This is a genomic window from Arthrobacter sp. TMS2-4 (assembly GCF_054511075.1).
Genome location: NZ_JBTNDI010000002.1, coordinates 1 through 57,671, shown reverse-complemented (window position 1 = coordinate 57,671; position 57,671 = coordinate 1). Strand labels below are relative to the sequence as shown.

The following is a 57,671-nucleotide window of genomic DNA, read 5'->3' as shown; positions in this document are numbered from 1 at the left end:
GAGATCACCATCCTGTTCCGGCGGCTGCGCACATGGGCGATGATCGGGGCGCTGGCCCTGATCCCCATCCTCATCGCCGTCGTCGTCCGCGTGTCCTCCGACGGTTCGGGCAGCGGACGCGGCCCGGCGTTCCTCGACAGCATCACCCAGAACGGGCTGTTCGTCTCCCTCACGGCGCTGACCGTGGCCATCCCCCTGTTCCTCCCGCTGACCATCGGCGTCGTCGCCGGTGACACGATCGCGGGCGAAGCGAATCTCGGCACGCTCCGGTACCTGCTCGTCGCCCCGGCCGGACGCCTCCGGCTGCTGCTCGTGAAGTACGCGGGGGCTGCGCTGTTCTGCCTCGTCGCGACCCTGACGGTCGTGGTCACCGGCGCGATCATCGGCGCGCTGCTGTTCCCCGTGGGCCCGGTGACGCTCCTGTCGGGGGACACCGTGGGCATCGTCGGCTACTTCGGCCGACTGCTGCTGCTCGCGCTGTACGTGACGGTGTCGCTCATGGGACTCAGCGCCATCGGCCTGTTCATCTCCACGCTGACCACCATCCCGGTCGGCGCGATGGCCGCCACGGCCGCACTGGCCGCCGTCGCGCAGATCCTCGGCGCCCTTCCCCAGCTCGAGTGGCTCCACCCCTGGCTGTTCACCAACTACTGGCTCGGCTTCGCCGACTTCCTGCGGCAACCGCTCGTCTGGAACAGCTTCCTGGACAACGCCCTGCTCCAGGCCGGCTACATCGCGGTGTTCGGGAGCCTCGCCTACGGCCGGTTCAGCACGAAGGACATCCTCAGCTGACGGCCGTCACGCCGAATGGCCCGGACGAGTTAGATTAGGCTACCCTTTCCCATGGAGGCAGTGCCCTCCGGACACCTCCCCCACCGCCTGAGACGAGACCCTGATGCACCCGCGCCCCCTGACGAAGACCCTCGTCGGCCTGACCGCCCTGACCTCGATCCTCACGGGGTGCAGCGCCATCGGCGGCGACTCGGCCGATCTGCAGATCTACTCGGCGCGGCACTACGACCTCGAGGGTGCGTTCGGGCAGTTCACCGACGAGACGGGCATCACCGTCGAGTTCATCACCGGTGACGACGCCGAGCTGCTCGAGCGCCTCAAGGCCGAAGGCGACGATACGCCCGCGGACGTCTTCATGACGGTCGACGCCGGCAACCTCTGGAACGGCGCGCGCCAGGGCGAACTCGCCGCGACCGATTCCGCGGTGCTCGACGAGGCCGTCCCCGACGATCTGCGCGACGCCGAGGGCCGCTGGTACGGGCTCGCCCTGCGTGCACGGACCGTCACGTTCAACCCCGACGCCGTGGACCCGGCCGCCTTCGACGCGACCGACACCTACGCGGGCCTCGCCGACCCGCAGTGGAAGGGCCGTCTGTGCATGCGGGACGCCACCTCCGCCTACACGCAGTCCCTCGTGGCCAGCCTGATCAACCTCCACGGCCGGGAGCGGGCCCTCGAGATCGTCCAGGGCTGGGTGGCCAACGACGTCGCGATCATGAGCAACGACATCCTGCTGCTCGAGGCCATCGACGCCGGCACGTGCGACGTCGGCATCAACAACCACTACTACCTCGCCCGGACCCTCGCGGAGAACCCCGACCTCAACGTGGACCTGCACTGGGCCAGCCAGGAGGGCGCGGGAACCCACGTGAACATCTCCGGCGCGGGCGTGGTCGAAGGCTCCGACAACGCGGAGGACGCCCAGCAGCTCATCGAGTGGCTCGCCACCGACGGGCAGAACGCCTTCGTCGACGCCAACCACGAGTTCCCCGTCAATCCGGACGTCGCGCCCGAGCCGATCATCGCCGGCTTCGGCGAGTTCACGCGGATGCCGCTGAACGCCGAGGCCTACGGGACGCTCAACGCCGACGCCGTCGACCTGCTCGCCGAGGCCGGATACAAGTGACCGACACGGCGGCGCTCGCCGAGCCGCGGCCGCCCCGCCGTCGTTACCGGACGTACGGCGTCGGCCGGCCGGTCTGGTCGACGCTGGTCGTCACCGTCGCCGTCGTCGTCGCCACCCCCGTCCTGGCGGTCGTTCTCGACGGTCTGGGCAGCCTCGGCAGCACCGCCCCGCCCCGGGACCTCGTCCCGATGATCCTCACCACCCTCGCCCTGATGCTGGGCGTCGGCGCGGGAGCACTGCTGGTGGGCGGGGGCCTCGCCTGGCTCGTGACCGCCTACCGGTTCCCGTTGCGCGACCTGCTGGTGTGGCTGCTCGTCCTGCCCCTGGCCGTGCCGGCCTACGTCCTCGGCTTCATCTTCCTGTCCGTGTTCGACGTCGCCGGCCCCGTGCAGTCCCTCCTGCGGGCCGTCTTCGGCACGGACGTGTGGGTGCCCGAGGTCCGCTCGCTGCCCGCCGCGATCCTCGTGATGACGCTCTCCCTCTACCCGTACGTCTACCTGATGGCACGCTCGGCACTGATTGAGCAGTCCTCCGGCACGTACGACGCCGCCCGCACCCTCGGATCCACGCGCGGTCAGGCCCTGCGGCGCGTGGTGCTGCCGCTCGCCCGGCCGTCCCTGGCCGCAGGACTGGCCCTGGTGATGATGGAGACGCTCACCGACTTCGCCACGGTGCAGTACTTCAACGTGCAGACCGTCTCGGTTGGCGTCTATCTCGTCTGGAAGGGCACGTTCAACTTCCACGCCGCGACGCAGCTCGCCGTCCTGGTCCTGCTGTTCGCCGTGGCCGTGCTGGCTGCCGAGCGTGCGCTGCGGGGCCGCGCCCGCTACCACCAGCAGGGCGGACGCCGGCAGGGCTTCCAGCCCGAGCGCCTGCACGGCGCGCGCGCCTGGGCCGCGACGGCCGCCTGCGCGGGCGCCCTCTCCGCCGGGTTCCTCATCCCGGTGGGTCAACTGCTGATCTGGGCGTTCGGGCAGATCGTCGCCGATGCCGGGTTCCTCGCCGACCCGCGCTTCGTCGAATACCTGACCAACAGCCTCATCGTGGCGGCGATCGCCGCCATCGCCTGCGTCGCCATCTCCCTCGGTGTCGGCCATGCGATCCGGATGGGCGGCGGACGCGTCGTCTCCTTCGCCGCGCAGCTGACCACCTTCGGGTACGCGGTGCCCGGCGCCGTGATCGGCACCGGGGTCCTGCTCTCCTTCTCGGCCGTCGACACCGCCCTGGAGCGTGCCGGCGTCCCCGGGGGCACCGGGCTGATCGTCACCGGCTCGGTGGCCGGCATCCTCTACGCCTACGTGATCCGGTTCCTCGCTCCCGCCTACCAGTCGGTCAGCGCGAGCCTCGAGAAGATCAGCCCCACCGTCACGGCCTCCGCGCTGAGCCTCGGGGCCGGCCCGCGGCGCATCCTCGGGCGGGTCCATCTGCCCCTCGCCCGCCCGGGAGTCGCCGTCGCCCTGATGCTGGTGGTGATCGACGCCGTGAAGGAACTGCCCATCGTCCTGCTCCTGCGTCCCTTCGGCTTCACCACGGCGTCGGTATGGGTCTACGAGCTGGCGCGCGAGAACTTCTGGGAGAAGGCGTCGCTACCGGCCCTCGTCATCGTGGCGGCGGCCATCATCCCCGTGTTCGTCCTCGTCCGCCAGACCCGGCGGCGCGACGTCCACGGCAGCACGTCCGGAAAGGAAGGACAGTGACCGCACAGATGCAGAGCGCACCACCCGCCGGTCCCGGCACGGCGGGCGCCCCGCCGGCACTCACCCTCGAATCCGTGACCAAGCGCTACGGATCCGCCCGCGGCGTGGAGGCACTCGACCTCGCCATCCCCGCGGGGGAACTCGTGACCCTCATCGGCCCCTCCGGGTGCGGCAAGTCGACGACGCTGCGGCTCGTCGCAGGCCTGGAGCGGCCCGACGCCGGACGGATCACCGTCGCCGGCGAGACCGTCGCGGACCGCACCCGGTTCGTGAATCCAGAGAACCGCCGCGTCGGACTCGTGTTCCAGGACCACGCCCTCTTCCCGCACCTGAGCGTCGCCCGGAACGTGGCGTTCGGCCTCGACCGGCTGCCGCGCGGCGAGCGCCGGAAGCGCGTCGGCGACCTCCTGGACCTCGTCCAGCTGGCGCACCTCGCGGAACGGTATCCGCACGAGCTCTCCGGCGGCGAGCAGCAGCGCGTGGCCCTCGCCCGCGCGCTGGCGCCGCGTCCCGCTGTCGTCCTCCTGGACGAGCCGTTCTCCAGCCTCGATGAGTCGCTGCGCGCCCAGGTGCGCCGCGACACCGTGGCGGCCCTGCGGGAGACCGGCACCACGGGAGTGCTCGTCACCCACGACCAGACGGAGGCCCTGTCCGTCGGGACCCGCGTGGTCGTTCTGCACGACGGCGTGATCGAACAGGCCGATGCGCCAGAGAAGGTCTTCGAGCAGCCCGCCACGCGCTTCGTCGCCTCCTTCATGGGCGACGCCGATTTCCTGCCTGCCCACGTGCACCGCGCCCTGCTGACCTGCGAGATCGGCGTCGTGTCGACCGTCCCGGGCTGGGCGGACAGCGACGTGGACGTCGATGTCGTCCTCCGGCCCCACGAGGTGGCCCTGCGCGCGGACCCGGAGGCCACCGCCCACGTCACCGCCGTGGAGTACCACGGCGCGTTCGTGCTCCACCACGTGACGCTCGCCTCCGGGCGCACGCTGCGGTCCTGGCAGCGCCACGACGTGCGCCACCCCGTCGGCACGCCGGTCACCGTGACCGTCGCCCCCGGCACATCCCCCACGCTCCTCGTCGGCGACCGCGCGGTCACGACGCCGCCCCGCAACGCCCCCCGACCCCCGGTGGTCCCATGAGCATCGACCCGCATCTCTCCGAAGCCACCTTCACGGACCTCGCCCGCCACGGCGGCCGGCCCGCGATCCTCACCGCCGACGGCGTGCTCTCGTACCGCGAGCTCGCGGCGCGCGTCGACGACGTCGTGGTGCGCCTCGGCACGGAGCGTCGGCTCGTACTGCTCGCCGCCCGCAACGACCTCGGGACCCTCGTGGGGTACCTCGCGGCGGTCACGGCCGGCCACCCGCTGCTGCTGGTGCCGGCGGACAAACCCGCCGCATTCCAGTCGCTCGTCGCCGCCTACGATCCCGACGTGGTGCTCCGGACCGCCGACGGCTCCCTCGCCGTCGACGAGCGCCGGCCCGGCACCCGGCACGAACTCCACCCCGAGCTCGCGCTGCTGGTCAGCACCTCCGGGTCCACCGGGTCCCCGAAGCTGGTCCGGTTGTCCCGGACGAATCTCGAGGAGAACGCTCGGTCCATCGCCGAGTACCTGGGCATCGGCCCGGACGATCGCGCCGCCACCACCCTGCCGTTCTCCTACTGCTACGGGCTGTCCGTGGTCAACAGCCACCTCGCCCGCGGGGCTGGCCTCGTGCTCACGGACCTGTCCGTCGTCGACCCCTGCTTCTGGGACCTCTTCCGGGCGCGCAGCGCCACCTCGTTCGCGGCCGTCCCCTACAGCTTCGACCTGCTGGAGCGTGTGGGCTTCGCGGACATGGACCTGCCGAGCCTGCGCTACGTGACCCAGGCGGGCGGTCGGCTCGCGCCGGAGAAGGTCCGGCGCTGGGCGGAGACCGGCCAGCGCCGGGGCTGGGACCTGTTCGTCATGTACGGCGCCACGGAGGCCACCGCCCGGATGGCCTACCTCCCGCCGGACCTCGCGGCGGAGCACCCGGAGACCATCGGCGTGCCGATCCCCGGTGGCTCCTTCCGGATCGACCCCGTCGACGGCCTGCCGCACGGCGAACTGGTCTACTCGGGCCCGAATGTCATGCTCGGCTACGCCGAGAGCCCCGAGGACTTCGCGCTCGGGCGCGAGGTGCACGAACTGCGGACCGGCGACCTCGCCCGACGGGACCCGAACGGCCTCTACGAGGTGGTTGGCCGCCGCAGCCGCTTCGTGAAGATCGCCGGGCTGCGGGTGGACCTCGGGCAGGTGGAGCGGATCCTCGCCGACCTGGGGACGGTCGCGGCCGTCGCCGGCTCCGACGACGATGGCTTGGTGATCGCCGTCGAGGGCGAGCACGACGCCGGCATGCTGGCGAAGGTCCTCGCCGCCGATCTCGGGCTGCCCCGCGCCGCCGTCGGACTGCACCTGGTGGAGCACCTGCCCCGGCTGGGCACCGGCAAGATCGACTACCCCGCCGTCCTCCGCCTCGCGGCCCCTGCTCCGGCCCCATCCCAGGATGAACCGTCCGGCCGGGAAGGCCCCGACGACGTCGCGCGCATCTTCGCGGAGTGCCTGGACCGCCGGGACGTACGGGCCACGGACACGTTCGTCACGCTCGACGGCGACTCGCTCTCCTACGTGGCGCTGTCGGTCCGGCTGGAAGCGGCTCTCGGTCCACTGCCCGCGAACTGGCACCTCCTGCCCGTCGGCGAGCTGGCCGACCGCGGCAAGCCCCGCCGGCGCCGTCGGCTCGTGTCCTTCCTCGAGCCGTCGATCGTGCTGCGGGCGGTCGCGACCGTGTGCATCGTCGCGGCCCACGTGGAGCTGTTCACGTTCCACACCGCGCACCTGCTCTTCGTCATCGCCGGCTTCAACTTCGCGCGGTTCCAGCTCACCGGGACGCGGACCGGACGCTTGCGGCGCCACGCCCGGAGCCTGGCGAGGATCGTCGTCCCGTCCGTGGCGTTCATCGCGGTCGCGTACGTCCTCACGGACGACTACAGCCTGGCCAACATCTTCCTGCTCAACGGCATGGTGGGGCCGCAGGAGGTCACGAGCGAGTGGCACTTCTGGTTCGTCGAGATGCTCGTCTACGTGCTCATCGCCGTCATGGCCCTGCTCGCAATCCCCTGGCTCCACCGCCTCGAGCGCCGCCTGCCGTTCGCGTTCGCGCTCGGGCTCCTGGCGGTCACCCTGCTCAGCCGGTACGACATCGTGGATCCCGGACTGCCCAAGCCCCTGCCCGTGTTCTGGCTCTTCATGCTCGGATGGGCGGTCGCTCGGGCGGACGACACCCGCCGTCGCCTGCTGGTGTCCGTCCTCGCCGTGCTCACCGTGCCGGGCTTCTTCGACCATCCGCTGCGCGAGGCGACCATCGTGGTGGGGCTGCTGCTCATCACGTGGGTGCCGGCCCTGCCCGTGCCCTCGATCCTCCGCCGCGTGACCGGCTGGCTGGCCGCGGCGTCGCTGTACATCTACCTAACGCACTGGCTCGTCTACCCGGTGCTGATGCCCTTCGGCCCGGTCGTCGCGGTGGTCGGCTCCCTTCCCGTCGGGGTGGGCTACTGGGCCCTCTGCCGGTGGCTGCCGATCGCCGTCGCGCGGTCGCGCGCACGCACCGGGCGGCAGCGGCAGCTCAACGCGTAGGGCCGGGCGGGGCCCTTCTGGCTGTATGTGCAGTTCAGGCGGTTCGGGAAGCCTCCGACCGGATTGCCCAGGCGAGGTCGCGGGGACGGCTCCACATGGGCCAGTGCCCCGTCGGGAGGTCGACGACGTCGAGGTGTTCGAGGTTCGCGACGTCGGCGAACATGGAATGGCCTGCGCGGGCCATCTCCAGCACCTGGGCGCTCGGGATCGAGCAGCACAGCAGGGTGGTGGGAACCTCGTGGCGGGAGTCGTTGCTGAGCTCGACGGTCTGGCGAAGCACGGGGCCGGGCTCAGGGACGGCCCGGGCCCGGAAACGTTCGAGGACCTCCGCGGTCAGGCCCTCGAGGCTCGCTTGCTGCCCGAGGACGTCGAAGGACGGCAGCGGAAGCTCCTCCACGTCCTCCGGGAGGTCCGGGGCGAAGGCGCTGCCCGTCGCCATGGGGCCGGAGTCAACCCAGACCACCCGTCGGACGAGCTCGGGGTGACGGTCGAGGACCAGGCTGACGGGGGCGTTCGCCCCGCTGTGGGCGACGAGAGTTGCGGGCTGCTCCTCGGACACCCCGAGTCGGGCGAAGAGATCGAGGACCGCTGCGGTCTGATCGTCGAGAGTCCTGGCCGCACGGTCGGGGTCGTTCCCGTCGAGACCGGGCAGTGTCATCGCAACTGCGCTGGAGTGGTCGGCTCTGAGATGTTCGAGGACGTCGTCCCACGCCCACGCGCCCAGCCAGTGGCCGGCGATGAGAATGATGGTCGGACTGCTCGTGGTCGTTGTCATGACACCACCCTTGCAGGCACCACGGACAAGGGCATGTCACTATTTGTGTCATGAAATTGACGAAGTCTGAACGGTGAAGCGGACGGAACGGCTCCATGCCCTCTCTGAGACGCTGCGTCGCAGCGGTGCGCGAGGGGTTTCCGCCGAGCGGTTGGCGAGAGAGTTCGGCGTGTCGGTGCGGACGGTCAAGAGAGACCTCGCGGCGCTTGAGAGCAGCGGCGTGCCGGTTTGGTCGCGCCCCGGTCCGGGCGGTGGCTACGGACTGGCGGTGGGCGCGTCCCTGCCGCCCGTCAGTCTGTCCCCGGCGCAGGCCGTGGCGCTCATGGCGGCGGTGTCCGCTGCACCCGATGCCCCCTACGCCGATCTGGCAACAGCAGGGATCCGGAAGATCCTGGACGTCCTCGATCCCAGGACCCGAGCACGAGCTGACGAGCTGGCCCACCGCGTCTGGGTCGACACGCCTCCCGCTTCTTCGCGCGCCATCAGGTCGGCTCTGGAGGAGGCGATGGCCGAGCAGCGAGTGATCCGCATCCGCTACACATCGGGAGACGGGACCACGACCACGCGCGATGTCGAACCCGTGCTGTTCGCCTCGACGAACGGCCAGTGGTACCTCGTCGGGTGGTGTCGACTGCGCAACGCCATGCGATGGTTCACCGTGTCGCGGGTCGAGCGGGCCGGCATCACCAGGACCGCGTGCGGCGGCCATGGCATCCACGAGGTCGGAGCACCGCCGGCAAACGCCAGGCCGGTACACGGCCTGGGCAGGTGAGGCACCCGGGCGATCTCTCAGGTTCGTCGGGCACCGTTCGACGACGTCCGCCCCGCCGTGGGCCACAGCACGTCGAGGGAGTGCAGCGCGTGCCGGCGGGCGATCGCGACGACGGCGGCCGCGCAGATCTCGGCGTCGCTGCCTGCGTCGTGATGCCGGAAGGTGCCGAGGCCCAGGGCCTTCGCGACGTGGGGGAGCTTGTTCACCTCGAGGCCGAGGAGCCGGCGGGCGAGGACGACCGAGCAGTGGAACGGGTTCTCCGGCGCTGCAAGCCCTGACTCCGCACACGCGCCGCGCAGCACGGAGCGGTCGAAGGGCGCATTGTGGGCCACGAACGGGTTATCCCCGGAGAAATCCATGATGCGCCGCAGGCTCTCCGCCCAGCCCGGGGCCGTGCGGACGTCGGCGGGGCGGATGCCGTGGACGCCGACGTTGATCGGGGAGAACTGACTGACGGCGCGCGGCGGCTTGATCAGCCAGGACACGGACTCGACGACGACGCCGTCCATCACCCTCGCCAGCCCGACAGCACACACCGAGCCGCGCTTGCTGTTCGCCGTCTCGAAGTCGATCGCCGTGAAGTTGAGACCGTGCACTGTTGCTCCCTGAAGCTATCACCACCCGTTCGGACGGCCCTGGACAGCCTAGCCGTCCTCGGACTCGCCACTCACGAAGGAGCGCCCTATGGCCTGCGGAAACGCTGACGCAATCCTGCCGACAAACGGCGCCTCGCCGTGACCGGCCCTTGAACCGCGACCGATAGGTTCGAGGTGATCGGGGCGGGGCTCAGCCTGCCCCGATCGCCACGATGCATGAGCGAAACGGTAGGCGAACGGGGACCCGGATGTGCACGAGGACGATGCCATGAGTGCTGCCGTCGAACCGCTGGACAGCGATGCCGACTACACCGAGCCCGAAGGCCTCGGCCTGCTGCGCGGGCGCGCCCCGGGTCAGTCCGTGATGGAGGAACTGCTCGAGGTCCGCGGCAGCCGCGACACGCGGGGCGTCGTCGCCCGGGCCTTCGGCGTCCACCTGCTCGACGCCGCGAGCCGCCCCTGGTACTGGGGTGCACTGGGCGAGCGCGCGGTGGGGCGCACCCTCGCCGCCCTGGGGCCGGAGTGGACGGTCCTGCATGCCGTACCGGTCGGCGAGAAGTCCGCCGACATCGACCATGTGGTGATCGGTCCCACGGGCGTCTTCACCCTCAACACGAAGCGGCATCCGGGCCAGAAGATCTGGACGGCGAAGGGCACCTTCCTGGTCGCCGGGACGCGCCACCCCTACATCCGGAACTCCGAGCACGAGGCGGCCCGGGCCGGGAAGCTGCTCTCGGCAGCGGTCCGCCACGCCGTCACCGCGGAGGCCGCGATCGTCGTCGTCGGTGCGCAGCAGGTCACGGTGAAGGAGAAGCACAGGTCCGTCGCGGTGCTCACCGAGAGCCAACTCCTGCGCTGGATCACGCGGCGCCCAGTCGTCCACACGCCACAGCAGGTCGCCCTGCTGGCGGCGGCCGCAGCGCAGCCGTCGACCTGGCGGCGTACACCGTCGGAGCTCCGCGATCCCGTGGAGGTCGCCGGATCCTTCGAGGCGCTGCACCGGCTGGTGGAACAGGCACGACGACGGCGGATCGGCTGGCTGCTCGCCGTGCCGACGGCTTTCCTCGCCTCGGCCGTGGGCGCGCTGCCGCTCTGACCCTTCTCATCTGAAAGTCCTTCATGCTGCATTTCCCCTCGAAGAACACCGCCGCGCACCGGCCGGATCCCCTGGACGTGAATCGCCTGCACCAACTGATGGGCCACCACGTCTGGGCGTTCAGTAACTTCCGGGTCGATGCTCCCGGGCTGCCGGTCGCCGAGGTGGACTGGCTGTTCTACAACTCGCTCCGCGGGACGTTCGTGCTCAGCGAGTGGAAGCGCTTCCCAGCCAGGGTGCTGCAGGTGATGGACGAGGGGAAGCCCTGGACCTTGACCAGTGGAATGACGGTCCCGAATCCCGTGGAACAGGTCGGCAGGCAGCTCCAGGCCGTCCGTCGGGTACTGCGACAGGACATCTGCAGGCAGTTCTTCCCGTCCGTCGACCAGCATTCACTCAACCTGTATCCGAGCGTCTATTCGCCGCAGATCGACGAGTCGACCCGGCGGGAGCGGCTACGCTACGGAGCGGTCCACGGCTCGCTCGAGGAGGTGGCCCATCTGGTCGAGCGCAGGGCGGTCACTGCTCCCCTGCTGGTGTCCGGCGCGAGTGCCAGACTCGAGCTGGCGGAGACGCTGACCGACCTTTTCCGCTGCTCGATCGGCACGGCGGTGCGCCGGAAGCTCGACCCTCCTGCACCCGTGCCGCCCGATCCTGCTGTGCGGATGGCGGCAATCCACCGCGAACTGGCGGCGCTGCACGTCGAAATGGCGTCACTGCTCGAAACTCCAGTTCCAGTAGCACTTCCGACTCCGATTATGACTCCCGCGCCGGTACCAGTTCCGGCTCCTATCGCGGCATCCACGCAAGTATCAGCGCCTTTGCCGTCACGCAATTCCGAGACGCCGCCACAGTCCCCCGCGAAGGCGACGAGGCCCTCACCGCCAGTGGCAGTCACGAAGGCCGCCAAAGCTTCAGCTGCGGGTCACCTCAAGGGGCACGTGACACGCATCGTACCGGCATCAAGGCCGACGTCGGAGCATCTCCGGAATGCTTTCCTGGCCGCGCTTCAGGACAGCCAGCTCAAGCGCAGCGGCGTCCACATCGGCCTGTTCGGTTCCTTCGTGGGCCAGCACCTCACGGGCGAGGTGAAGTTGGCCGATCTAGCGCCCGGTGGGCTGGGCAAGTGGTGCCAGGCCCAGGCGCAGGCGGCGGGAGTGCCCATCATCCGGGATCCTCACGATCCCTCCATCATCAAGTTGACCCGTGCAACCGACCCGCAGAAGGAAGCCGTATGAACCAGATCATCCACGACCGGCCAGAGCAGCTGAACATGATCCTGTCCGGGCTCCTGCAAGGTGAGCAAGCCGTTGCTGTCTACGACTGCATCGGAGTCGGAACGGGCTTCATCGGCCTCACGAACCAGCGTGTCATTCTTCAGGACAAGAGCTTCGTGGGAAACAAGGTCGCGCTGACTTCCCTGCCCTATCGGAACATCCAAGCGGTATCGATGCTGACCAACAAGTCGATGCTCGGGAAGTTTGCGTCCAGCTCCTCGATTGCCGTATCGGCGGGATCGAAAGCCTTCGAAGCGGACTTCCGCGGTGATGAGAAGGCCAAGCACGCTCACGACGTCATCCTGTGGCACCTCATCAACCGATAAGCCGAAGCCTTCGAAAGGGAAGCAACTGTGTCTGAGACTCTCCACGTCGGTGGCAGATCAATCACCATGGACGCCGCACGAAAGGTCGCCCGTCAGTACCTGATCGAGAATCGCGGAAAGTCTGCTTATCCCGCGTACGACGGTTACCCGGGGCACTCTGGCCCCGAAGTCGGCCTGCAGGATCTACTGGCCGTGGTGCTCCTCAACGTGTCAAATAGGCCGATACCGGTGTACTACGGACTCGCGTCAATGATCGGAGAGCTGAACCGGTGTCTTGATGTTCTACCGGCATCGGAGAATCTGCAGGGCGCCGATTCAGCTGTGCTTCAGAGAATCATCGACCTGCTCGGAGTGATTGACCGAGTCCCTGCAGCACATGTCCGTCTGACGACAATCTCGAAGGTCCTGCATCGGAAGCGCCCGAATCTGATACCACTCTTCGACGCCAATATCGCATACTGCTACAGCGAGTGTGCGGAGGCTCCAGTCCCCTTCACCAGCAGTGGAACCAGATCATTGAACGAGTACAGGTTGCTCTGGCTCAAGGCAGTGAAGAACGACCTCTCCTCACAACTCGATCATTGGCAAGAGCTCGCGGACTTTGCACCAGGACCACCGATCACCCCGCTGCGAGCCTTGGACATCATTGGATGGGAACTGGGCCGGAAAAAGAATCGAGGTGAGCGGTAGCGACCTACAACTCCGGGGCCCGCTTCGCCCAGCCCGTCGCCTGCTCGAACGCGTACGCCACCTGCAGCAACTCCACGTCGCTGCCGTGCGACATCACGATCTGCAGGCCCACCGGCAGGCCGTCCGCGCTGAACCCGGCCGGCACCGACACGGCGGGCAGACCCGTCGCGGAGATCAGGCAGGCCGAGCGCATCCAGTCGAGGTACGTCTCGAACGCGACGCCGTTCAGCGACGTCGGGTACCGCTCGGCGGCGTCGAACGGGAGGACCTGCGCCGCCGGACTCACGAATACGTCGTACTTCCCGAAGTAGCGGCGCACGCTGGTGTCGAGGCGGGTCCGGGCGAGGGCTGCATCGACGAAGTCCTGCGCCGTCAGCCGCTGCCCCTGCTCCACGTTCCACCGGATCTCGGGCTTGATGGCGTCGCTGTGCTTCGTGACGAGGTCGCCCAGGCCGAGCACGAAGTCGAAGGCCCGCGTGGTCCCGAACACCTGGTCGGCGTCGCGCATGTCGGGTGCTGCCTCCTCGACGATCGCGCCGAGGCCTGCGAAGACCTGCAGTTGTCCCTCGAGGACCCGCAACACCTCGCGGTCCACGGGCACGCCCAGCCCGAAGTCCGGCGACCAGCCGATCCGCAGGCCGGTCAGGTTCCGCTGCAGCCCGGCGCCGAAGGAGCCCTGCACGGGGTACGGGTACGGGATCGCTGGATCGGCGCCTGCGATCGCCGTCATGCCCAGCGCGATGTCCTCGACGTCGCGGGCCATCAGTCCGGTGCGGCTCAGCCACGCCCAGGCGTTGCGCGTGGGCAGGGACGGGACGACGCCGATCGACGGCCGGTATCCCACCACGTTGCAGAACGACGCCGGGACGCGCAGCGAGCCGCCCATGTCGCTGCCGTCGCCCAGCGGCTGGATGCGGGCCGCGATCGACGCCGCCACTCCCCCGCTGCTGCCGCCGGCGCTGCGGCTCGTGTCGTACGGGTTGACGGTGGTCCCGAACACCTCGTTGAAGGTGTGTGAGCCGGCGGCGAACTCGGGCACGTTCGTCTTGCCCGTCGTGACCACGCCGGCGGTCTTCAGGCGTCCGATGATGAGGTCGTCGAACGTCGGCACGAAGTCCCGAAAGATTGTCGATCCCTGCGTGGTGCGCAGGCCGCGCGTGTTGTGCGTGTCCTTGTGCGTCATCGGCAGCCCGTGCAGCGGCGGCAGGTCCGCGCCCGACGCCGTCAGCTCGTCGGCCGCGGCGGCGAGCGCGACGGCGCCCTCCCGGTCCTCGGTGATCACCGCGTTGATGCGCCCGTTGACGGCGTCGATCCGGTCGAAGTGCGCGTCCAGAGCCTCCCGCGCGGACACCTCGCGACGGCGGATGGCAGCCGTCAGGTCGACGGCGGACAGCTCGTGCAGCGCACCGCTCACGCGGCCGTCCCCACCTTCGAGAGCAGCGCCGTCATGGCGGCCCGGACCCCGGTGGTCAGGGTCGGCTCGATCGCGGGCGCGAAATACGGCGAGTGGTTGCCCGGCACGGGATCGTCGCCGTCGAGCAGTCCCTGCGGGTGCCCGCCAAAGAACCAGTAGACGCTCGGCACGCCGATGGCCTCGGCAAGGAGGCCGAAGTCCTCGCTGCCCATCACGGGCGGGGACTCGACGACGGCGTCTCCGCCCAGCACCTCGCCCAGCACGGTCATGAGGTCCTCCGTGGCGGAGGGGTCGTTGTAGCACTGGGGGAAGCTGGAGATTTCGTCGATCACGGGTTCCGGCGCACCCGACGCAGCGGCTTCGGCGCTGATGATGCGCCGCAGCGAGCCGAGCACGCGCTCCCGCACGTCGACGTCGAACGTGCGCACGTTGACCGTGAACTCCGCCGACGCCGGGATGATGTTCTCCTTCAGGCCGCCGTGGAACGTGCCGATGGTGACGACCGCGGACTTCATGGGGTGCACCTCGCGGGCGACGATCGTCTGGATCCGCACGATCATGTGCGCGCCGAGCACGATCGGGTCGATCGACTCCTCCGGCTGGGATGCGTGTGCCTGCTGGCCGTGGACGGTGACCTTCCAGGAATCCGCCATCGCCATGGCCGTGCCCTTGCTGATGTTCACCGTGCCGGCGAGCCCGGGCCACACGTGCTGCCCGTAGACGATGGACGGCACGGGCGCCTTGTCCCACAGCCCGTCCTCCACCATCGCCTCCGCGCCTTCGCCGGTCTCCTCGCCGGGCTGGAAGATGAACACGACCGTGCCGGACCACGCGTCGAGGTTCTCCGTCAGTAGCTGCGCGGTGGTGAGGCCCACGGTCACGTGGGTGTCGTGGCCGCAGCCGTGCATCACGGGAACCTCGGTGCCGTCGGCGAGGTGGCCCGTCGTCGTGCTCGCGTAGTCCAGCCCGGTGTCCTCGGCGATGGGCAGGCCGTCGGTGTCGGCGCGGTAGCCGACCACCGGTCCGTCGCCGTTCCGGAGGATCCCGACGACGCCGGTCCCACCGCACATGAAGGTCTCGAACCCGAGGTGGTTCAGCTTCTCGAGGATGAACGCGGCCGTGTGGGTCTCCTGCATGGAGAGTTCGGGGTGGGCGTGGAGGTGCCGGTAGAGCTCGTGCATGGCGGTGGTGTGCGCGTCGGAGAGCTCGAAGACGGTGGTGTCGATGGTCATGGTGTCCTTCCGGGGGCGGGTAGGGCTTGTCCCGAGTACATCAGGTGTAGAGGACCGGACGCGAGAACGACCCTCCGTGTGCTGTTCCCTCCGTGTCTGCCCCTCGACGGCTACTGGGCCTCGGTCCAAGGTAACGGCAAGGTCCTCACGATTCAGTACCCAGGGAGGGGGCGTCGCGTCCCCGAGAGGGAGACATCGTGAGTGCAGAAGTGCCCGCTGCCGCCGTCGCGCCGGCCCCATCGTCATCAGAGGAGCCAACCGAGTCGCCGGCCGGTCTGTCGCGCAGGGGTGCGATGTTCTCGGCCGCATCAGCAGGCATGCTGTCCGTGCTTCCGATGGGGGCGCGGAGTGCTTCCGCCGCTCCTGCTCCGGCCCCGGTTCCGGCGGCCACGGCGCAGAGCCCCGCCCTGCTCGGCCCGGCGACCGGCCATGCAGTCGGGAACCCGCGGGGTGCGGAGATCGCGGTGAAGGCGCGGCGCGGCCAGCAGGGTCGTTTCGGCCTGATGTTCCCGTCCCTGCTGCCCTTCGCCCCATCGGAGGCGCTTCTGAGCATCATGGCCCAGCGGATGATCGACCCGCGACTACCGATCACTGACGTCTCCGCGAGCGAGGACGGCTTCGACAACGGGGAGATGCCGGCCGGATACACCTACCTCGGCCAGTTCATGGACCACGACATCACCCTCGACATCACGCCTCTGTCCCTGCAGAAGGGTGATCCCCTGGCCCTCGTCAACTTCAATACACCGTTCTTCGACCTCGCCTCCGTCTACGGTCGCGGGCCGCTGCAGGACCCACAGCTCTACGACCCGAAGAACCCCGCCCGGCTCCTGGTCGCGACCACACCTGAAGGGATATCGGACCTGCCGCGCACAACCGCCGGGACGGCCACCATCGGCGATGCGCGGAACGACGAGAACCTCATCGTGTCCCAGCTGCACCTGGTCTTCCTGAAGCTGCACAACCACTTCGTCGGTCTCGGCAACTCATTCACCGAAGCACGCAGGCTTGTCCGCTGGCATTACCAGTGGGTGATCGTCCACGACTTCCTGCCCCGCATGGTCGGGGCGCGGCTGGTCGAATCGATGCTGCTCCCCCAGTCCGATGGGACGATCAAGGTGGCCAACCGGTTCTACAAGCCCGGGAACCGCCTGAAGCCGATGATCCCCCTCGAATTCTCGGTCTCCGCCTACCGGTTCGGGCACAGCATGATCCGGGCCGAGTACGAGATGCACGATAACACCACCTTCCCGCTGTTCGGCCCGACCGGGCAGGACCTGCGCGGGTCCCGCCCCCTGCCCTACGACGCGCGGGCGGACTGGAGCTACTTCTTCGATATCCCGGGGGTCGAGCCACCCATGGGCCGCAACACCGCCCGGCTCATCGACACACAGTTGTCGTTTCCGCTGGCCAACCTGCCGCCGACCGTGGTGTCCCGCATCAACGGTGCCATTTATGCACTCGCACACCGCAATCTTCTGCGGGGCGTGAAGCTGGGGCTCCCCGCCGGGCAGGATGTCGCCAAAGCCCTCGGCGTCACTCCCATTCCCAATTCGAGGCTCGGCCTGCACGAACCCGAGTGGGGGAACAAGGCACCTCTCTGGTTCTACATCCTGAAGGAGGCGGAACTGCAGGGCGGCCGGCACCTTGGGCCGGTGGGAGGGCGGATCGTCGCCGAGGTCATCTTGGGCCTGCTGTCCCTCGACCCGGATTCCTACCTCAACACCCACCCCCGGTGGACGCCGACCGATCCCGCCTTCGCGATGGGAGAACTGATCAAGATGAGCGGGGCGACGTTCGAGGTAGAAGAGGACCTTCCCGAAGTGGAAATCCCCGAAGAGGATTTGCCTGTAGTGGAGCTGCCGGGGGCTCCCTGAGCGCCGGGCCCTGATCGGCGCGGGGCATCCCTCGGGACGAGCGCCTACCATGGAGACCAGTCCGGATGCTGCCGCTATTTGGGGAAGAAGTGGATTTCTACGCCGTCGCGTCCCTGCGCGAGAACCACGCTGGGTGGTCCCTGCTCCGCGCCCATAACGAGCCGCTCGCGCCGGCCTACTTCATGGCGGCCTTCACCGGAGCCACCAAGTGAGCAGACCCGCTCCCGCCCAGAAGCCGGGCTGGTGGCAGGACGCCGTCATCTACCAGGTCTATCCGCGCTCCTTCGCGGATGGCGACGGCGACGGCGTGGGCGACCTTGCCGGTCTGCTGACCCGTCTGCCGTACATCGCGTCCCTCGGCGTGGACGGCATCTGGATGACACCGTTCCAGCCTTCCCCGCAGGTGGACCAGGGCTACGACGTCAGCGACTACTGCGGCGTCGATCCGCTGTTCGGGACCATGGAGCAGTTCGACGCCCTGCTCGACGCGGCGCACGCCAGTAGGCTCCGGATCTTCCTCGACGTGGTGCCCAACCACTGCTCCTCCGAGCATCCGCTGTTCCGGGCAGCTGTCGCGGCTGGGCCTGGCTCCCCCGAGCGCGCCATGTTCCATTTCGCCGATGGAATCGACGGCGACACTCCCCCGAACAACTGGCAGAGCGTCTTCGGCGGCCGTGCCTGGAGCCGGGTAGATCCTGGATCGGACACGGACCAGCAGTGGTACCTGCACCTCTTCGCGCCGGAACAGCCGGACTGGAACTGGCGCAACCCGACGGTGGGCGACTACTTCGAGGGTGTGCTCCGCTTCTGGTTCGACAAGGGGGTTGACGGTCTGCGGATCGACGTCGCACACGCCCTGTTCAAGGCCGAGGGTCTGCCGGACAGCGTTGGCACCGGCGCCGTGGTGGACGGCCTGCGCTCGAACCCCCAGGTCTCCGACCAGGAGGAGGTGCACGAGGTGTACCGGCGGTGGCGCCGTGTCGCCGCGTCCTACTCGCCGGAGCGAGTGCTGGTCGGCGAGGTGAACCTCGACCCACACCGCGCCGCCCGCTACACCCGGCACGACGAGATGCACCAGGCCTTCGCGTTCTCCTTCGTGAAGCTGGGGTGGGATGCCGCCGCCTGGGCCGCCGTCGGGACCGAGCTCGACGAGGCCCGCACGGAGCACGGAGCGCCGCTCACCTGGGCCCTCGAGAACCATGACATCGTCCGGTCCGTGACGCGATTCGGCGGCGGCGTGCAGGGCGCGCAACGCGCGCGGGCCGGCCTGCTCGCCGTCCTCGGGCTGCCCGGCGGCGCGTACATCTACCAGGGCCAGGAGCTCACCCTGCCCGAAGTCGATGTGCCGCTCGAGGCGAGGGCGGACCCCATGTGGACGCGCGGCGGGGTGTCACGCGACGGCGCGCGCGTGCCGCTTCCGTGGACGGTCGCGCCGGAGAACGCCTTCGGCTTCTCGCCCCCTGGCGCGTCTGAGCCCTGGCTGCCGGCTCCGGCCGGGTGGGGGTCGAGATCCGTCGAGGCCCATCAGGCCCGCGAAGACTCCACCCTGCAGCTCGTCAGAACCGCCCTCGCACTGCGGAAGCAGCTGACCGAGAAGGAGGTCCTGTCATCGGACGACGATGGCACCTGGCGCGTGGAGGGCGGTGGCTTGCTCGTCTGCGAGCGCGGGGACCGATTCCTGGTCGCTGTCGCCATGGGCGATGCGCCCGCGAGCGTTCCCGATGGCGACGTCGTTCTGGCCTCCGCCCCCCTGACGCCGGAGGGCCTCCTCCCGCCTAACGCTGCGGCTTGGGTCCTGGTGCGGGACCGCTGAAGGGCGATCGTGACATGACGAAAGACCGGCCACCGCAGGGTGACCGGTCTTTCGTCTGTTGAGCGCCGTTCAACTTCGAACTGCGGTGGTGCCAGGATCAGCCGATGGCGTCGCGCAGGTCCTTCGCGGCCTGGGCGGGATCGTCGGCGCTGTAGATGCCACCGCCGACGACGGCGACGTCGGCACCCGAGGCCTGCACGTCCTTGAGGGTGGCGAGCTTCACGCCTCCGGCGACCGAGAAGGCGACGCCGGACTCCTTGCCCGCGGTGAGCAGGGTGTTCAGGTCGTAGCCGTCCTGGGCCTGCTCGTCGAGCCCTGCGTGGAACTCCACGAACTCGGCTCCGAGGTCGGTGACCTCCTTGGCACGGGCCGCCTTGTCGTCGACGCCGATGAGGTCGACGACGACGCCCTTGCCGTGGGCTTTGCCGGCCTTGATGGCTCCGGCGATGGTGGAATCGTCGGCGACACCGAGCACGGTTACGAGGTCGGCGCCGGCCTTGAAGGCGACGTCGGCTTCGAGCTCGCCGGCGTCCATGGTCTTGAGGTCTGCGAAGACGATCTTGTCCGGGTGGGCTTCCTTGACGGCGGTCACGGCGGTCATGCCGGCGTTCTTGACCAGCGGAGTGCCGAGTTCGATGATGTCGACGTACTCGGCGACCTTCCCGGAGAGCTCGAGGGCGTCGTCGACGGTCAGTACGTCCATGGCGAGTTGCAGTTTCATGAGGTGTCCTTTGCTAGCTGGGGATGAGGAATGAGGGTGGCGCGCGCTATTCGAGGTTCGCGTGCCGGGGCCAGAGGTCTTCGGCGGGGGCGCCGTCGACCTGCCAGAGGGTGTGGAAGGTCGCGTCGAGCACCAGGAGCAGGGCCTGCTCGAAGAGGCTCCCGGAGTACTGACGCGACGCCGTGCCGCCGTGGTCCGTCTTCTGCGCGGCGGGGATGACCACCACGCTGTCCGCCAGGTTCGCGAGCGTCGACTCGCCGTCGGTGGTCAGCGCTGCAACGCGGGCGCCGACGCTGCCCGCGGTCTCGGCTGCGGCGACTGCTCCCGCCGTCGTGCCGGAGCCCGACGCGACGAGGAGGAGGTCGCCGTCGCCGATGGCCGGTGTGGTCGTCTCGCCCACCACGTGGACCGTCAGGCCGAGGTGCATGAGGCGCATGGCGTGCATGCGCAGGGCGAGCCCGCTACGCCCTCCCCCGGTGACGAAGACGCGCCGCGCCTGCTGGATCTCGGTGACGAGCGCTGAGAGCTGATCGTCCTGCAGGCCCTCCGCCGCACCCACGAGCTCCTCGTGGAGCAGGCGCAGGCCGGCGGGCACCGAGTGGCGCTCGGGTGCGTGGGTCATCGGTGGGGCTCCTGCCGTTGGGGGTTCGTCCGGACTTCAGTCCATCACCCCTGGAGGGTCCGTCAGGGCGCGAGCCCTACCCCGCTGAACCTAGGTTGCGCAGGGCTAGTCGAGTCCGTGAAGCACGCCACACCGGAGGCGTTCCGGCGGGAGCGCTCAGGCGGGAGCCGGGGCCGACGTCGTCGCCCGGGCCAGACGCGCGAGCGCGGCTTCGCTGCTGGAGCCCGGCGCCCCGTAGTAGGTGCAGACGCTCTGGTCCGCCTCGCCGGGGACGAGCAGGGTCTGGTAGTGCAGCGTGAAGTCGCCGACCACCGGATGGCGGAAGCGGATCTCGCCCTGGTCCTTCTCGTGCACGTTCTGGTCGTCCCAGAAGCGCGTGAATTCGGGGCAGCCCTCGCGGAGGTCGGTGATGAGGTCGGCGAGCCGGCGGTCGTCGGGGAAGCGTCCGACGTCGAGGTGGAGCATCGCCGTGGTCTGCTCGCTGACCTGTTCCCAGTCCTCGTAGAGCTCACGGGCCTTCGGATCCAGCAGGATGAAGCGGGCGTAGTTGCGGCGGCTGGCCGGGAGGGCCTCGAAGTCGGTCATCAGCGCCCGCGCCAGGCGGTTGCTGGCGAGCACGTCCGTGCGGCGGCCGAGGATGATCGCGGGGACGGACTCCATGACGGACATCAGGTCGTACAGCCCGGGCCGGACCCGCTGCGGCTCGTACGTGGGGGTGTGGTGCGGGGTGGGGGTGCCGCAGAGGTTGAGGAGATGGTTCCGCTCCACGGTGTCGAGGCGGAGTGCCTGGGCGATGGCATCGATGATCTCCAGGGACACGGCGCCGCCGCGGCCCTGCTCGATCCGCATATAGTAGTCAGCGCTCATCCCGGCGAGTCGGGCCACTTCCTCGCGGCGGAGCCCGGGGACCCGGCGCACCCGGCCGTCGAACGGAGCACCGAGGTCGGTGGGTGAGAGCCGTGCGCGTCGCGAGCGCAGGAAAGCGGAGATCTCTGCGGCCCGGTCCATGGCTTCCATTCTGCCGCACCTTCTCCTCCCGTCCGGGCAGGGTTCCGTCAGCAGGCGCCTCCCGCCGATAGCCTGAGGCAATGAAACCTCTGGCAGACCTCCCCCCGTTCATCTACGGCACCACGCGGCTCGGGCATGACGACGTCCCCCGCGAGCAGCAGGCGCACATGGCCCGCACGGCGATCGACGCCGGTCTCTGGCTCCACACCTCCCGCCAGTACGATCACGCCCTCGAGGTCCTCGGCGCCGCCTTCGAGGAGAACCGCAGTGCGGTCCCACCGGTGATCGTGAAGCTGGGCGGTGGGACGGCCGACGACGTCCGCGCCACCATCGCCGAGAACACCGCGCCCCTGGGGATCAGCTCCATCGACATCGGCCAGCTCACCGGCATCGGTGCGTTCGCCGACGGCATGCCGTCGGGCGGGCCCATCCTTGCCGACCTGCAGCGCCTCAAGAACGAGGGCCTCGTGGGGCGCTTCGTCCTCGAGATCTTCCCGTGGACGTCGGAGGCTCCGCTCAAGGCGCTGCGGGCCGGGCACCTGGACGGGCTGATCGACGGCTACATCTTCTACCTCAACCCGCTGCAGCGCTTCGCGTCGAACGAGCTGTGGGACGAACTGCTGGCGCAGGACAAGGCCATCATCTCGATGCGAACCGTGGCCGGCGCCCCCGTGCATGAGCTGCGCGACATCCCGGGCGCCGCATGGAAGCCGTACCTGCAGGAGCGGGCCGTCGAGGTGGCTCCCGTCTTCGAGCGCTCCGGCATCGAGAGCTGGGCCGAGTTCTGCATCCGCTTCGCGCACAGCACGCCGCAGGTGGTCTCCACCGTCGGCTCGGCCAGTCGCGAGGAGAACCTCCGCGAACTGCTCTCCTTCAGCCAGAACATCACGCCGCTGCCGCAGGACATCGTGGACGAGCTCTTCGCCCTGCACCGGCGCTGGTCCGACGAGACGGACATCCACGCGGAGCTGTGGAGCATGTAATTTCACCCGGAACGACGACGGCGGGGCAGTCACGTCGTGTGACTGCCCCGCCGTCGTTCGTGATGACCTGTTAAGTCAGCCGTCGCAGCCCCACCCGTCCTTGTCCCGGTCGAACTTCGGCTGGAATCCGGGCGAGCCTGCCGCGATCGGGGCGGCTCCTGCTGCTCGGACGGCGTCGCAGTTCTCGTAGTAGACGCCGGGGGCCGGAGCAACCGGGGCCGGAGCAACCGGGGCCGGAGCAACCGGGGCCGGAGCTACAGGGGCGGGCGCGACCGGCGCGGGCGCTACCGGAGCAGGAGCCACTGGCGCCGGTACGGGTGCCACGGGTGCTGGTGCCCCGGGGGCCGGCGCCACCGGGGCCGGCGCAGGCACGACCGGCGCAGGAGCGATGGGCGCGGGTGTCGGCGTCTCGACCGGCTCTACCGGCGCTGCGACCGACGGGGCCATCTGGTTGGTCGGGGCGAGGATGCCGTTGCAGTCGGACAGGATGGTCGCCATGGCGTCGTGCTCGGCCTGCGTGACCCACAGGGTGTAGGTCGCCTTGACGGAGACCTGCCGGGCCACGTACTCGCAGCGGTAGTCCTTGTTGCGCGGCAGCCAGGTGGCGGCGTCGCCGTCGCCCTTCTGCTGATTCGTGGGGCCGTCCGTGGACTGCAGGTTCAGGGGGTCGTTCGCGAACGCGACTCGCTGGTCGAAGGTCAACTGCTGGGCGCCCTTCTGCCATGCGTCCGACAGCGCGACGACGTGATCGATCTGCACGTCGCTGCTGGTCGCCTGGCCGCGCAGGAACGGGATGGTGGTCCCGGTGTAGGGATCAGCCAGGACGCCGGAGGCCACCTTGCAGGGCACCGAGTTGGCGTAGGCGATCTCCGTCAGGTCGCGGTTCAGCATGTCGTTGCGGGTGTCGCACCCGTTGCGGTCGACGTCGAGCCACGCCTGCCCGAACTCCTCGCGGTCGTAGCCGGTCTTCGGCGCACGGCCCTTGATGGGCAGCATCTCCAGCACGGCGAGCGCAGTGGTGTTGAAGGCCGGCTGGTCCGACGGCGCGCGGGGCACGCCGCCCGCATCGGCGGCAGCGTCCGGGTCGAGCGGGGCGACATCCGACGGCGTCGGGCTGGGAGTGGGTGACGGCGTCGGCTTCGCAGAGGGTGTCGGCGTGGCGGACGGTGTCGCTTCTGCGGACGGTGTCGCTGACGCGGTCGGAGCGTTGGGGCTCGGCGTGCTCGTCGGCTCAGCCGATTCAGTTGCCTGCTCGGCGAGGGCGGTCGGCACCGTATCGGATGCCGGCGTAATCGCACCTCCGACGAGCATGGCTACGACGGCGGCGCCTGCGGTTATCGCTCCGGCCTTGCGGCCTCCGAGGCGCGCCCAGGACGGGCGGTTCGTCAGGAGTGTGTAGAGCCCGGTGAAGAGGGCGAACGTGGCGGCCATGACGAGTGCCCCGCCGACCCCGCCGGCGATGAAACCGATGACGACCAGGAACAGGGCCAGTCCGGCGACGATTGCAGTCAAGGCCCGCACCTTCGGTTTGCTCGGCGATGACGGGTCGTGTGCAGGCGGGCGGAATGATGAATTGATGGAATGTCCCCAGTGTCGATGCGGTGTCTTTGGGCAGCGTACCCGCGCCGACCGCCGGGCACCGAACCGGAAGTGGGTGTCTATTGTTTTCCGTTCAAAATGCCGTGCAGGCTCAGTTTCTGGTCAGGATTGACGGGTTCGAGTCAGCAGACCCGACTTCTCGTGCAAGACTTTCAAGGTCATTCCCTGTGCTCATTTCCTTTCCCGGGACGGTCGCAGCTGATGACGTTCCCCGCCGGCGGCACGGACAGATCGCCCTCGTTTTCCCATTTCGCTGTGCGCTCGTACTCATTCCTGCAGAAGAAGATCGATGAAGCATGCTCGTTTCCGCCGGCTCGCGCCAGCAACCCTTTTGACCGTCGCGGTTCTCGCCTCGACACTGACTGCCTGTGACGACTCCGATCCATCCGCCGCATCGGCGGTCGACTACGAGCCCGGCACCGTGGTGCGCGTGATCGACGGAGACACCCTCGTCATCAATTTCGACGGCGATGACCAGACCGTCCGTCTGTTGAACGTGGACACCCCGGAGACCAAGCATCCGGACAAGCCGCTCGAGTGCCTCGGCCCCGAGGCTACCCAAAAGCTCGAAGCGCTGACGCCGCCCGGTACGCGGGTCGGGTTGGACTTCGACGTCGAGCGGACGGACAGGTACGACCGCGTGCTGGCCGCCGTGTTCATCGAGGACAAGACGCTTGTCAACGCAGAACTTGCTCGGGTAGGCCTGGGTGTGCCAATTCTCATCGAGCCGAACAAGAAGTACTACGACGAGGTGCAGGCCGCCTACAGCGAGGCTTCCGCCCAAGGGGTCGGACTACTGGACGATGCTGCAGGCTGTACGGTGCCGGCAGAAGTGGCCGACGCCGTGGAAGCCCTGATTGCGGCCACGGCGGCGCCCGTCGGCGACACGGAATCAGCGGCCGCTGCAACCGCCGCTGGCATCCTCACTGCCCTGACCGCGGCCAAAGCAGCCCGAGGAGCACTGGAAGCAGGCAAGGACACGGTCCGTGTCCTTGCACTCGGAGCCGATCGTACGGCCGCATTGATACGTGACCTCGACACTCAGATCACCAAGGGTGAACGGTCATTGGCCGCCGCCAACACGAAGGCCGCCTCCCTCAAGGAAGCTGAGAAAGCGGCTCAGGCTGCAGCCGCGAGGGAAAAGGCAGCCCAGGCAGCCGAAGCGGCACGCGTCGAAGCAGAACGCATCAAGGCGGAAGCAGCAGAGGCTGCACGCGTTGAGGCGGAACGCCTTCAGGCGGAGGCTGCAGAAGCTGCTCGCATCAAGGCAGAACGAGTCCAGGCAGTGCAAGCCGAGGCCATCGCTCGCGCCGAAGCTGACCGGTTGGCCGCCGAGGCCGCAGTAGTCGCTGAGCTGGAGCGGATCCGGAACCTGCCGCCCGCACCCGAGCCCTATATCCCGCCTGCAGCGCCTTACGTCCCTCCCGCTCCCCCCGCGGCACAGGATCCGTACCCTGGCTACACCGGGCCCCGCTGCTACGCGCCCGGCGGGAAGACTTACCGGCCCTGCTAGACATGAGAAGTGCCCTGGGCGGGATGACCTTGCACCATGCCGCGATCGCGGGCCAACCACCGGGGAGGACCGGCCAATGACTTCGACACGGGGTCGCGGACGAACCCTCCCATCTGATCACCTACCCGCTGGTAGGCGCCTCGCCTCGCGCCGACCGAGCACGGCCATTGCCCCCGCCAAGACGGTCGCGGCCACGGTCATCGCCACCATCGATGTATCCGGGGATCTCCCGCGCCACGCCTCGCGGACAGATTTCTCAGCCGGGTAACCGCCGCTCATGATCGCACCAAGGATGCCGAGGGTCTTCGCCGAGGTGCGGCGTCTCCGGCGGCTCAGCAGACCAGTAGTGGCCAGCGTTTGGAGGATCAGCATCACGCCCGGGGCGGAGAGGTTGGTTCCCATGACCCACTGGTCGCGCGCGACGTTCGCTGGGTCGCCCTTGAGCTTCCACACGTCGTAACTGGTCCTTTCCCGCAACGCCTTCCGAAGACCGATGAGGCCGAGGGCAAGCTGTACAGCCGAAGCCACGAACAACGTCTTCATCTGTCGATCCCTTCGTCTCCCGAGCACCGCCACCACCACGGCGACATGATAAATCTGTCGCTCTCGCGGCTCAAGAGCTTCGGGGTCGGCGGGCCGTCCGGCCATTGTGTGGAACAAATACCGTTCCTATACTTGCCCTGCCGGGGGCGGGTTCTGGTCTCGATCAATTACATCGGGGGCGATCCCATGACCGACTTCTTCACCATGAAGGCTGGCGAATCCGCGCCGCCGGTACCCGCAGGGCCCATCCTGTGCACCGGATCGGCGGGTATGCGGCGTGTCCACCGCTTCTTCCTCTGGGCGTACGACGAGGCACCCGGCCTGGTGCGATCCGTCGAGCCGGGTGATACAGCCCGTGCCGCCTACGTCGGGGAGGTGCTGGGCAATTTCGACAACGTGCTCCACGTCCATCACGAAGGCGAGGACCTCCTCATGTACCCGATCCTGGCGGAGAGGGCACCCGTGTGTGCTCTGCATGTGGAGCAGATGCTCGAGCACCACAAGCAGGTCACTCAGCGGCTCGAAATCATCGAGCCGGTCCGCCTGCGCTGGATGGAGACGGCGGATGTCGATACGGGAAAGGACCTCGCTGAACGATACGAAGACCTTTCGACCGTCCTCCACGTGCACCTGCGCCGCGAGGTCACGGAGGTGATGCCCGTCGTGGACAGAGTGATGACGGAGAAGGAAATGGACGCGGTCGGGCAGCACGGGATCGACACGTTCGACAAGAAGTTCCTGGTCGGCTATCTCGGAATGGTGCTCGCCACGAACCCACCCGGCGAACGGGAGGAACTCTTCAAGGAGATCCCCCTTCCGGTTCGCCTCACCTACCGCGTCATCGGGCGCAGGCTGTATCGGAAGCAGTACGCCACGCTCTTCCCGGGACGCCCCATCCCCGACACGCTCTGAACCGGCCTCCACCCTCGGCAGCCCGCTCTGCGCCTACGCAGGGGACGAAAGCCTCTGACCACCAACCGTGGACCGGGCTGAGGATCGAACCCCGCGCAGGCGCTGTTGTGCGGGCGTCACCCGAGGAGAAGAGCGTGCAGAGGAGACAGTCCGCGCCCTTTCGGGACCGGACCGACGCCGGCCGGCGGTTGGGGCAGCGGCTCCCAGCGTTGCGGGGGCAGGACGTGGTGGTGCTGGGTCTTCCCCGTGGCGGTGTTCCGGTGGCCTTCGAGGTGGCGACAGCGCTCGGTGCGCCCCTGGACGTGATCCTTGTGCGGAAGCTGGGGGTGCCGTTCCAGCCAGAATTTGCCATGGGCGCCATCGGAGAAGGCGGCGCCCGGGTCCTCGATCCGCACGTCCTCTCGCGGGCCCGTGTCACTGAGGAGGACCTGCGAACAGTCGAGGCGAAGGAACGGCAGCTCCTTGAGGAGCGCCGGACGCGATACCGGCAGGGAAGAACTTGGGCAGCTGTTCGCGGGCGCACCGTCGTCGTGGTGGACGACGGCATTGCCACCGGCTCCACTGCACGGGTGGCGTGCCAGGTGGCCAGGCAGCTCGGCGCGGCTCGGGTGATCCTGGCGGTGCCTGTCGCGCCGGCCCGGACGGTGGCCTCGTTCGAGGAGGCGGACGAGGTCGTGAGCCTGGTGTCACCACGGAGATTCCAGGCGGTGGGCGCGTACTACCAGGACTTCTCAGCCACCGAGGACGACGAAGTGGTCAGGCTGCTCGATCTGTCGACCGCGAATCCGAGCTCGACGCCGCACCCACCGGCTTCCGAGCCGGCCTGAAGACGGTTCCAGGCCCAGGGCTCCGGGCCTGGAACTCCACCAGCGGAGCCGACAACACCGAAGGAGCATCACATGGAACGAGTCATCGACAAGGTAGCCCTGATCACCGGGGGTGCACGCGGCATCGGCGCTGCTGTGGCCCTGCGGCTGCATGGCGAAGGGGCGAGGGTCGTCATCGCTGACATCCTGGACGAGGACGGACAGGAAACCGCGGAGCGTATCGGCTCGGGCGCCCTCTACGTCCACCTCGATGTGACCGATCCGCAGCACTGGCAGACTGCCGTGAACACCGCCGTCGAGGAGTTCGGGGGATTGAACATCCTGGTGAACAATGCCGGCATCGTGGACTTCGCCCCCATCGAGGATTACACCCTGGAACAGTGGCTGCAATCCCGGCTCTCAGACAGTCCAAAGGCGGGTCGATCATCAACATCTCCTCGATCGCCGGGATGCGCGGCTATGAACAGATCCCGGGATACACGGCCTCGAAGTTCGGCGTACGTGGACTCACCAAGAGCGCTGCCCTGGACCTGGGACCCCAGCGCATCAGGGTCAACTCGGTCCATCCCGGGGTCATCTCCACACCGATGACGGCCGACATCCAGTCGGACATGAGCCACGTGGCACTCGGCCGCGATGGCCATCCAGGGGAAGTCGCGAACCTCGTCCTGTATCTGGCGTCCGACGAGTCGTCGTTCGTCACCGGAGCCGAGTTCGTCATCGACGGCGGCGATACGGCGGGCACGGTAACCCGCCGCGAGGAGACCTAGAACGCCTGCGGCGGACGAAGGGGACTACCGCCTGAATTAGCGTCCAGGCGTTAGACGCGGCCCAACACCTGCTACCGCATGTGCCCCAGAGGGTGCCGTGGTGGGATACCCGGCCGCGATCTGTTGCTTGACCTGCTCGAGCTCGTTTATGAGTGAATCGACCGTGGCCCGGTACTTCGCGAACTCAGCCTTCCGGCGTCGGGCTCGTGCGAAGGCGACACACGCGGCAAGAATGGCGACCGGCACCGACACCAGCAGGGCCCACCCCGACGCAGCGAGGAAGTCCAGTGCGACGGGGAGCGCCTCCTGGAACGCCCGGAAGTCGTTCACCCCGCCCACGACACCTTCCAGCGTGGAGTCCAGCGGCTCCAAGAGGTCCCCCACCATGGGCGTGTCGGCGAGGGAGGGAGCGCTCAGCGTCTCCTGCCCCTCCGGGGACCACCGCGCATCGCTGAAGCTGCTCAGGACGTACACCGCGGCGCCCGCATTGAGGGCTGCGAAAAGCAGCACGGCGCCCAGCGCGATCCAGTGCAGACTCCGCCGAAGCAGGAAACCGATCACCAGCGCGACGACGGCGGGAACAACCCAGGTGAGAACGCGAAGCAGGTCGAGGCTTACGCCGCCCAGTAGATCCAAGGAATGCCCCCATAGAGATGAAATGAATACATGCCCGTGCTCCAAGGCTCGGCACGTCGCCGTAAGGCTACCGTTCCCCGACGGCTTGGGCGCCCAGCGACACCGCGGCCCGCTGGAGTGGACAGGACGTACACGGCGGGGCCCACACCCGAAGATGAGCGGCCCGCCGTCGAGCTGGCGCGGCGGGGTCACGCCGGCACCGTCGCTGAGGCTGCTTGAGCCGCAGGCCCACCAGCATGGCCCGTCAGGGCACGACGCCGGTCAGTAGCGCAGGATGGCTACGGCTTCGGCTCCTTCGGGCATCTCGTCCTGTGTCACCACATGGACAACTCCACCGTGTTGCAGCGTTTCGATGGCGGCGATGCCCAAGAGATCCTTTCCCGAGTGTTCGAAGGCCCGGCCTGTCTCCACCCTGTCGGCGTCCGTGTCGTAATTTCCCCATACGGGCTCACCGTCGTGAAGCAGCAGGGTACTGATCCGGCCGTGGTGTGCTGCGCGGACGACGTCTCCGATCTCGGTTGCCGCGGATTCGTCGCCCCGACCAAGAAGCTCAGCTGCGCGGGCGAGTGCCTCTACCCGATCCTTGTCGAGCTGCTCCTTTACTTGTGCGTACGCCACGTCGTGCAGCGCCGCGTCGTTGAGAGCACTCGGATTGGTTTCCACCACCCCTGCCAGGAGCTGACCGGCCTGGCCAGCCTGCTGGAAATGCCCACCGATCTCAGCATCAGCGACGAGCACCAGGGGTTGAGGGCTTGCGGCGAGAATCTTCTCCGTAGCCTTGGCCACCTCTGCCACGTATTCCAGCAGTCGTGCCTTCCTGAAGTCCGGCGGGCTTTCCCCGTATACCTGCGCATTGGGGATGTTCGCTGTTCCTACAGCAGGGCGCGCAGGCGGACTGGCCTGCACCGGGTTCTCATAGTCGTTCTCGATCGATGGCCTCTCGGGGAGGTCCGCATACCTTTCCTCGGTCAATTCGTGGCGGGACGCGCTGAAGTAGGTTGCCTTGTCGGCCGTCACGGTCAGAATCGAGAAGTGTCCGTCGGCTGCCAGCAAGGGCAGGAGGGGCCTGACGTGGAACTTCTCCCCCACAACAACGAGTTCGTCGAACCCGAGCGGAACAACATACTCGCGCATGCCGTGCTCATCGATGAACAGCGCCAGTCCGGCACTCTGGTTCTGCCAGAACTCGCGGTTCTCCAGGAGGTCCGTGGCGGGGCTGAGGACGGCGGTGGCGTCGGCTTCGGGAAGGCCACGTTCGACGAGTTTCGTCCGAGCTTCCGCCAGGAGATTCTTCAGCCGGATGGGGTCCTGGCGCACCTCCTTCCCCCGCGCATGTGTATTCATGAAAATCGATACCGCAGTGGTCGGTTCGAGGGTGATCAGTCGGGTCAGATCGTTCTGGGTGAACACTGTGGTGTCCTTTCACAGATCGTGGTCGGTACCGGTCTCCGCTGAATGCTGACTCCTCAATTTTAGGAAGAAGGACTGAAGCTGGCCATCGGCGACGGTGAAGCTTCTCACCCACAGAGCGGGGCCCGCACCCACAGTGCGAGCCCCGCCGTCGTCCGTGTTAGACCTAGAACGTCCGGATGGGGATCTCCGCCGGCTCCATGAGCAGGCCCTCGATCTCGTCGTCGAGCTTGACCAGCGTGATGGATGCGCCGGCCATGTCCAGGGACGTGCAGTACTCCCCCACATAGCTGCGGCCCACACTGATGCCCTGCTCGGCAAGGCGCTTGTGCGCCTGCCCGTACAGCAGGTAGAGCTCGCTGATCGGTGTGCCGCCGAGGCCGTTGACCATGAGGGCCACGCGGTCGCCGTCGCCGAACGGCAGATCCTTCACCACCGGGCCGAGCAGCTCCTCGACGATCTCGTTGGCCGGTATCATCTTCGCCCGACGGCGTCCCGGCTCCCCGTGGATGCCGACGCCCATCTCGATCTCGTCCTCCCCCAGCTCGAACAGCGGGCTGCCCTTGGCCGGCGGAGTACAAGCGGTCAGCGCCACACCCATTGTCCGGGTCACCGAGTTGACCTTCTCGCCGATGCGGATGACCTCATCGAGATCCGCCCCGCGCTCGGCGGCAGCGGCCACGGCCTTGATGACGAAGAAGTTGCCCGCCACACCGCGCCGGCCGATGGTGTAGGTGGAGTCCTCCACGGAGACGTCGTCATTGATGAAGAGCGTCTTCACCTCGATGCCCTCGGCGGAGGACATCTCCTGCGCCATCTCGAAGACCATCTTGTCGCCTGTGTAGTTGTTCACCAGCAGCAGCACACCCTTGGGCGAAGCCATCATCTTGGTGGTCTCGTACACGTAGTCGAACGGTGGGGCCGCGAACACGTCGCCCGGGCACGCGGCGTCGAGCATGCCCTTGCCCACGATCATCACGTGCGCGGGCTCGTGCCCGGAGCCGGAGCCCTGAACGATCGACACCTTGTTCTGGTCCGGGCCGTCGGCGCGCATGATCAGGTTGTACTCGGGCACGTACTTCAGGGTGTCCGGGTTCGCGAGCGCCAGGCCCTCGAGCATCTCGGGGACGAACTGCTGCGGATCATTGACGAACTTCTTCATGGGGGCTCCACATCGTTGTGAGGGTTGGACGGGTAAGGGAGGACGAGTCAGGGCCAGTCGGCCACGATGCGTTCCACGATGACGGCCACGGCCACCGCGCCGGCGTCGGGCGAACCGATGCTGCGGGTGCCGCTGTAGCTGGCGCGGCCCCGCTTGGCCTCCATGGTCGACGTCGCATCCGCACATTCCCGGATCTTCGCGGCGAACGCCTTCCGGCACTCCTCAGCGGAGGCACCGGCGGCGAGCTGGCGTTCCAGCTCGTCGGTGGCGGGGATGACGGCGTCGAGCAGGGTCTTGTCGCCGAGGTCCGAGTTGCCGCGGGCCTTGATGCCGTCGGTGGCACCGCGGAGCATGGCGACGACGGCGGCCCCGTCGATCGTGTCGGCGGTCTTCGCTGCCGCGGACGCCCGCAGGAACGCGGTCCCCCACAATGGCCCGGAGGTTCCGCCGATCCTGCTGGAGATGGCGAGGGCTATCTGCTGCAGGAAGGTGGCGGCATCGTCGCGCTTGAGGGAGTCCCAGTCGGCCAGGACCTTCTCGAAGCCGCGGGCGAGCGAGTAGCCGAGATCGCCGTCGCCCACCACGGCGTCGAGGTCGCCGAATTCTTTCTCCTTGTCGACGGCGGTCTGCGCCAGGGAGTGGATGACGTACTCGACGTCGGCGAGGTCGGTGGCGCTCATGGTGTCTCCGTTTCAGTCAATGGGCGAGCCGCGGAATGGGGGGCAGGAGCGGACAGCAGCTCCTGCAGCGTGGCGAGGGTGACGACGCCGGCGGGCTTCACACCGGCGGGTGTGGCGAGCGCCTCGGCCTGCTCGCCGTCGGGATCCCCGAGGGAACTGACCACGAGCGATGCGCCCGTGAAGTCCTCCTCGCGGGTGAAGCCGCTGACGGTCACCACGGTGCGGAGGCCGGCGGCGACGGCGGCGCGGAGCCCGTTGCCGCTGTCCTCGACGACGATCGCGTCATCCTCCGATACCTCGAGCTCCTTCAGGGCCAGCAGGTAGATGTCCGGTGCGGGTTTCTTGGCGGGCACCACGTCGCCGGCGAACACCGCGAAGTGCGCGGCGAGCTCCTCCCCGACGGCGTGCGTCAGGACGGCGCGGACAGCGGGTTCGGCGGAGGTGGAGGCGACCGCAAGGGTCCAGCCGGCAGCATGCGCTTGCTGGACGATGCGCGCGATGCCCGGCCGGGCCGGCATGACGCCGCTTTCCACGAGCCCCTTGTAGACCTCGGTCTTCCGCTTGTGCCAGGAAAGGATCGCGGCGTCGACGGCGTCGTCGTCGGTCAGTCCGAGCTCATCGCGGAGCGAGGGCGTGAGGATGCTCCGCATGCGCTCCTTGCCGCCGCCGATCTTCACCTTCTCGGCATACTCCTCGACGCTCCACTGCACGGGCACACCGAAGTCGGTGAAGGTCTGGTTGAAGGCAGGGAGGTGGCCGTACTGCTCGGTGTCGGCGAGGACGCCGTCGCAGTCGAAGATGAGGGCGGGCATGCTCAGCGGCCGCCCTTGCCGGCGCTGCCGAACTGGCCGCAGAGGTCCCTGACCATCGCGACGATGTCGGCTCGCGTGTGCTTGAACAGCGACGGCGGATCCCACTTGTTGTTCTGCTCGGCCTGCTTGAGGAACGCCAGGCTGGACTGCATGTACGTCTCCTTGAGCGCCGTGGAGATGTTGACCTTCGCGCAACCGCGGGCGATGAGGTCCGCGAACTGCTCGGCGCTGAGTCCGCTGCCACCGTGCAGGGCGATGGGCACGCTGCGGGCCTCCACGAGCTGGGTGACACGCTCGACGTCGAGCACCGGGGCGGCCTTGTAGCTGCCGTGGGCGTTGCCGATGGACGGGGCGAAGACGTCGATCCCGGTGGCGTCGATGAACGCGAGCGCCACGTCGAGGCTCTGCTGCTTGGAGACCTCGTCGGACCCGTGGTCGTCCTCGACGCCGGTGATGGCCTCGATCTCGCCCTCCACCTGGGCGCCGTAACTGCGGGCCTCTTTGACGACGTCGATGGTCTGACGCTGGTTCTCCTCGACAGGCAAGTTGGAGGCGTCGAAGAGCACCGAGTTCCAGCCGGCCTTGAGGCATTCGGTGACGACATCGCGGTCCGGGCAGTGGTCCAGGTGCAGGGTGACGGGCACCTCGATGCCGCGGGTCATGGACTGCCACATGTCGAAGAGCACGCGGGAGCCGATGCTGCGCACGGTCTTCACCGAGGTCTGCAGGATCACCGGGGAGTTGGCCTCCACCGCGCCGGCGAGCACGCCCTCCATGGTGAGGTCGTTGAAGATGTTGATGGCGGGCACGCCGTAGCGTGCTTGGAATGCCGGGTCGACGATGTCTTTCAGGGGTACAACGGCCACAGTAAATCCTCCTGGTCAGGGCTGCCCCTCACGCTAGGTGGGTGTTCACATGTTGGGTATGGGGGTTCTCCCGCCCCCGGCCTGGGGGTAATCACCACCCCGGGTAATCACCACCTCGCCAGCAGCGGACGCCGGTGGTTGAGTGGGCCGCGGCCGCCCGGCCACCCACTTCGACGACGAAGGACACCCATGACACCCGGATCAGTACTCGAGACCATCACGTCCGCAGAAGCCCGCATCGTCATCGACGCCGCGGCAGCGAAGGCCACGGAGATCGGCCAGCCCATGGACATCGCGGTGGTCGACGCCGGCGGGAACCTCAAGGCGCACGTGCGCATGGACGGCGCGAACATCGGCAGCATCACCATCGCGATCAACAAGGCCTACACGGCCATCGCCTTCCAGTGCGAGACCGGCGACCTGCAGGAAGTCACCCGACCGCACGGCCCCATCCACGGGCTGAGCGACGCGCATGGCGGCCGCCTCGTGGTGTTCCCCGGCGGCATCCCGCTGGTGCGCGACGGCAGCATCGTCGGTGCCATCGGCGTCTCCACGGGCACCATCGAGCAGGATCAGGAGGTCGCCTCCGCCGGCGCCGCAGCCTATCTGGAGTTCGCTGTCGCCTGACCGCGCTGCCGCGTCACGGCGTCAGAACCGGCCACCCTCGCGGGACTTGCTGGACTCGGCGATCCGCTTGATGGCGGCAAGCGTCGTCGGGATGCCGTCGAGCGCCTGCCGGGTCCGGTCGGCGATCTGCGCTGGTGCATCGGTACCGAACTTCTCCTCAAAGAAGGCGATGCCACCCGGCAGGAAATCCCAGGACTCGGTCAGAGTGGTCCCGGCGCCGGCCGGCGTCAGGGTGTAGCCCCAGCGAACCCTGTCGCCGCCGACCACCCAGGCGAACTCGCGGCCGGGCTCGGCAGCCACGACCTGCGATCGGGTCTCCCAGGTGCGGTGCGGGAGCTCGTTGTGCCCGGTGAACCAGGAACCCACCTGGCCTGCAGCGGCGTCGTCGTCCCACCAGCACCGCGTGCAGACCGGACTCCACTCGCCGGTGCGAATGATGTCGGAGACGAGCTCGTAGACGCTTTCCGCCGATGCCTGGATGGTGATGGACTCCTGATGGTGGCGGATCTCTGTCTGGCTCATGCGCCCATTCTCACAGAGCGGGTCACCTGCTCGGTCCCCGCCACCGCGGGGGTCGGCGGCAGCGCTCAGTGCGTGCATAGACTGGGCTCTCGCGATGGCTACGAAGGGCTCAAACATGTTGAACACCGAACGAACCGGCGCCGGAAGGCCTCTCGTCCTCGTGCACGGGCTCGGCTCGAGCATCCGCACCTGGGACCCCGTCCTCCCCCTGCTGCGGGACCAGCGCGAGATCATCGCCATCGACCTCCCCGGATTCGGCGGCAGCAAGCCGCTCGCGGGCGAGGTGACCATCGCGACCCTCACGGACGCCGTCGCACAGTTCCTCGAGCAGGAGAACCTGCGCGATGCCGATCTCGTCGGAAGCTCGATGGGTGCGCGGATCGTGGTCGAGCTTGCGCGGCGGGGTCACACCGGCAACGTCGTCGCCCTCGATCCCGGAGGATTCTGGAACGACACGCAGGTGCGCATCTTCAACGCCAGCATCACCGCGTCTATCGCGTTGGTACGGCGTATCCAGTCCGCCCTGCCGTCACTCGTCCAGCAGGCCGCGGGCCGGACGGCGTTGCTCGCCCAGTTCTCCGCGGCCCCCTGGAAGCTCGACCCGGACCTCGTCCTGACCGAGCTTCGCGGATTCGCCACCTCGCCGAGTCTTGATGACGCGCGGAAGTCGCTCGCGCACGGCCCGCGCCAGGCAGGCACCCCCCGCGGGACGCTCAAGGGCAGGCTGGCTTTCGGCTGGGGCCGGTCGGACAGGGTCACCCCGCTCAGCGAGGCCGCCGTCGCCATGTCCCTCTATCCGGACGCCACCCTGCACGTCTTCGAGGACTGCGGGCACTTCCCGCACTGGGACCAGCCGCAGGAAACAGCCCGGTTCATCCTCGACGCCACCGCGGCTGGGTCTTCGTAACGATCTTCTGAGCCGCACACCTGCCAAGCGTGCTCGCGGCGCTCCTGCCTACCTGGAGTTCGCGGTCGCCTGACCCTGGCGCTGCAGGCCGACCAGCATGGTGCGGTTGCGGGTCCCGGTCTTCCGGAGCATCGCGCTCACGTGCTTCTCGACGGTCTTGACCGAGATGGCCAGCCGCGTGGCGATCTGCTTGTCCGCCAGGCCTTCGGCCAGAAGGTCACGGACCTCGAGTTCGCGGGCGGTCAGCTGGATTGCCTCGCCGGCGTCCGTCGCACGGGTCTCCGTAAGGCGGGTGAACATCGCGCCGTCCAGCAGTGCGTCGCCGCGGGCGGCGGCGACGACGACGCGCGCCACCTCCGCCGGTGCGGAGGAAAGAGAGAGGAATCCCCGCACGCCCGACGACGCCGCGGCCGCCAGTTGCTCATCGGTGGGGCGGTCGACGACGGCGACAACGGGCCGCTCCACGGTGTCTCTCCCCTGTGCCCTTGCGTGGGCGTACTGGGCAAGCAGGTGCTCATCGAGGACGAGCATGTCGGGCTGCAGGAGGGACACCGATTCCGTGAGGTCCTCAAGCGTTCCCACTTCGCCCAGCACCTGGACGGACGGCTCTGAGGTTTCGAGGAGCCGGACGAGCCCGGCCCGGAGAAGGGGCTGCGCGCAGGCGACGAGGACCTTCCACCGTTCCCGGGATGCATCACCGTTCGAGGAGTAGGGCACCTCGGCGCGGACGCTCGTGCCCCAGCCCGGCGTCGAGTCCACATGAAGCTCGCCGCGCAGGAAGTGGGCCCGGGCGGCCATACCGTGCAGCCCGAGCCGGCGGCCCTTCAGACTCGTCGTCTCCTGATCCTCGAACCCGCGGCCGTTGTCCTCGATGACGGCCGCGATACCGGTGGTGTCGTAGAAGAGGCCTACCCGGCACGTCCTCGCGTCTGCATGCATCACCGCGTTGGCGATCGCCTCCTGGATGATCATGAAGAGCTGATGAGCCACCGCGGGCGCCAGGTCGTGGGGGTCGCCGGTCACAAGGAACGTCACGTCGATGGGGTAGCTCGCGTTGATCCGGTCGACTTCCTGGCGCACCGCTTCCTTGAGCGTCCTGCCCGCCAGGCTGGAGGGACCGAGTCCCAGCACGGTACGGCGGGTCTCGAAGAGCGCCTCGTGGGCGAGCACCCTGGCGGAGTCGATGTGCTGGGTGGAGGGCGACCCGCCCGGTGTCGCCTTATCCGCGCGGTCGAGGTGCAGCAGGAGCGATCCCAGGGACCGGCCGATGGTCTCGTGGACAGCCTGAACGGCACGCTCACGTTCGCCCGCGACGGCGGCTTCGCGTTCCTTCGCTGCAGCGGCCTGGTGGAGCCGGGAGTTCATGATGGCGATGGCGGCATGGTTGGCGAAGAGTTCCACGAGGGAGGCGTCGGCGGGGCTGAAGACGCGGCCCGGTCTGTCACTGAAGATCGCGAACGTGCCGATGATCGTGCCGGCCCACGTGATGGGGACGCCGATGACGGCGCTCCCCCACCGCGGGTCCGCCGGGTCGATATGGCCCGAGGGTACGGACGCGTAGCGGTCGAGGATGACAGTGCCGCGCGTCTTGACGATCTGCCCGGTGAGGCCTTCGGTCAGGGGGAAGGTCTGGCCCTCGCGGCAGCCGACGCCCTGATCCACTTCCTTGCGGTAGTAGCCCTCCGCCTCGTGGACGATCGAGATGGAGCCACTCTCACACTCGAGGAGGGCGGCGGCGTGCCCGAGGACGCGTTCGAGGAGCGGGACCAGCTCGAACTGTCCGGCGAGGTCCCCAGCGAGCTCCGTGATGCGGTCAAGTTGGGAGGGCGGAGGGTTCTGCTGGTTCTGGGTGTTGTTGGGCGTGGGAAGCTGCTGCATGTACGGCACCTGTCTCGTGCAACCGGGCGCGACGCTGCGCACGGGGTTTCAGGATAGCGGGCCGTCAACCGAGCACCAGTAGACAATCGACGATCTTCCTTAAGGCCTAGGTGGTCTGCACGCGTCGATTCGGCAGTGGACACAGATGGGTGAGTTTAAGGACCGGATTTGTTCGGTTGCCTTTAGTGCTAAGCCACCCGAACGTTCGGACGCCACGACTCAGCAAGAGTAGCTTTAGGCCGCTCGATGGCGAAAAGGCTAGCCTTTGTGTATGGCTCTCCCCCCGGGTGGCGCCTACCGTACTGGGCAGGCAATTCTCTTCACCGGTAATCCGTCGATCCCGGTGAGTGCGCCCATCCCTGCCTATATCGGACCCTTCGCCTGCTGCTGGCGCATCCGTGCGCCCCACGGCACTGCGCTCGATGGAATCGACTGCCGGATCGAGGAAGATCGCGTAGTCCTTACCCGAGCCGGCTGCCCTGCACGCCTGCTATGTCACTCGCCGCGTCGAGGCGCTCGAAGACGCGCCTACTATCCTCGATAACGCTGGTTAGACTGGTGGAGTCGTAAAAGAAGCCCACCCTGCAGGGACTGGCATGGGCGCCGACGTTGGCAAGGGCTTCTTAGACACTAAGTCCCTTTAGCGCCGCTGACGGCGAACCGAAGTCTCCGCCAGGACCGTGCGAACCAACTGCAGGGCACACCATCTCAGTGACCGACAAGGACGGCACGACGGCGACTCTCGAGATTCAGCACGGCGAGCAGCACGCTTAGGACCCGGCCCCAAACCAGCAGGTGTACGGCAACGCCGAAGTGCGAAATTCTGCCCCCACCCCTAGCACTCACTGTTCGTTCATGATGGGGCTCCCGCGGCATCCAAAAGCCTTCGACAGGTGGAAGCGCCGCTACATCGCGTAGACCTGACGGTTCGACTCGCCCAGTACCGGCAGCGTGAACATTCGATAAGAACCGGGCAGTGTTTCTTGCTTTTGAAGGTAGAGTCGAGTCATGAGCGAGAATGATTCATTCGATGACCTATCCTTCGATGTGGACGAGAATGACCTAGCCGAGGAAGTTCGCCCTGACTCTACCGTCACTTGGGGTACAGACTGGACCGTAGACACAATCATCGGTCAATTGGCAAGGGGCAGATTTGACCTAGAGCCGGCATTCCAGAGGCGGGATGTTTGGAATGATCTTAAACGATCAAGATTCATAGAAAGTCTTCTTCTAGGCATACCAGTTCCACAATTAATCTTAGCCGAACGTCGTGACGCGCGCGGAAAATTCATTGTCTTGGATGGAAAGCAACGCTTGCGTAGCTTGCAGCGATTTGCAGGTTTAGATGGCCCTTCAATGAAACTTAAGGGTCTCCAGGTTCTCAAACATTTGAATGGACTCACCTATGACGATTTTAGAACTAATCCAGGCCTAGAACCTCATGCGGCAGCAGTCGAGAATCAAGTAGTTCGTGCAGTCGTCCTGCGAGACTGGTCCAGCGAAGCACTCCTGTACCTAACTTTTCTCCGTCTTAATGGGAACGTGGTCGGGTTATCGCCACAGGAACTACGCCGAGCCCTCCATCCCGGTCCCTTCATGAATTACGTTATGGAGTACTCGGCTAGCAGCCTCAGTATTCACAAATTCTTAGGCAGAAAAGGCCCAGATTTTCGTATGAGGGATACAGAAATCCTCATCCGGCACATAGCCCTCACCCTAAGGAGAAACGACTATCGAGGGAATTTGCGCGCGTTTCTGGATGAAAGTTGTGAAGCCTTTAATGAAGACTGGGTGCAGCATCAAAGCGCGACTGTAGCTTCCGCTAAAGGTTTTGATCTAGCGATTGAGGCTACTATCGAGATATTTGGCAAGAATGCATTCAAGAGATACTCTGCAAAGGGATACGAGCCGCGCAAGAATAGGGCCGTTCTTGACATCATGGCCTTCTATTTGCAGCACGAGAAGGTTCGTGAGGAATGTCTACAGCGCGCGCCGGAGGTCAAGGATAGCTTCGAGAGAATCTGCATTGAAGATGGCGATTTCTCTCTATCATTGACAACCACCACTAAATCGAGCGAGGCAGTAAACAACCGCTTCACTAAATGGGGCGGAGCCTTGACAAACATTTCGCCTTCCGCGTCGATTTACATCTAGCCGTCATGACGCGACGAGTTCTATTGCGGGCTGAACTATCAAGCAACTTACTAACTCTGCAACGCCAATACCTGACCCCCATGCGGCCTTGGCCTCGCCACGAAGATTTCCTCAACGGTGATACCTACATGGTTGCAGCTCACGCCCTATTTGAAAGATACTTTGAAGAACTGTGCAGAAGCGTAGTCACCGCCTGTTTATGGCGATATAAATTCTCCCATGTTTTGCCCATTCCGCTTCGAAACTTGATTCAGGTTCACGAGGGGATCAGAGTAGGGCGCTCCCAGAATTATAAGTTTCTGACCGAGGTCGAATCGATAGCTGAAGCGACTAAGTGGTATATAGGCAAGCTTGACACCAACCACGGAATCAAGCGAGACAATCTACTTTCGATGTTGCTGCCGCTTGGTTTCACCGAGCTTGACTTCGACCCAACATGGCTTGACTCGATGGACTCTTTCGGAAGCACACGGGGCGACATTGCACACGGAAGACTCACTACTCGTCGACATGTCCCACCGGTACACCTTGCGGCACCATCTGGAAACCTGTCTATACAGGTGCTGCCCCAGAATCAAGCACGCGGTCGCATGCAGTACGCCAGCTGGGATGTAGATCGGCAGATCCAGGCTCTACTTCCTGAAGCGTTTGGCTGGGATCAACGGTGCCTAAGGTATCTTTGACAGGACGCCGAACAGAAACTGCGCATCGTGCGCGACACGCTACCTTCGAACAGGGCTCGCTGCCTCATCACCGTTTCATCTAACGTTTGACCTTCTCGCGCCCCATCCGCTTCGACACCTAGCTGTTGTGGCAGCTCAATCTATCAGCGCTGGTGACGATGCGAGTAGGAGAGTTGGGGCATCGCCAACCCAAATGCCGGATACTGCACCCGCCGGAGCCAAGCCCTCCCTCTTGGTGGCGTTAACATCCGTGTCGAAGTTGATGGGAATTGGTCGGCACACGCAGCTTCAACAACCGACTTCTCGCCGAAGGCGGAACCTTATCGGATCTAAACCAATGACGCAGAGCTTCGTAGAGACCGGGCACCGTCTTGGCTCTCTATTATCTAGTTATCTTATTTCACGGCTATTTCTATCGCCGACACGCCTGCTCGACACCTCGCTGGCTGAGAGCGGGAGAAGGAACTTTTCGGGGAAGGAAACTCGAAAAGAACTATGGGGTGGTCAGCGAATGCAATCTAGCCGGCAACACTAAAGTTGCGAGTCAAGATTGTTCGAGAGTGCCCGCTCAGGACCGCAATCGAGGACACCAAAGTGCGCTGCTTAAGAAGATTGCAGAAAAATATCATGTTTCGAAGCTTGGCTGCCGGATAAACTAAGCGTGCAACTATGGCGTGGGTAAAGCTTGATTACATTACCCGCCTGTCTAAGTCATCGGGGTGCTGAGTAGGGTTGATTTAGAGTTGCGAATAGCGGAACTTTTTCGCGGTATAAATATCGACTCTAGATCATCGCACTACTTGCAGGGCGGGCGCCCCCAATGTCGCGACAGCAGTTGGAGCGCACGCCTTTAGACCAGTATCTTTATTAGCATTCGCACGCAATTCGATTCCTGCATATCCTAGTCAAGGGAAGCAATGCATCAATAGCTTGCACAATATGCTTGCGACGTATTCAGAAACGGATATGGTTTGCGATGGAAGCCACGACACTCTGTAATGCTCCTGTGCTTAACTGCAAGCCGTGTGCGGATCCTCGACTTGAGGAAGTGTCGGAAGTTTCGGTGGCAGCCCGAGTAGTTCGCGTATCTCCGTTGGCTGATACGGCGGGTTTCGGCGGTGCGCTACCGAGTGACAGTTGCTGCAGAGCGGCACGAGGTCGCGGATGGGATCAACAAGGTACTCGCCGCCCATTGCTGAGACGGGAACCCGGTGGTGAACTTCGATGAATCCTGCAGCGGACGATCCGTAACGTTCTCCGAAGTCGAGGTCGCAGACCCAACATCGGGCGCCGTAGTGGCTGATGCAGCGAAGCCGATTGATGGGACTGCGTTCGTAACGGTTCACTTTGATGGTGCTTACCGCGCCTTCAGGTAGCGAGTCGAAGGAGGGAGTCGCTGTTTCTTCGTCTTGGTCGAGGAGCCCGCCTAACGCCAGGACGAGGGCCGGCGACGCCACGGCGATGAGGCTGTGGGTGACTTCGTCCGGTGTTCGTGCGGGGATCCGTGCCCAGCACTCGATGCCGAAGGACCGCCAGAGGCCGGCGGGCGGATCGCGCGGGTCGTCGAGTATTTCCTGGTTGACGGTGATGGTTAGTGCCACGTCATGGGTACTGATTTCCTCGATCGCGTCCCGCCATACGTTTGGATTGTCCTGGGCCCACCGGCCGAGCTGTCGAACGAGCGCGCCTGCATATTCTTCGGGCAGTACGGTTGCGGTGGCACTGGTCATCGTCCGGGACAGGGCGATGACCAGTCCACGGCCGGGGTCAATACCGGCCAGGCGTGCTCCGGTCCCGGCGATGCCCGCTTGGGAGATTGTGCATGGTTCCAGTGACAGGGTTGTGAGGGCGCTCAGTTGCGTCAGTGCGTTTTCGAGGGTGCGGTTCACGGTGTGCTGTGGTTAGGCGTCATCGGGTGTGTTGGGGGAGGGTAGGTCCTTGACGAGTTTGCGCAGGTTGCGGCTGATGTCGACGCGAATTTCCTCGAACATGTCCTGGGAATCTACATTGGTGGCGTCAAGCTCGGCCTGCGCCATCGCGTAGAACAGAAATTCGATGGCCTGGGCCATGGTGCTGTTTGAGGCGACCGGAAGGTATGCCTTTTGGTACCAGTCGTGGCCGGTATTCAGTTCGACTTGCAGGATGTTGTTGGTTGAGAGGGACATGTCCCAGAGCACTCCGTCCTTCAGGGATTCCCGGCGAACTACGTTCATGGTGGCGAATTCGTCTTCGACCGTGACGTTGATGATCCCGGATGGCTGGCCATCGGGTCCGATGACTGGGACGTTGCCAGTCTTGTTTACCATCACCACCGCACCATCGATACCCGCAGTGATGGTCGGAATGGTGAGGTTGCTTTTGAGGCGGCCAAGAGTGACCTCGGTTGGCCGGGTGCTGCTCATACCGCTGGTGGCGGCTTTTGCGTTTCCGGCCCGGGAGCGCTTGTTTGCTTCACGCCTGAGCGGTGCAAGGATGTCGGTCAGCTGCTCGATGAGTGTCTCGTCGATGTGCACGCCGGACTTTTTAATCCCAACACCGAACACGGGGTCGAGCTGGGCATCAAAGGACAGCTCCACCCTGAGGTTGTTGAAGTGTGTTTCGGCCGCTCCGGTGCCGAGCCAGCTTGGCCCGTCGATGAGCCGGCCTTCCCTGTAGAGGTAGATTCCTTGGCGTCCCAGAGACACCGCGGCTTCCTGCCATGCCTGCAGATCCTCAACTTCGTCTTTGCGTGGCAGGATGAAAGCGCGCAGCACCGCGGTGTGCGGGTCTCCTTCGACAACCTCGAAGGTAAATCTCTTTTCCTTCACCATGTCTCCGCCGGTGGCTTCGGCGAAGGGGTCCCAAGCACGGAGCTTCTCGCCGTTTAGGTAGATGTTGACGTTGCGGGCCCTGCTGTCCTCCGGGTCCAGGAAACGCTGGAAGACCATCCGCAGGTGTTCGCGCAGCACCATTTCGCTGCGTTTCATGGCGGTCGGGCGGTTCTTGGCTTCCTTGCCGTTGCGCGTCCTGAGAAGCCTGTCGATCTTGGCCCACTGGATGAGCGTGCCTGGTCCCGGGTCACTGCCGGCGAGGGAGGACAGCTCGTCCAGGGCGTCGTCGAGAGCCGCTGTTTCAGTCCCATCGGCGACGTCGTGTTCGAGAACCCAGTCCCCTGTTTCAAGGACTGTGTCAAGATCCCATGCCGCTGCGTAGGACTGCCTGTCGTTGAGCGGACGTGAAATCACAACCAGACGCCGGCAGAACTGCGTGGACGCCGTCTTCAGACCGAGGCCGAACTTGCTCAGGCTGTTCGGGTTCTCCTGCCTGTCAGCACCGTATCTCATGGCATTTTCGAGGCCGTCAAGGTTCATGCCGATGCCATCGTCGGCGACCTCCACGATGGGATTGTTCTCTGTGTCCAGTCCAATCCGGATAGACACATTTTCCGCGTTGCCCGGACCAATCGAGTTGTCGACGATATCAGCAATGGATGCTTCAAAGGTGTATCCGGTGTCCCGGAAACCTTCAATGACCCGCGTGGTGTCCGGAACAACGATTTTGGTACTTTTTGCCATGACTCAATCCTCTGTGTCGGTGATGATCATGCGCCATCCATTGCGGAGTATTGTTTCGGTCCGCGTTGGTGCCGCCGGATGTTCGGCGTCGTGGAGCACCACTTCGATGTCGCCAGAACCGTTCCGCCGAAATGTCAGTACGTCTCCCGCCGTTGCTGACAGGGCGCGCAGCATCTGGGTTGTGTGCGTGAGCCGGTATTCGTTGCGGGTTCCTTGGTCGTGTGTTTTGTTGTTGTAGTAGATGAAGCGCAGCGACCATTGCTCACCTGTCTGCGGGGTTGCGACTGTCATCCAAAAATCAGGGTTGTAGGCGGCAGCATCCAATGGGGGAAAGAACCCGAGGATGTCCGGGTTCTTAGGAATAGTTATTCCTGCCTGGTGAGCCCCGGTAAGACCGAGATCGTTTGCGCTCAGGAGTTTTCTAACCTCTGCGGGCCATGTCATTCTGCAGGTCCTTCTTTCGTCGTGGTCGCCCCGTCATCCACGCGACCCGCGAGGGCGCGTTTCCAGTCGGAGCGCAGAAGCGCATCCTCTTCCACAGTGTTTTCGTAGAAGAAATGGTGAACGGTCACTGGCAGAGTCTGTTTTCTACGGTGAGCCCGCGCAGTGGCCTGGCTGGTCAGTGCCGGGTTCCACTCCGGGTTAAAGTGGACAACATGATTCGCTGCCGTGATGTTGAGCCCGACGCCAGCGGCCTGGGGGTTCATGAAAAGGGCCCCGGCTCCCGAAAAACCGCTGAAAACGTCAATGATGGCCTGACGGTTCGACGGTGAAAGCCTCCCGTCCAAGACAGCCAGAAAAGCATCGGGGTGACCGGTCCGCACGGCATCGAGCAGCGAATCGAGGGCCTGCTGAAAGGAAGCGAATACCAGAACCTTCTCCCCTCTACTGAATGCCTCTGCAATGATCCGCAGGGTGTGTTCGATTTTCGGGGCCAGGCACTGTCCATTGTCCCAGCCATACCCGTCCGCATGCGCACACACAACCCGCAGTGCCGTGATCGCTGCCAAAGGACCGGCACTGCTGGCGGCCGTGTGTGAATATCGGCGAGCGGTGTCAGGCGGGAGTTCGAAGGCGGTCTCGATATTGACTAGTTCGGGAAGGTCGGTTGCAACGTCCGCGACCAGACGCCGCAGGGTGACAGGGGCAATGATTCGTCCCAAGGATTCGGCCCGTCCAAGTTCATCAGGGAAAGCCTGCTCAAAGGCCTCCCTGCTACCGAGCAGGGCCGGAACGACGAACTCGGCAATGGACCACAGGTCAAGGAGGCGGTTTTCCACCGGGGTTCCGGTCAGGGCCAGGGAGACCCTGCGGTTCAGGGCCTTGACACTTTGAGCGCGACCCGTCTCCGGGTTGCGGATCATCTGGGCCTCATCCAAAGCGAGAATGTTCCACTGGATGTCCGCGAGGAAGCTCAGGTCGCCTACCAAGGTTTCGTAGGAGGTGATGACGACGTCGTACCCAGCGAGGGAACCAGCCACACCGGTACGCGAAGGCCCCGCATGGATGATGAGACGCAGAGCCGGTGCTAGATGTGCAATTTCCCGGGACCAATTGCGCAGCAGTGAAGCGGGACAGACGATGATGGAAGGACCATGGCTGTACTGATCCAGAAGCAGGGCAATCGCTTGCGCGGTTTTGCCTAGGCCCATTTGGTCGGCCAGTAGCACTCCTACGCCGCGTTCCGCCATGGCTACCAGGAATTCCGCACCGTCCTGCTGGTAGGGGAACAGATTGATCCCCAGACCCAGGGACGGGAAATCCCTAGTCGCTCTGACCGGCACTAACCTGTCATGCAATTCGGTGTCATCTACCACCAGAGCCGCCCCGCTGACATCAGCCATCACCGCCAGGTAAGTCCCGAGCGAGACTCGGGAGTCCTGGTCGATGGCGTACTTCTCGAGGAACGCGAAGCAGGCCCTGACCGCGGCCACATCCAGTGGATGCCAACGGCAGTCGTGGATGACACCATGGGCATTCGCGCCGGGAACCGGAATGAACGCTGCGCCCCGCCGTACACCTACACATACACGCACCGCATCAGGCAACGCTCCGCGAAGAACAACTACCGGGGACAGTGCGATGCGTCCGAAATGCAGGCCCGTAATCTGACGGATGTTCTGGTCAGGGTCAGCAGCCGCTTGGGCAACTTCCTGCGCCGTGGCTGGCCGCCTAACCGCCTGCTCGCGTAGAAAGAGCTGGGCATCCTGGACTTCCCATTCATCCATTGACGATCCGCTCGTGACGGGTGGGACTGACCCAACGCATGAGGGTCTCATCCGGGTCCTCAACTTGGTCAACATGTCTGACCATGGACCGGACACAGTGGGCGAAGCCCAATGCTGACGGCCAATGCGCTTTGCTTGAGCGGTAGTTGGCGAGGTTCTCAAGCGTCACGCGCGCCATTCCTTCATGTACTGCTCCCCCATACTGTTACTACGGTCCCGCAGCTCATCGGCTTTGCGGCTCACCATCCCTACGAACTGGTAGTCAGCCGGGACGTCCCTGACCCACGCGGCCACCGCGTCGAGCAGCAACACCGGGTTCTTACCGGCGGCCTTAAGCCCGCATTCCCAGACAATACCGATCCGCCACCCCCTGCCGGTGAGCTCGGCGATGACACGCCGGTCACGTTTCCTATTTTTCCCTAGTTTCTCCCGCCAGAAGTCCTCGCGGTTCTTCGGCCACCGGAACAGTGGGCAATCGTGCTGGTGCCAGAAACACCCATTGAAGAACACCACAGCATAGTGGCGGGGCAGGACGATATCCGGTCTTCCCGGAAGGTCTCTGACGTTGATCCGGTACCGCAGGCCCCGGGCGTGGAGACCCTTGCGGATCAGGACCTCTCCCTTGGTGTTCGTGCCCCGAATGCCGGACATCATCCGGCTCCGGGTCGCGGGGTCCACCGTGTCGGCCATCGGCTCAGGCTGTCAATGCGTCCACCAGGACGTCACTATCCGCGCTATCCCTTTGGTTCTGTGCGGCATTGCGCAACACCTCCGGCGCCGCTGGTCCGCTGTCCCCACCCGTTTGGCAAGCCGCTCGGGCCTTGATGGCAGCGACGTGCGGGGCGACGATCCGGGCGACCTCCTGCATGACCGGGGCGACGACGCTGTTACCGAACTGCCGGTAGGCCTGGGTATCGCTGACCGGAATCAGGAAGCTGTCGTCAAAGCCCATGAGGCGTGCGCACTCCCGGGGCGTGAGCCTCCGCGGCCTTTCAGCTCCCTGCGCGACGAGGATCTCGGACCCGTCCTTGTAATACCGGGCGGACAGGGTCCTGGAGGTGCCGGTGGGGTGAACTAGCCCGAAGCCGAATCCGTTGCCTGCGGCTTTGTGTTTGGCGGCGTACGCCTGCAGGTAGGCCCAGAGGCGGGGGGTGAGGGTAAATTTGTCTTGGACTTTTCGGTTGTCGTGGTCGAAGTACCGGTCGCCATCCCACTCAAGGACCGGTTCGGTCCCGTCGGTACGGTGCAGGATGGTCTCCAGTTTCGGACCGACCGGGGGCAGTTCGAGATCGTCCCAAGTGAAGTCGGTGGGCTCGCGGAATCCCACGATGATGATGCGTTCGCGGTGCTGCGGAGTGAAGCTGATTCCGTCAATGATCTTCGTGTGAACCTCGTACCCGAGTTCCTCCTCAAGGGTCGCCATGATTACCGCGAAGGTCTTGCCCTTGTCATGGGACCGCAGGTTCTTCACGTTCTCGAGCATGAACGCTGCCGGGCGCTTTTCGTCGATGATCCGTGCAACGTCGAAGAACAGGGTTCCTTGGGTTGCGTCCTCGAACCCGTGGGCGCGCCCGAGCGCGTTCTTCTTGCTGACCCCCGCGATCGAGAACGGCTGGCAGGGGAAACCGCCCAGCAGGACATCGTGGTCCGGAACCAGTTCGGCCTCGTACTGCTGGATGTCCCCGATGAACGTGTGCCCGGAGTCCTGGTCGTCCGGGAAGTTCGTCAGGTACGTCTTTTCGGAGAACTTGTTCCACTCACTGGTGAAGACGCACCGGCCGCCGTGCGCTTCGTAGCCCATGCGGATCCCGCCGATGCCAGCGAACAGGTCGATAAAGGTGAATTCCGGGTTGTCCTCGGGCTTCTTGAGCCCAAGAATCTCCCGCAGGGCGGGGGCAAGCATCGTCGGCAGGGCCGTCTCGTGATGCTCCCATCGGGCGACTGTCCGGACCGACATTCCGAGCATCTCGGCCAGCTGCTTCTGGTTGTACCGGGCGCGGGCGAGGTCGAGAAGTTTATATACGCTGTTCATTTCATCCTTCACTGGGTCATCTTCAAGCCATCCTGTCACCCTTTTTACCCCGAGCGTGTCAGGCTCGCCCGCAGTCATCCGACCCACCAGTTGTGCGCTTGCGGGAACCGGTCTCAGGTACTCTCCTCCCCCGCACCGACCTATTTGATTGCGCCCGTACAACTGGCCGGATCCGCAGCCACTCGGAAGTTTGTGGGAGTAGGCGCTCTCAAGACGGGGCTCCTGCAGGCGCCTCTGCATAGTCTCAGCCGCTGCCGGCAGTCCGGCCGGGCTTGGTGGGTCACGACGGTGGATGCACTGAGGCGATTGGACTCCGGGGTTGGCACACCCTTGGCCACTCAATCCGTGCTGGTCGATTCGTAGACATCCTCCGGTGAGTCAGGCAAGCTGCTAGCGCCACCCCAAGGTCGCGCAATCCGATTGCAGCCAGCTGCTGTGGGCGCGGCGTACTGCACATCCGCGTTTTGTTCCATCGAGCTGACCTTGCGTATCTGATGCTCTCCATCCACATGCACCTTTCGCTCACCAACGGCTCGCTTTAGCCTTGACGAGACAATCCCAAGTGAGACCCATTGCTGAGACTAGACGTAGGTTTAGATTCCCGTGCAGATGCGAGAGTGCATTGCCTCGCCACCCGGCCCCCTAAGCCCTCCTGTCAAAAAATCCGTTAACCGTACGGCCAACGGTCAAGGGGTAGCTCCTTTGGAAGTAAGGAGTCCGCACCGCATCCCCCATGCGTTTTCTCGATGAAAGCTGACCATGCACTAAATCCCCCAAACACCTCCTCACCTCATTCTTCCTACATGTACTTTGCGAAACTTCCTCTGAGTTGCGATGGGGATCATCCGTCGAGCCCACCAGATGAGGTAGCATCGGACCATTATTTCTCGACTGCGAATCAAACGAAATTGAAGGGGACAATGCAACTACGGAACACAGACAGTGGGAGTAGATGGTTGAAACAGTTTTTAGGCGAAGAGAAAATTGCAGCCGGGATCTTGCTTGACTCAATACTGGTCACAACAACGGACCAAATAAAGTCCGACATCGAAGCGGCAATACAAGATATCATCTCATCCTCCGACAATATCTTCTACCTTGCACCGATCGTCTCCAAAGAAGATGTCCTCGATCACCTAGAAATTGACCGCAAGGCCAACCAGCAGCCCCGAATGTTCGATGATTACCAACCTCTTGACATGATAGGTAAAAACGCTGGATCCGAAAACTATCTCGCCCTGGTAGCACGTGACATACGAAAACGTTACGGGAAGCAAGCAATGTTCGGCGGTTCCGTCGATGAATTTAAGAAAGTGACGTCATCAAAAGAACAAATAGGGTTTATTTTTATTGTAGATAACTCAATGTCGGGATCACAAGTCGCATTTTTCATGAACTCCTTTTGGAGCAGTGAGCTAGTTTCTTCGTTGCTTGCCGGAAAGCAAACCAGTATTCAAATTCATTTGGTCTGCTGGGGGGCAACAGGTCAGGTGATAAAAATGCTCGACTCAGCGCCGGAGTATCTAAGAGTCAACCGCACAATTGTATGCGAAGTACCCACAGTAGAGACCAGCTTTCCCGCCGGTGATGCACTGGATGCAGTGATGCACATCATCCAGAAATATCCCAAAATAGTTACTCGCCCAGAGATTGGCAAGCGTGGCCTCGGCTATAAGGACACCGGGGCATTATTCTTACCCCTTGGTTCGTCCGCGCCCAATAATATGCCAGATCTTCTAATTCGAAGCGCCCCAGGCAGGAGTATAAATAAATATGCCGCTCTATTCGACGGTCGCCGCATACCACCCGACGTGAAAGCATTGAGCCCTGGCCCAAGTCCCTTACCGCTTCGAAATCCTGATTTTTATAATCAGCTACTTCGAAAACAAAAACTACTGACCGCTGCCAAAATTACGAAGGATGGGCAGTCTAAGGAGTGGGCTATGGTTTTGCTCATGGCCCTTCGCTACTCTCCTTCGGCAATTCGAGGTGAACTTGGCCTGTCATATATAGAAAGCAGGCGAGTCTTAAATACATTCAAGGAGATTGGCTGGGCAACCAATTCGTTCACCCTTACTGAATTGGGTTACATGAATCTACGGAAGTTTGGAAGCCAGGAAAACTACTCGGAATACAGAAGTGGCATAAGATTCATCCAGGCTGAAGTTGACGGAGTTCGTGGGGCCTACTACCCTAAGGCTGTGCGTGGGGTGAGTTAACCTAGCTAGATAGAGGCGCCATTGGCCCTCCATCATCATCAGCTGTACCCGCAGTTGTAGATGAGTTTCCCAGCAATGGGATTTCATCGGTGTAGACCATGGTTTGCACTTGTAGATAGTTGCATCATGCCGGCCTACTAACCAGCATCACGCATATCACAACTCACAAATCATGGACCAACGATTAATCGCTCCGGCATGAAGGGATCGATGGTAGGTGAGCATCTCACCCCACGCATACGAAGAAGCCCTGCGCGCGCAGGGCGGTAGCGAAGAGTTGCTACGGGAGATTCGAAAGGTCGATAAGGCTTGTCGCAACTCCAAGGTGACGCCCATATACACGCTCGGACATTTGGCTTTTTTGTCTGGTGTACCCTATGGGCGTTTGCGCGATATCATTTTCAACACGGAGCAACACTATCGAAGCCGGACCCTGCGTAAGAAAAGTGGCAATGGCCATCGTATAATTCGAATGCCTGACGACCAATTGAAACGGGTTCAGCGATACATCCTGAATAATTGCCTCCCAGTAGGTAGAAGTAGCGATCTTTCATACGCCTACACGACAGATATCGGGATTCTCGATGCTGCGAAAAAGCACATCGGCGGTCGCGCAGTGATAAAGCTCGACTTCTCGGACTTCTTTGGCTCTATCAGCAGTAATGCCGTGTATAAGATTTTCGTACGGCTAGGCTATCCCGAATTGCTCGCATTTGAGTTGGCCCTTCTATGTACATGTGGAGGCATCGTCACGCTTCGCAGCAGCGCGAACGATAAAATTTATCGAGTAGCGGGCCGTCGCTTCCTTGCGCAGGGCGCCCCCACTAGTGGTGCTCTTTCCAACCGCGCCCTGCAGGAGTTTGATGAAGAGTTGGAAACTCTTAAGTATTCGGGATATAGCGTCACCCGCTACGCGGACGATATAACGTTGTCCAGCATCCAGCAGTTGTCCCGAAGTGATTGTTTGACAATTATCCGCAAAGTTGATGCGCTAAGTAGCACATTCCAGTTGTCACTGAACCACAGAAAGACAAAGATTCTTCTAAACAAGAGCAGCTACAGGATTTTGGGGCTTGCGGTAAATGACGCGGGTGTTGGACTCTCCCGTCCATATAAACGAAGTTTTCAAGCTGAAGTGTATGGTATTTCGAAAGCTGGACTATCTAAGCATGCAAAGTTTAGAGGTTATTCAAGCGATATTGAGTTCATCGCGCACCTATGGGGACACGTGGCCTTCGCAAGAGGGATCGACCCCAGTTGGGGTCAGCGTATGAGAGAAGAGCTCATACGCTTGAATGTTCCATTCCTCGACGTGGTAGGCGTACTAGGCGCTGGGCAAAGATGAATTGTTGATGTTGGGACTATTATGGAACGCGAAAAATTCACCGAGTGTCTTGGACAGAAACTGGCCATGTTCCGTCGATGATCTCCCTGATTACGTTGGAAGCGTCTGATTCGAGCCGTGAGATTGCTCGCATGAAGACGTCGGCTCCTTTGGGGTGGCTGTCGAGGGAGTAGAAGTTGTTGTGGACAGATGCGTCGATCGTTGACTGCAAGATCCTTCTACCATCATCGAGTTTGAAAGAACCGATCGTGGGTCGGTTGCCTGAGGAGGCAAAGTTCCTTAGATAGAAAGTGGGCACGGTGTGATGCCGCTTGATCACCGTGGTCAGTCCCCTGTCGCCTCAGTGGCCGTGTCGACGCGTCCGTGGGCGATGTCGGTGCGAGCCTTGGCGTAGGCACCGGTGATGTAGTCCTCGAGCTTGGATCGTTCGATGCGCCACTGACCCCTGCCGCCGATCTGGATCGCCGGTAGGTCCCCTGAGGCGATGAGTGCCCGGATAGTGGTGTGTTTGGTGTTCAGCTCGTCGGCTTCCTGCTGCAGGGTGAGGAACCGCAGCGGCCTTGCCTGCTCATCGTTCTTGGGTTGGTCTGTCATGTACCCAGCATTCCAGCCACTAAAACCTGCACTGCTGATCGACCCCTTAAAAGGGTGGAGACGGAACCACACCACGTGACTCCGTCTCCAGTTTTCCCTCGTGACAAGGAAATCTAGTGAGGCCTCACTAGGGCCTGGGCGTTCTCTCACACCACCGGCAGCTTCGATGCCTGCACGGGTCTATCGGTGCTCCCACGGCAAGCGGTAGATGATGGGATACAGCCTGCTGTAAGGCAGCTCGGGGTGCGTGGCAGCCCACGCCTGCAACGCCTTGTCGTAGTCCTCCAAGGGCCCGCCCGGGTCGGGTATACGCTTGGCTTCGGCCTCCAGTGCTCGTAGTTGAAGATCGACCATGCCCACATGATTACACGCCGGTGCTGCTGGGGGCGGCAGGTCCTTCCTGCCCTGCCGCCCCGTCGCTTCCCTACTCGGCCGACTCCTCGCCCTTTCTGCCGATGCTGTCCTTCATGGCGTGGGCGGTGATGATGAATTCGACCTCGCTGAGCGTGTACCCCCACTCCTCGAGCTGGAAGAGGTAGTAGGCGGCCTGGGGGCCGGGGCGACTCCATGATTTGCGGCTGAGGTCCGCCTCGTGGGCGGCGAGCATCATGGCCAGAACTGCCTTGTCGGGGTTCGTGGTCGACTTCTCCACCAGTGCCCGGTACGCCCGGTAGTCGGGGTCGGTGACGCCTGCGAGGCTGGCGGCGAGTAGGTCCTGCTGCGGCGTCGCACGGGCGACGGAATTGCCGTAGTTGGCGAGCGTGGTGGCCGTGATCTGCGCCCATCCCTTCGGCGGAGTCTTCCGTCCCAGCAGGGTCGTCAGCCATCCCTGCCTGACCTCGGTCGCGGCGTCCCACTTTTTATTGTTCTGAATCACGGTCCGGCGCTCTTCCTTCTGAGCGTCCGTCATCGGCCCTGACTGGCCTGCCGTGGGGCTCATGCCGAGCCATTCGCGGATCGTGAAGCCGTGCTCCCGGAAGTTCCCGATTACCGGCGTCACCTGCACCTCGCCCGGCAGGTTGTGCTGATCAGCTGCGTGTCAGAGCCAGTCCTGCAAGGACGAGGTTGCAGCGAATGAGTGGAACCCGATTTGGGTTATCGATCAACTGTTGACGGCGGCGGCTTCCTAGAGATCAGCCCTCGGCTCATAAAAGTTGCGGAACCGCACCGTTCCCGAGGTTCCAGACGTAGACTGTACCTTTGGGAACCACGGGAAGAAGTGATATGCATGGCCAACCGAGCCGCTGCGCGGACACTGCGCCGAACAGCAAAGCGCACCAGTTCGCCAGAGACCAACCAACCCCCACCCCGCCCCCGCTCAGAGCCTGAGGGACCGACGGCATCATCCGTTGTCAAAGTATTCGGGCTCGCAGCATTCGGTATCGAGCCCGCTACGGGGCAGTCGATCAGCAACCCCGACGAATGGGTCGCCTTCGACCCCTTTGAGGCCCAGCTGCCGCCTGCTGACCGGCCACCCCGGCGCCAAGTCGTTGACGACACTGAGGGGAACTTCTACGTGCAGTGCCAAGTCCTCAGCGGTAGCCGAATCCCGCTTGGTGAGCACTGGCCCTCCGCCATCCTGAATCTCCCCATCTCTGCATTGTTCGTCGGCGACAAAGACGCCCGCCTTTCCTCACGGCATTGGGGCGAGATGCTCCACCCCCCGGCCATGGCTGCGCTCAGGGACCACTCCGAACAGTTCATCGCCATCACGCATGACGCCTTCCAAGCCTCCCACTCCACATGGGTCGGTCACCTAGGCGAAAGCACCCTCAAGGCACTCCTCCGTGCGCACAAGGACGTACCCGAGCAGGTGCAGCAGCGCTTGGCAACGGTCCTCGTTGGGGAGGAAGCGGTGAGGTCCACCCTCGCTGCACTGGACATTCCCCCGTCCCCTCAGGCGCTCAAGGGAATCCTCGCTACCGAGCAGATCCTGCGCGACATCGATACCGAGTTCAGGCTCATGCCGGGCGTCGTCGTAGCCGACGTTATGGGCTCAAGAGCTGCGGCGAAGAACCGCAGTGGCTTCGCGGCCGACAAGCTCAAGGCCGGGAAGATTATCGGGTTCAAGCGGTCCGAGGCGCTCGTCTACCCCGGCTTCCAGTTCACCCCCGAGGGTGCAGTGCACCCGGTCATTTCCCGGCTCGTGAAGGTCATTCGCGGGTGCGGCAAGACCGACCAAGACCTCACGTTCTGGCTTTGCAGCCCCAGCGGTTACTTCGACGGCGAGCGGCCCGTCGATCACTTGGAGGACGCGGACCGTGTTGTCGAGGCGGCTGAGGGGCACTACGGGGCTCAGTGGTGACCCTCGGGCCCACTGGCCACCCCTTCGACCCACTGCCCTGGTCGCTGGAGGAGGGCACGCAGCTGTATCGGGTGTACAAGCCTGCGCCTAACAGGCATGCCAATACGTTCAACCCTGGCGGTGGGCCGGGGACGCGGTTTGCGTTCTTCGGCGACCCGAAGGTGCCGGTCCTGTACGCCGGGCACACGGAGGAGTCCGCCGTGGCTGAGTCGCTACTGCATGATGTACCGAAGGAGGGCGGGCGGCTCTCCCGTGGCGACTATGCGGACAGAGCAATGGCGCGGCTGACGGTGCGCCGGGAGCTGCGGCTGGTGCGTTACATGGGGTTGGGCTTTCGCCGCCTACGGGCGTCGGCCGATGAGATCACCACCACGGAGGCGTCGAAGTACCCGCAGACGCGCATGTGGGGCCAGGCGGCGCATGCTGCGGGGTTCGACGGCATCGTGTGGATGAGTCGGCAGCTCAACGAGGCGCAGGCCTTCGTCTTCTTCGGCGATGACGGACGGGTGGCTTCGGAGGATCTGGAGCCGGACCCGTCGTTCGCTCGATCGTTCGCGGTCCCTGATGACGTGGACTGGCTGACGGACATGTGCGAGCCGTTGTGGGTGGACGTTCTGCGCTGAGGTGGCACCCGTGGTTGACGACTTCCCAGCGCGGACGTGCAAGCTGCGGTCGTCGGGCCTGTCCGATAAACGGTGTGTGGGGTCCGGCGTTTCATCAGTAAGTGGTTGTCTCGAACCGGCCCGCGAAGGTAATCGCGAACGCGTTCAGGGCAGGCTGCCACCTGATCACCCAGCGTGCTCTGCCGCCGCCTGTGGGGTCAAGGGAACGGGTCACGAGATACAGGCATTTGAGCGCCGCGGCCTCGTTGGGGAAGTGGCCGCGTGCTCTGACCGCGCGGCGGTAGCGGGCGTTGATCGATTCGATCGCGTTCGTCGTGCAGATGACCCGGCGGATCTCCACGTCGTACTCCATGAAAGGCACGAACTCCGCCCACGCGGACTCCCAGAGCGTCACGATCGCCGGATACCGCTGGCCCCACTCCGCGGCGAACTCCTGAAACCGGTCCTTCGCGGCGGCTTCAGACGGGGCCGTATGGACGGGCTTGAGGGCTTTGACGATCCCATCGCGGTGCTGCCGACCGGCATAGCGGAAGCTGTTGCGGATCAGGTGCACGACGCACTGCTGCACCACCGTCCGCTCCCACGTCGTGTTGATCGCCTCAGGTAGCCCTTTCAGACCATCACACACGGCGATAAGCACATCCCCAACACCCCGGTTCTTCAGCTCGGAAAAGACCTGCAGCCAGAACCTCGCTACTTCACCCCCATCGCCGGCCCAGATCCCGAGGATGTCGCGTTCCCCGTTCACGGTGACGCCCATAACGACGTAGAACGAGGTGTTGCGCACCTGCCCGTCGCGGACCTTCACGACGATCGCGCCGACGAAAAGAACGGGGTAGAGCGGGTCCAAGGGCCGCGAGGACCACTCGGCCAGCTCACCGGCAACCTTCTCCGTGATCCGACTGATGGTGTCCTTGGAGACCCTGGCACCGTAGACCTCCTCGAAGTGCGCTGCGATCTCCCCGGTCGTCAGCCCACGGGCCGAGAGCGAGAGCACGATCTCGTCGATGCCGTCCAGGCGTCGCTTCCGCTTGGGCACGATCACCGGCTCGAATGACCCGTCCCGATCCCGTGGCACCTCGATCTCGACCGGGCCGATCTCGGTCAGCACCGTCTTCGGCCGCGTGCCGTTGCGCATGTTCTCCGCGATCGGTGTTTGCCCGTGCTCATGCCCGAGATGCTCGGTCAGTTCCGCTTCCAGGGCGGTTTCCAGCACGTTCTTCGTGAGCTGGTTCAGCAGCCCGCCCGGCCCGACGACGCTTACACCCTGCTCCTTGGCCTGCGCGAGCAGCCGCTCGGCGAGGTCCTTCTGATCGATGATCTCTCCTGTCACAGGATCGATCATCGCCTCTGCTGCTTCGGTCGTGAAGTCGTTCACGGCCATTTCCCCTCGGATCAGGCCGGGCCCTCACACACCGTTTTTCTTACAGTCCCTCCTGGGACTACTGCTCATCGTTCCACCCTTGATCCGGCTCAATGAAGGTCGTTGGACTGGCATCGACTGAGTATTCGTCATCGGTGGTGTTGCTATTGCACCCACGTGGCTCGTCTTCATGGTCCTCGGCATACAACGCCGGCGACGGAAGCGAGTAGAACTTGCACGATCCGAGTGAGCTGCCACCTCACGCATATTGACACTTATAGGAGCGTCCTAGGTGCGGGACAAGCAGCGAAGCGGGGAAGCTTGTGCCGTGCCCCTGACGCTCCTATAAGTGTCAACAGCATTAGGGGAGGCTGTGGTCAGAGTCCGCTGGTGCCCTACGGATGCGGTTTGACCTCGGCGTTGAACCGC

Annotated in this window: 51 protein-coding genes and 1 pseudogene (1 of these 52 running past the window's edge); 25 read left to right on the top strand and 27 right to left on the bottom strand. The window is 64.9% G+C overall.

Annotated features, from left to right (window positions below):
- From ACX80F_RS03510 to ACX80F_RS03490, 5 genes are all read left to right on the top strand, one after another.
- Nucleotides 1-792 carry the 3' portion of an ABC transporter permease gene (locus ACX80F_RS03510; protein WP_459335004.1) on the top strand. The gene continues 144 nt to the left of window position 1, outside the view, so only the last 792 of its 936 coding nucleotides appear in the window; its start codon lies off the left edge, out of view; the stop codon is at nt 790-792.
- A 103-nt stretch (nt 793-895) separates the two neighbouring features.
- Nucleotides 896-1,918, top strand: coding sequence for an extracellular solute-binding protein (locus ACX80F_RS03505; RefSeq protein ID WP_459335003.1), 1,023 nt, complete (start codon nt 896-898; stop codon nt 1,916-1,918).
- Nucleotides 1,915-3,615 (top strand): ABC transporter permease, encoded by a 1,701-nt coding sequence (locus ACX80F_RS03500; RefSeq protein ID WP_459335002.1) that lies wholly within the window; start codon nt 1,915-1,917, stop codon nt 3,613-3,615. The genes ACX80F_RS03505 and ACX80F_RS03500 overlap by 4 nt, the downstream gene beginning before the upstream one ends.
- The gene (locus ACX80F_RS03495; RefSeq protein ID WP_459335001.1) at nt 3,612-4,757 is read left to right on the top strand and encodes an ABC transporter ATP-binding protein; all 1,146 of its coding nucleotides are present in this window, start codon (nt 3,612-3,614) and stop codon (nt 4,755-4,757) included. The genes ACX80F_RS03500 and ACX80F_RS03495 overlap by 4 nt, the downstream gene beginning before the upstream one ends.
- Nucleotides 4,754-7,276, top strand: a complete 2,523-nt coding sequence (locus tag ACX80F_RS03490; RefSeq protein ID WP_459335000.1) for an AMP-binding protein — start codon at nt 4,754-4,756, stop codon at nt 7,274-7,276. The genes ACX80F_RS03495 and ACX80F_RS03490 overlap by 4 nt, the downstream gene beginning before the upstream one ends.
- A 34-nt stretch (nt 7,277-7,310) precedes the next feature.
- Here ACX80F_RS03490 and ACX80F_RS03485 read toward each other — a convergent pair whose 3' ends face one another.
- The gene (locus tag ACX80F_RS03485; RefSeq protein WP_459334999.1) at nt 7,311-8,051 is read right to left on the bottom strand and encodes an alpha/beta fold hydrolase; all 741 of its coding nucleotides are present in this window, start codon (nt 8,049-8,051) and stop codon (nt 7,311-7,313) included.
- Nucleotides 8,052-8,124: 73 nt separating this feature from the next.
- Between ACX80F_RS03485 and ACX80F_RS03480 the strand changes: the two genes are divergently transcribed.
- Nucleotides 8,125-8,823: a helix-turn-helix transcriptional regulator gene (locus ACX80F_RS03480; protein WP_459334998.1), complete on the top strand. Its 699-nt coding sequence runs from the start codon at nt 8,125-8,127 to the stop codon at nt 8,821-8,823.
- Between the two features lie 17 nt (nt 8,824-8,840).
- Here the strand turns inward: ACX80F_RS03480 and ACX80F_RS03475 are convergent, their stop codons facing one another.
- The gene (locus tag ACX80F_RS03475; protein ID WP_459334997.1) at nt 8,841-9,419 is read right to left on the bottom strand and encodes a 3'-5' exonuclease; all 579 of its coding nucleotides are present in this window, start codon (nt 9,417-9,419) and stop codon (nt 8,841-8,843) included.
- 268 nt (nt 9,420-9,687) lie between these two features.
- Between ACX80F_RS03475 and ACX80F_RS03470 the strand changes: the two genes are divergently transcribed.
- Genes ACX80F_RS03470 through ACX80F_RS03455 form a run of 4 tightly spaced genes read left to right on the top strand, consistent with a single transcriptional unit; the run spans nt 9,688 to nt 12,808 of the window.
- Nucleotides 9,688-10,515 carry a nuclease-related domain-containing protein gene (locus ACX80F_RS03470; protein ID WP_459334996.1) on the top strand — a complete coding sequence of 276 codons (828 nt, stop codon included), beginning with the start codon at nt 9,688-9,690 and terminating at the stop codon, nt 10,513-10,515.
- Nucleotides 10,516-10,538: 23 nt separating this feature from the next.
- A complete protein-coding gene (locus tag ACX80F_RS03465; RefSeq protein WP_459334995.1) occupies nt 10,539-11,753 on the top strand; it encodes a nuclease-related domain-containing protein in 1,215 nt (404 codons plus the stop codon).
- Nucleotides 11,750-12,118: a PH domain-containing protein gene (locus ACX80F_RS03460; RefSeq protein ID WP_459334994.1), complete on the top strand. Its 369-nt coding sequence runs from the start codon at nt 11,750-11,752 to the stop codon at nt 12,116-12,118. The genes ACX80F_RS03465 and ACX80F_RS03460 overlap by 4 nt, the downstream gene beginning before the upstream one ends.
- A gap of 27 nt (nt 12,119-12,145) precedes the next feature.
- Nucleotides 12,146-12,808, top strand: a complete 663-nt coding sequence (locus ACX80F_RS03455) for a DUF6308 family protein (protein ID WP_459334993.1) — start codon at nt 12,146-12,148, stop codon at nt 12,806-12,808.
- Nucleotides 12,809-12,812: 4 nt separating this feature from the next.
- Here the strand turns inward: ACX80F_RS03455 and ACX80F_RS03450 are convergent, their stop codons facing one another.
- Together ACX80F_RS03450 and ACX80F_RS03445 are read right to left on the bottom strand one after the other, a co-directional pair.
- Nucleotides 12,813-14,222: an amidase gene (locus ACX80F_RS03450; RefSeq protein WP_459334992.1), complete on the bottom strand. Its 1,410-nt coding sequence runs from the start codon at nt 14,220-14,222 to the stop codon at nt 12,813-12,815.
- Nucleotides 14,219-15,454, bottom strand: a complete 1,236-nt coding sequence (locus ACX80F_RS03445; protein WP_459334991.1) for an amidohydrolase — start codon at nt 15,452-15,454, stop codon at nt 14,219-14,221. Before ACX80F_RS03445 ends, ACX80F_RS03450 begins: the two co-directional genes overlap by 4 nt.
- Nucleotides 15,455-15,651: 197 nt before the next feature.
- Here ACX80F_RS03445 and ACX80F_RS03440 point away from each other — a divergent pair, with 197 nt between their 5' ends.
- The 3 genes from ACX80F_RS03440 (at nt 15,652) to ACX80F_RS03430 (ending at nt 19,144) form a co-directional block, all read left to right on the top strand.
- On the top strand, nt 15,652-17,331 hold the full coding sequence (locus ACX80F_RS03440; RefSeq protein ID WP_459334990.1) for a peroxidase family protein: 1,680 nt from the start codon (nt 15,652-15,654) through the stop codon (nt 17,329-17,331).
- Nucleotides 17,332-17,396: 65 nt separating this feature from the next.
- Nucleotides 17,397-17,543, top strand: coding sequence for a hypothetical protein (locus ACX80F_RS03435; RefSeq protein WP_459334989.1), 147 nt, complete (start codon nt 17,397-17,399; stop codon nt 17,541-17,543).
- The gene (locus ACX80F_RS03430; RefSeq protein ID WP_459334988.1) at nt 17,540-19,144 is read left to right on the top strand and encodes an alpha-amylase family glycosyl hydrolase; all 1,605 of its coding nucleotides are present in this window, start codon (nt 17,540-17,542) and stop codon (nt 19,142-19,144) included. The genes ACX80F_RS03435 and ACX80F_RS03430 overlap by 4 nt, the downstream gene beginning before the upstream one ends.
- A gap of 97 nt (nt 19,145-19,241) precedes the next feature.
- Here the strand turns inward: ACX80F_RS03430 and hxlA are convergent, their stop codons facing one another.
- From hxlA to ACX80F_RS03415, 3 genes are all read right to left on the bottom strand, one after another.
- A complete protein-coding gene (hxlA, locus tag ACX80F_RS03425; protein WP_459334987.1) occupies nt 19,242-19,865 on the bottom strand; it encodes a 3-hexulose-6-phosphate synthase in 624 nt (207 codons plus the stop codon).
- Nucleotides 19,866-19,911: 46 nt separating this feature from the next.
- Nucleotides 19,912-20,487 (bottom strand): 6-phospho-3-hexuloisomerase, encoded by a 576-nt coding sequence (gene hxlB, locus ACX80F_RS03420; RefSeq protein ID WP_459334986.1) that lies wholly within the window; start codon nt 20,485-20,487, stop codon nt 19,912-19,914.
- A 156-nt stretch (nt 20,488-20,643) separates the two neighbouring features.
- Nucleotides 20,644-21,495: a helix-turn-helix transcriptional regulator gene (locus ACX80F_RS03415; protein ID WP_459334985.1), complete on the bottom strand. Its 852-nt coding sequence runs from the start codon at nt 21,493-21,495 to the stop codon at nt 20,644-20,646.
- Nucleotides 21,496-21,575: 80 nt separating this feature from the next.
- On the opposite strand from ACX80F_RS03415, the gene ACX80F_RS03410 reads away from it, so the two are divergent.
- Nucleotides 21,576-22,478, top strand: coding sequence for an aldo/keto reductase (locus tag ACX80F_RS03410; RefSeq protein WP_459334984.1), 903 nt, complete (start codon nt 21,576-21,578; stop codon nt 22,476-22,478).
- 75 nt (nt 22,479-22,553) lie between these two features.
- Here the strand turns inward: ACX80F_RS03410 and ACX80F_RS03405 are convergent, their stop codons facing one another.
- Entirely contained in the window at nt 22,554-23,999 is a 1,446-nt protein-coding gene (locus tag ACX80F_RS03405) for a GmrSD restriction endonuclease domain-containing protein (RefSeq protein ID WP_459334983.1), read from the bottom strand.
- Nucleotides 24,000-24,366: 367 nt separating this feature from the next.
- Here ACX80F_RS03405 and ACX80F_RS03400 point away from each other — a divergent pair, with 367 nt between their 5' ends.
- Nucleotides 24,367-25,590, top strand: a complete 1,224-nt coding sequence (locus ACX80F_RS03400; RefSeq protein ID WP_459334982.1) for a thermonuclease family protein — start codon at nt 24,367-24,369, stop codon at nt 25,588-25,590.
- 117 nt (nt 25,591-25,707) lie between these two features.
- Here the strand turns inward: ACX80F_RS03400 and ACX80F_RS03395 are convergent, their stop codons facing one another.
- Nucleotides 25,708-26,250 (bottom strand): hypothetical protein, encoded by a 543-nt coding sequence (locus ACX80F_RS03395; RefSeq protein WP_459334981.1) that lies wholly within the window; start codon nt 26,248-26,250, stop codon nt 25,708-25,710.
- Nucleotides 26,251-26,319: 69 nt separating this feature from the next.
- On the opposite strand from ACX80F_RS03395, the gene ACX80F_RS03390 reads away from it, so the two are divergent.
- The 3 genes and pseudogenes from ACX80F_RS03390 to ACX80F_RS03380 all read left to right on the top strand — a co-directional run bounded on the left by ACX80F_RS03390 (nt 26,320) and on the right by ACX80F_RS03380 (nt 28,642).
- A complete protein-coding gene (locus ACX80F_RS03390) occupies nt 26,320-27,045 on the top strand; it encodes a hemerythrin domain-containing protein (RefSeq protein ID WP_459334980.1) in 726 nt (241 codons plus the stop codon).
- A 134-nt stretch (nt 27,046-27,179) separates the two neighbouring features.
- Nucleotides 27,180-27,872 (top strand): phosphoribosyltransferase, encoded by a 693-nt coding sequence (locus ACX80F_RS03385; protein WP_459334979.1) that lies wholly within the window; start codon nt 27,180-27,182, stop codon nt 27,870-27,872.
- Nucleotides 27,873-27,944: 72 nt separating this feature from the next.
- A pseudogene (locus ACX80F_RS03380) lies at nt 27,945-28,642 on the top strand (SDR family oxidoreductase).
- A gap of 36 nt (nt 28,643-28,678) precedes the next feature.
- Here the strand turns inward: ACX80F_RS03380 and ACX80F_RS03375 are convergent.
- From ACX80F_RS03375 to ACX80F_RS03350, 6 genes are all read right to left on the bottom strand, one after another.
- Nucleotides 28,679-29,278 carry a hypothetical protein gene (locus ACX80F_RS03375; protein ID WP_459334978.1) on the bottom strand — a complete coding sequence of 200 codons (600 nt, stop codon included), beginning with the start codon at nt 29,276-29,278 and terminating at the stop codon, nt 28,679-28,681.
- Nucleotides 29,279-29,539: 261 nt separating this feature from the next.
- Nucleotides 29,540-30,688, bottom strand: coding sequence for a baeRF3 domain-containing protein (locus ACX80F_RS03370; protein ID WP_459334977.1), 1,149 nt, complete (start codon nt 30,686-30,688; stop codon nt 29,540-29,542).
- 166 nt (nt 30,689-30,854) lie between these two features.
- Nucleotides 30,855-31,850 carry a dihydroxyacetone kinase subunit DhaK gene (gene dhaK / locus ACX80F_RS03365; protein ID WP_459334976.1) on the bottom strand — a complete coding sequence of 332 codons (996 nt, stop codon included), beginning with the start codon at nt 31,848-31,850 and terminating at the stop codon, nt 30,855-30,857.
- Between the two features lie 47 nt (nt 31,851-31,897).
- Nucleotides 31,898-32,530: a dihydroxyacetone kinase subunit DhaL gene (gene dhaL, locus ACX80F_RS03360; RefSeq protein ID WP_459334975.1), complete on the bottom strand. Its 633-nt coding sequence runs from the start codon at nt 32,528-32,530 to the stop codon at nt 31,898-31,900.
- A complete protein-coding gene (locus ACX80F_RS03355; RefSeq protein ID WP_459334974.1) occupies nt 32,527-33,342 on the bottom strand; it encodes an HAD-IA family hydrolase in 816 nt (271 codons plus the stop codon). The genes dhaL and ACX80F_RS03355 overlap by 4 nt, the downstream gene beginning before the upstream one ends.
- 2 nt (nt 33,343-33,344) lie before the next feature.
- A complete protein-coding gene (locus ACX80F_RS03350) occupies nt 33,345-34,208 on the bottom strand; it encodes a class II fructose-bisphosphate aldolase (RefSeq protein WP_459334973.1) in 864 nt (287 codons plus the stop codon).
- A 189-nt stretch (nt 34,209-34,397) separates the two neighbouring features.
- On the opposite strand from ACX80F_RS03350, the gene ACX80F_RS03345 reads away from it, so the two are divergent.
- Entirely contained in the window at nt 34,398-34,835 is a 438-nt protein-coding gene (locus tag ACX80F_RS03345) for a GlcG/HbpS family heme-binding protein (RefSeq protein WP_459334972.1), read from the top strand.
- A 21-nt stretch (nt 34,836-34,856) separates the two neighbouring features.
- Here ACX80F_RS03345 and ACX80F_RS03340 read toward each other — a convergent pair whose 3' ends face one another.
- Nucleotides 34,857-35,357: an SRPBCC family protein gene (locus ACX80F_RS03340; RefSeq protein ID WP_459334971.1), complete on the bottom strand. Its 501-nt coding sequence runs from the start codon at nt 35,355-35,357 to the stop codon at nt 34,857-34,859.
- A 115-nt stretch (nt 35,358-35,472) separates the two neighbouring features.
- Between ACX80F_RS03340 and ACX80F_RS03335 the strand changes: the two genes are divergently transcribed.
- Nucleotides 35,473-36,264, top strand: coding sequence for an alpha/beta fold hydrolase (locus ACX80F_RS03335; RefSeq protein ID WP_459334970.1), 792 nt, complete (start codon nt 35,473-35,475; stop codon nt 36,262-36,264).
- Nucleotides 36,265-36,312: 48 nt separating this feature from the next.
- Here ACX80F_RS03335 and ACX80F_RS03330 read toward each other — a convergent pair whose 3' ends face one another.
- Nucleotides 36,313-38,142: a GAF domain-containing protein gene (locus tag ACX80F_RS03330; protein ID WP_459334969.1), complete on the bottom strand. Its 1,830-nt coding sequence runs from the start codon at nt 38,140-38,142 to the stop codon at nt 36,313-36,315.
- Between the two features lie 1,008 nt (nt 38,143-39,150).
- On the opposite strand from ACX80F_RS03330, the gene ACX80F_RS03325 reads away from it, so the two are divergent.
- Nucleotides 39,151-40,296, top strand: coding sequence for a DUF262 domain-containing protein (locus tag ACX80F_RS03325; protein ID WP_459334968.1), 1,146 nt, complete (start codon nt 39,151-39,153; stop codon nt 40,294-40,296).
- 1,693 nt (nt 40,297-41,989) lie between these two features.
- On the opposite strand, the gene ACX80F_RS03320 is transcribed toward ACX80F_RS03325, so the two are convergent.
- From ACX80F_RS03320 to dcm, 6 genes are all read right to left on the bottom strand, one after another.
- Nucleotides 41,990-42,868: an HNH endonuclease gene (locus ACX80F_RS03320; protein ID WP_459334967.1), complete on the bottom strand. Its 879-nt coding sequence runs from the start codon at nt 42,866-42,868 to the stop codon at nt 41,990-41,992.
- 12 nt (nt 42,869-42,880) lie between these two features.
- Nucleotides 42,881-44,533 (bottom strand): ATP-binding protein, encoded by a 1,653-nt coding sequence (locus ACX80F_RS03315; protein WP_459334966.1) that lies wholly within the window; start codon nt 44,531-44,533, stop codon nt 42,881-42,883.
- 3 nt (nt 44,534-44,536) lie between these two features.
- A complete protein-coding gene (locus ACX80F_RS03310) occupies nt 44,537-44,977 on the bottom strand; it encodes an EcoRII N-terminal effector-binding domain-containing protein (RefSeq protein WP_459334965.1) in 441 nt (146 codons plus the stop codon).
- Complete coding sequence (locus tag ACX80F_RS03305; RefSeq protein ID WP_459334964.1) at nt 44,974-46,761, bottom strand: DEAD/DEAH box helicase; 1,788 nt, start codon at nt 46,759-46,761, stop codon at nt 44,974-44,976. The genes ACX80F_RS03310 and ACX80F_RS03305 overlap by 4 nt, the downstream gene beginning before the upstream one ends.
- Before the next feature lie 165 nt (nt 46,762-46,926).
- Nucleotides 46,927-47,451 (bottom strand): very short patch repair endonuclease, encoded by a 525-nt coding sequence (locus ACX80F_RS03300; RefSeq protein ID WP_459334963.1) that lies wholly within the window; start codon nt 47,449-47,451, stop codon nt 46,927-46,929.
- A 4-nt stretch (nt 47,452-47,455) separates the two neighbouring features.
- Complete coding sequence (gene dcm, locus ACX80F_RS03295) at nt 47,456-48,871, bottom strand: DNA (cytosine-5-)-methyltransferase (protein WP_459334962.1); 1,416 nt, start codon at nt 48,869-48,871, stop codon at nt 47,456-47,458.
- An 878-nt stretch (nt 48,872-49,749) separates the two neighbouring features.
- On the opposite strand from dcm, the gene ACX80F_RS03290 reads away from it, so the two are divergent.
- The gene (locus tag ACX80F_RS03290) at nt 49,750-51,012 is read left to right on the top strand and encodes a phosphoribosyltransferase-like protein (RefSeq protein WP_459334961.1); all 1,263 of its coding nucleotides are present in this window, start codon (nt 49,750-49,752) and stop codon (nt 51,010-51,012) included.
- Between the two features lie 217 nt (nt 51,013-51,229).
- Nucleotides 51,230-52,357, top strand: a complete 1,128-nt coding sequence (locus tag ACX80F_RS03285) for a reverse transcriptase domain-containing protein (RefSeq protein ID WP_459334960.1) — start codon at nt 51,230-51,232, stop codon at nt 52,355-52,357.
- A gap of 37 nt (nt 52,358-52,394) precedes the next feature.
- On the opposite strand, the gene ACX80F_RS03280 is transcribed toward ACX80F_RS03285, so the two are convergent.
- The 3 genes from ACX80F_RS03280 to ACX80F_RS03270 all read right to left on the bottom strand — a co-directional run bounded on the left by ACX80F_RS03280 (nt 52,395) and on the right by ACX80F_RS03270 (nt 53,951).
- On the bottom strand, nt 52,395-52,655 hold the full coding sequence (locus tag ACX80F_RS03280) for a DUF4238 domain-containing protein (RefSeq protein ID WP_459334959.1): 261 nt from the start codon (nt 52,653-52,655) through the stop codon (nt 52,395-52,397).
- A 26-nt stretch (nt 52,656-52,681) separates the two neighbouring features.
- Nucleotides 52,682-52,951, bottom strand: coding sequence for a helix-turn-helix domain-containing protein (locus ACX80F_RS03275; RefSeq protein WP_459334958.1), 270 nt, complete (start codon nt 52,949-52,951; stop codon nt 52,682-52,684).
- A 424-nt stretch (nt 52,952-53,375) separates the two neighbouring features.
- On the bottom strand, nt 53,376-53,951 hold the full coding sequence (locus tag ACX80F_RS03270) for a hypothetical protein (RefSeq protein ID WP_459334957.1): 576 nt from the start codon (nt 53,949-53,951) through the stop codon (nt 53,376-53,378).
- A gap of 228 nt (nt 53,952-54,179) precedes the next feature.
- Here ACX80F_RS03270 and ACX80F_RS03265 point away from each other — a divergent pair, with 228 nt between their 5' ends.
- Both ACX80F_RS03265 and ACX80F_RS03260 read left to right on the top strand, forming a co-directional pair.
- Nucleotides 54,180-55,256, top strand: coding sequence for a hypothetical protein (locus ACX80F_RS03265; protein ID WP_459334956.1), 1,077 nt, complete (start codon nt 54,180-54,182; stop codon nt 55,254-55,256).
- A complete protein-coding gene (locus tag ACX80F_RS03260) occupies nt 55,250-55,879 on the top strand; it encodes an RES family NAD+ phosphorylase (protein ID WP_459334955.1) in 630 nt (209 codons plus the stop codon). Before ACX80F_RS03265 ends, ACX80F_RS03260 begins: the two co-directional genes overlap by 7 nt.
- Before the next feature lie 94 nt (nt 55,880-55,973).
- On the opposite strand, the gene ACX80F_RS03255 is transcribed toward ACX80F_RS03260, so the two are convergent.
- Nucleotides 55,974-57,224 (bottom strand): IS256 family transposase, encoded by a 1,251-nt coding sequence (locus tag ACX80F_RS03255; RefSeq protein WP_459335353.1) that lies wholly within the window; start codon nt 57,222-57,224, stop codon nt 55,974-55,976.
- Nucleotides 57,225-57,671: the final 447 nt, after the last annotated feature.

Coding starts and splice junctions, on each gene's coding strand:
- ACX80F_RS03490 (WP_459335000.1), top strand. CDS start 4,754: ATGAGCATCGACCCGCATCTCTCCGAAGCCACCTTCACGGACCTCGCC.
- ACX80F_RS03435 (WP_459334989.1), top strand. CDS start 17,397: ATGCTGCCGCTATTTGGGGAAGAAGTGGATTTCTACGCCGTCGCGTCC.
- ACX80F_RS03335 (WP_459334970.1), top strand. CDS start 35,473: ATGTTGAACACCGAACGAACCGGCGCCGGAAGGCCTCTCGTCCTCGTG.
- ACX80F_RS03300 (WP_459334963.1), bottom strand. CDS start 47,451: ATGGCCGACACGGTGGACCCCGCGACCCGGAGCCGGATGATGTCCGGC.
- ACX80F_RS03355 (WP_459334974.1), bottom strand. CDS start 33,342: ATGCCCGCCCTCATCTTCGACTGCGACGGCGTCCTCGCCGACACCGAG.
- ACX80F_RS03265 (WP_459334956.1), top strand. CDS start 54,180: ATGGCCAACCGAGCCGCTGCGCGGACACTGCGCCGAACAGCAAAGCGC.
- ACX80F_RS03485 (WP_459334999.1), bottom strand. CDS start 8,051: ATGACAACGACCACGAGCAGTCCGACCATCATTCTCATCGCCGGCCAC.
- ACX80F_RS03410 (WP_459334984.1), top strand. CDS start 21,576: ATGAAACCTCTGGCAGACCTCCCCCCGTTCATCTACGGCACCACGCGG.
- ACX80F_RS03255 (WP_459335353.1), bottom strand. CDS start 57,224: ATGATCGATCCTGTGACAGGAGAGATCATCGATCAGAAGGACCTCGCC.
- ACX80F_RS03470 (WP_459334996.1), top strand. CDS start 9,688: ATGAGTGCTGCCGTCGAACCGCTGGACAGCGATGCCGACTACACCGAG.
- ACX80F_RS03415 (WP_459334985.1), bottom strand. CDS start 21,495: ATGGACCGGGCCGCAGAGATCTCCGCTTTCCTGCGCTCGCGACGCGCA.
- ACX80F_RS03465 (WP_459334995.1), top strand. CDS start 10,539: ATGCTGCATTTCCCCTCGAAGAACACCGCCGCGCACCGGCCGGATCCC.
- dhaK (WP_459334976.1), bottom strand. CDS start 31,850: ATGAAGAAGTTCGTCAATGATCCGCAGCAGTTCGTCCCCGAGATGCTC.
- dhaL (WP_459334975.1), bottom strand. CDS start 32,530: ATGAGCGCCACCGACCTCGCCGACGTCGAGTACGTCATCCACTCCCTG.
- ACX80F_RS03460 (WP_459334994.1), top strand. CDS start 11,750: ATGAACCAGATCATCCACGACCGGCCAGAGCAGCTGAACATGATCCTG.
- ACX80F_RS03325 (WP_459334968.1), top strand. CDS start 39,151: ATGAGCGAGAATGATTCATTCGATGACCTATCCTTCGATGTGGACGAG.
- ACX80F_RS03345 (WP_459334972.1), top strand. CDS start 34,398: ATGACACCCGGATCAGTACTCGAGACCATCACGTCCGCAGAAGCCCGC.
- hxlA (WP_459334987.1), bottom strand. CDS start 19,865: ATGAAACTGCAACTCGCCATGGACGTACTGACCGTCGACGACGCCCTC.
- dcm (WP_459334962.1), bottom strand. CDS start 48,871: ATGACTGCGGGCGAGCCTGACACGCTCGGGGTAAAAAGGGTGACAGGA.
- ACX80F_RS03445 (WP_459334991.1), bottom strand. CDS start 15,454: ATGACCATCGACACCACCGTCTTCGAGCTCTCCGACGCGCACACCACC.
- ACX80F_RS03330 (WP_459334969.1), bottom strand. CDS start 38,142: ATGCAGCAGCTTCCCACGCCCAACAACACCCAGAACCAGCAGAACCCT.
- ACX80F_RS03340 (WP_459334971.1), bottom strand. CDS start 35,357: ATGAGCCAGACAGAGATCCGCCACCATCAGGAGTCCATCACCATCCAG.
- ACX80F_RS03305 (WP_459334964.1), bottom strand. CDS start 46,761: ATGGATGAATGGGAAGTCCAGGATGCCCAGCTCTTTCTACGCGAGCAG.
- ACX80F_RS03505 (WP_459335003.1), top strand. CDS start 896: ATGCACCCGCGCCCCCTGACGAAGACCCTCGTCGGCCTGACCGCCCTG.
- ACX80F_RS03390 (WP_459334980.1), top strand. CDS start 26,320: ATGACCGACTTCTTCACCATGAAGGCTGGCGAATCCGCGCCGCCGGTA.
- ACX80F_RS03310 (WP_459334965.1), bottom strand. CDS start 44,977: ATGACATGGCCCGCAGAGGTTAGAAAACTCCTGAGCGCAAACGATCTC.
- ACX80F_RS03315 (WP_459334966.1), bottom strand. CDS start 44,533: ATGGCAAAAAGTACCAAAATCGTTGTTCCGGACACCACGCGGGTCATT.
- ACX80F_RS03400 (WP_459334982.1), top strand. CDS start 24,367: ATGAAGCATGCTCGTTTCCGCCGGCTCGCGCCAGCAACCCTTTTGACC.
- hxlB (WP_459334986.1), bottom strand. CDS start 20,487: ATGACCCACGCACCCGAGCGCCACTCGGTGCCCGCCGGCCTGCGCCTG.
- ACX80F_RS03275 (WP_459334958.1), bottom strand. CDS start 52,951: ATGACAGACCAACCCAAGAACGATGAGCAGGCAAGGCCGCTGCGGTTC.